The following is a 57,671-nucleotide window of genomic DNA, read 5'->3' as shown; positions in this document are numbered from 1 at the left end:
CGGCGCAGGCTCCGCCATCGGCGTAGATATTGACGAACAAGCCATCCGCGCCAGCAAAGACAATGCCGCGCAAAACAACGTTGACGCGCAGTTCTACCTGCCGGACGGCCTGCCGCAAGGCCAATTTGATGTCGTTGTCGCCAACATTCTGGCCAACCCGCTGCGTATGCTCGGCGAAATGCTTGCCGCGCGTACCAAACAAGGCGGCCGCATTGTCTTGTCCGGCCTTTTGGACGAACAAGTCGAAGAACTCAGCGGCATTTACAGCCAATGGTTTGACATTGAGCCTGCCGAAATCGAAGAAGGCTGGGCGCGATTGAGCGGCGTCAAACGCTAAACCTGTTTTCCGATACAAAGGCCGTCTGAAATTTAATCTTTCAGACGGCCTTTTTGTACTTAAAACGCTGAATATTCCAGCAAAATCAGGTATAATTGCCTATTATTTTGACCTTTCGGAACACATCTGCCGCGCCCGTTTGACATTTCATTGCGCGCACGGAAAAATTCCTTGAAATTCAGCAAGAAAAGACCATGACTGACCAAAAACACGAAGAATACGGCGCCGACAGCATACAAGTGCTGGAAGGCTTGGAAGCGGTACGCAAACGCCCCGGTATGTATATCGGCGACACGCAGGACGGCAGCGGCCTGCACCACATGGTGTTCGAGGTGCTCGACAACGCCATTGACGAAGCGCTCGCCGGACATTGCGACAAAATCACCGTAACCATCCATGCCGACAATTCCGTCAGCGTGGCCGACAACGGCCGCGGCATGCCGACCGGCATCCACCCGAAAGAAGGCCGCTCCGCCGCCGAAGTCATCATGACCGTCTTGCACGCAGGCGGCAAATTCGACAACAACAGCTACAAAATCTCCGGTGGCTTGCACGGCGTGGGCGTATCCGTCGTCAACGCGCTGTCCGACTGGGTAACGCTGACCATCTACCGCGACGGTAAAGAACACTTCGTCCGCTTCGTACGCGGCGAAACCGAAGAGCCGTTGAAGGTTGTCGGCGATTCCGACAAAAAAGGTACGACCGTGCGCTTCCTCGCCAGCGCGGAAACCTTCGGCAACGTCGAATACAGCTTCGACATCCTCGCCAAACGCATCCGCGAACTTTCCTTCCTGAACAACGGCGTAGACATTGAGCTGACCGACGAACGCGACGGCAAACACGAAAGCTTTGCCCTCTCCGGCGGCGTGGCCGGCTTCGTACAATACATGAACCGCAAAAAAACACCGTTGCACGAAAAAATCTTCTACGCGTTCGGCGAAAAAGACGGCATGAGCGTCGAATGCGCGATGCAATGGAATGACAGCTACCAAGAAAGCGTGCAATGTTTCACCAACAACATTCCGCAACGCGACGGCGGTACGCACTTGACCGCGCTGCGCCAAGTGATGACCCGCACCATCAACAACTATATCGAAGCCAACGAAGTAGCCAAAAAAGCCAAAGTGGAAACCGCCGGCGACGATATGCGTGAAGGTCTGACCTGCGTTTTGTCCGTCAAACTGCCCGACCCGAAATTCTCATCGCAAACCAAAGACAAACTGGTTTCCAGCGAAATCGGCCCCGTCGTCAACGAGGTCATCAACCAAGCCCTGACCGACTTCCTTGAAGAAAACCCGACCGAAGCCAAAATCATCACCAGCAAAATCGTCGATGCCGCGCGTGCGCGCGAAGCCGCCCGCAAAGCACGCGAAATTACCCGCCGCAAAGGCGTGATGGACGGCTTGGGCCTGCCGGGCAAACTGGCCGACTGCCAAGAAAAAGACCCTGCCCTGTCCGAACTCTACCTCGTCGAGGGCGACTCCGCAGGCGGTTCCGCCATGCAGGGCCGCGACCGTAAATTCCAAGCGATTTTGCCGCTCAAAGGTAAGATTTTGAACGTCGAAAAAGCACGTTTTGAAAAAATGCTGGCCAGCCAAGAAGTCGCCACGCTGATTACCGCTTTGGGCGCAGGCATCGGCAAAGAAGAATTCAATGCCGAAAAACTGCGCTACCACCGCATCATCATCATGACCGATGCCGACGTGGACGGCGCGCACATCCGCACCCTGCTCCTGACCTTCTTCTACCGCCAAATGCCCGAGCTGGTCGAACGCGGCTACATCTACATCGCCCAGCCGCCTTTGTACAAAGCCAAATACGGCAAACAAGAGCGCTATCTCAAAGACGAATTGGAAAAAGACCAATGGCTGCTCGGTTTGGCCTTGGAAAAAGCCAAAATCGTTTCAGACGGCCGCACCATCGAAGGCGAAGAGCTTGCCAATACTGCCAAACAATTCCTGTTGGCCAAAACCGTCATCGAGCAAGAAAGCCGCATCATTGACGAACTCGTCCTGCATGCCATGCTGCACGCTTCGCCGGTCGACCTCAGTACAGTAGAAAGCGCAGACCGCGCCGTTGCCGAATTGAGCGGTCTCTTGGACGAAAAAGAAGTCGCGCTCGAACGTATCGAAGGCCACGAAGGACACCAGTTCATCAAAATCACACGCAAACTGCACGGCAATGTGATGGTGAGCTACCTTGAGCCTAAGTTCCTCAACAGCAAAGCCTACCAAACCCTTACCCAAACCGCCGCCGCACTCAAAGGCATGGTCGGCAAAGGGGCGAAGCTCTACAAAGGCGACAACGAATACGACATCGACAGCTTTGAAGCCGCTTTGGACATCTTGATGAGCGTTGCCCAAAAAGGCATGTCCATCCAACGATACAAAGGCTTGGGCGAGATGAACCCGGAACAACTTTGGGAAACCACGATGGATCCTACCGTCCGCCGCCTCCTGAAAGTCCGCATCGAAGACGCCATCGCCGCCGACGAAGTGTTCGTTACCCTGATGGGCGACGAAGTCGAACCGCGCCGTGCCTTCATCGAAAACAACGCCCTGCTGGCGCAAAACATCGACGCCTAAGCATGGAAAGATAAAAGGCCGTCTGAAAAACTATTTTCAGACGGCCTTTTTTGTTTTTGTACTTTATTTCTTACAACTCAAATCCCAACAACTTTGCGTGTTTACTTCAATAATTTATTTTGATTCGCGTATTTTAGAGCATTCCAACTGATTCAGATTCGGGACAACCCAAATACCCCATTTGAAACGCTCCAATCCGCTTCAAATTTATTCCGCTTTCCCCAAAATCATCGCATCGCCATAGCTGAAAAAGCGGTATTCCTGTTCCACCGCATGGCGGTAAACGCTGCGGATATGCTCCATGCCCGAAAACGCGCTGACGAGCATCAGCAAGGTTGATTTGGGCAGGTGGAAGTTGGTAATCAATCGGTCGGCAACATTGAAGCGGTAGCCTGGCGTAATGAAAATATCGGTATCGCCGCGACCGGCTCTCAGACGGCCTGTTTCGCGTGCGGCGGATTCCAAGGCGCGCATGGAGGTTGTGCCCACCGCCCACACCTTATTGCCGCGCGCTTTGGCGGCTTCAACGGCGGCAACGGTCTCGGCCGGTACGTCAAACCACTCGCTGTGCATTTTGTGTTCTTCAATTTTATCGACGCGCACGGGTTGGAATGTGCCGGCACCGACGTGCAGGGTTACTTCTGCGGTTTCTACGCCTTTGGCTTTCAGACGGCCCAACAATTCATCGGTAAAGTGTAAACCTGCCGTCGGCGCGGCCACTGCGCCTTGATACTTGGCGTACACGGTCTGATAGCGGCTGTCGTCTTCATCATCGGCCGCGCGTTCGATATAAGGCGGCAAGGGCAGATGGCCGTTTTGCTCTAAAAGTTCGTAAACGGTTTGCTCGCCTTCAAATTTCAGGCAAAACAATTCTTCCGCACGCTCCATCATGACGGCACGGATATCGCCTTCAAAAATCAATTCCGTACCCGGTTTCGGCGATTTGGACGAGCGGATATGCGCCAATGCGGTATGCGCGTCCAATACCCGCTCAATCAGGGCTTCGATTTTGCCGCCGCTGGCTTTTTGGCCGAACAGGCGCGCCTTCATCACTTTGGTATTGTTAAACACCAGCACATCGCCCGGTGCGACATAATCGGGTAAATCACCGAAATATTGGTCTTCAATCGGCAATGTCGGCAAGGCAACCAGAAGCCTGCTGCTGCCGCGCACTTCCGGAGGATGCTGGGCAATCAGTTTTTCGGGCAATTCAAAATCAAAATCGGAAATATCCATTGTCGTGCATACTTTAAAAAAACAGGCGCCATTATACGCGCAAAGTTGGTTTTCAGACGGCATGTTTTGTCGAAAAACCAATAAATTAGAATAAACGCTCTTGAAAAAATCACCTTTTAATGAAAATCAGCGTTCCTTTCTTTTTTCGCCGAAAAACGCCTTTTTTCTATCTTTTACTGGACATTTACCGACAAGTTCGGGAAAATAACCGGATTCATTTCTCAGGCTCCGCCCTGTTCCGACATTATTTAAACGCCGGATGGCAAACCAGTCTTCCGACGTCTCAGGAAATCATCTAAAACCACAGCGGCGCATACCCAATATGTACTTTATGCCGCGCTAAAAAGGAAAAGCAATGGATTTGCGTAAATTGAAAAAACTGATTGATTTGGTCGAAGAATCAGGCATTGCAGAAATTGAAGTTACCGAAGGCGAAGAAAAAGTCCGCATTACGCGCACCACTGCCGCCGCAGCGCCTATTTATGCTGCTCCGGCACCTGCCGCAGCCGCTCCGGTTGCCGCCCCTGCCGCGGCTCCGGTCGCAGCCGCTCCAGCCGCCCCTGCCGCTCGCGATTTGTCCAACGCGCAAAAATCGCCTATGGTCGGTACGTTCTATCGCGCTCCCGGCCCGAACGCTGCAGCTTTCGTTGAAGTAGGTAAACAAGTAAAAGCCGGCGATACTTTGTGCATTATCGAAGCCATGAAGCTGATGAACGAAATCGAAGCCGAGAAATCCGGTGTCGTTAAAGAAATTCTGGTTGAAAACGGTACTCCGGTCGAATACGGCGAGCCGCTCTTCATCATTGAATAATCCGCTTTTTCAGACGGCCTTTATCTTCAAGGCCGTCTGAAATTCCTTTTTCTGTTCATTAAGGACAAACCATGCGTCTGATTTTGGCTATTTTCTTGCCTTGGTTGCAGTTTTTCACCATCGGCCGTCCGTTTGCAGGCATCATCTGTCTGATTCTGCAGTGTACGCTGGTTGGCTGGATACCGGCAGCCATGTGGTCGGTTTACGCTTTGAGCCAATACAAAACCGACCAGAAAATCCGCAACGCATTAGGCGGCCGCCAATAGGCCGTCTGAACCATCCGGAAAGATTATCATGCTGAAAAAAGTATTGATCGCCAACCGGGGCGAAATCGCCCTGCGCGTCCTGCGTGCCTGCCGTGAAATGGGCATCGCCACCGTCGCCGTCCATTCCGAAGCCGACAAAGACAGCCTGCACGTCAAACTCGCCGACGAATCCGTGTGCATCGGCCCTGCCGCATCTGCACAAAGCTACCTCAACATTCCCGCCCTCATTGCTGCTGCCGAAGTAACCGAAGCCGACGGCATCCACCCGGGCTACGGCTTCCTCGCCGAAAACGCCAACTTTGCCGAACAAGTCGAACAATCCGGCTTTGTCTTCATCGGCCCTAAAGCCGACACCATCCGTCTGATGGGCGACAAAGTATCCGCTAAACACGCCATGATCGAAGCCGGCGTGCCTTGCGTTCCCGGCTCTGAAGGCGCATTGCCGGACGACGGCGAAGAAATCCTCAAAATTGCCGATAAAGTCGGTTATCCCGTCATTATCAAAGCATCCGGCGGTGGCGGCGGTCGCGGTATGCGCGTCGTCGAGAAAAAAGAAGACCTCCTCCAGTCTGTCGAAATGACCAAAGCCGAAGCAGGCGCGGCATTCGGCAACCCGATGGTTTACATGGAACGCTATCTGCAACGTCCGCGCCACGTCGAAATCCAAGTGATTGCCGACGAACACGGCAACGCCATCTACCTCGCCGAGCGCGACTGCTCCATGCAGCGCCGCCACCAAAAAGTCATCGAAGAAGCACCGGCCCCGTTCATCACTGAAGAAGAACGCGCCAAAATTGGCAAAGCCTGTGCCGACGCTTGCAAACGCATCGGCTATCGTGGCGCAGGTACGTTTGAATTCCTGTACGAAGACGGCGAATTCTTCTTTATCGAGATGAACACACGCGTTCAGGTTGAGCATCCGGTTACCGAGCTCATCACCGGCGTGGACATCGTCCAAGAGCAATTACGCATCGCATCCGGCCTGCCTTTGCAATACAAACAGGAAGACATCCAAGTTGAAGGCCATGCGTTTGAGTGCCGTATCAACGCCGAAGACCCGTACAACTTCATTCCAAGCCCGGGCCTGATTGAAAGCTGCCACTTGCCCGGCGGCTTCGGCGTCCGTGTCGACAGCCACATCTACCAAGGCTACCGCATCCCTCCTTACTACGACAGCCTGATCGGCAAAATCTGTGTCGTCGGTAAAGACCGCGACCAAGCCATGGCAAAAATGCGCGTAGCCCTTGCCGAGCTGGCAATTACCGGCATCAAAACCAATACGCCGCTGCATCGCGACTTGTTCAGTGACCCAGGCTTCCAAAAAGGTGGCGTCAGCATCCACTACTTGGAACATTGGTTGGAAGAACGCAAAGCCAAACTGGATAAATAATCCTTTGTTTTGACTAAAAAAAAGGCCGTCTGAAACACAAAATAAAGTTTCAGACGGCCTTTTTTCACAATCAAATTATTTATTAAAACTAATGATATTTAATAATTGATTTATTATATCTATTCTAAATCGGTTTCATAGTTCCAATAGTCAAAACCTTTCTGTATAGTTCTTTTCATAGTTTAAATAAAAGGAAAAACAAATGTCGATACAAGGAATTTATGAATATCAAGAAACCAGCTACGAATATGCTTTTCGGCAAATCGTTTTATAAATCACTGACCATTTTGCAAAGGAAATCATCATGACCGTCTCTAAATGCCCTGTTACCCACCTGACCATGAACAACGGCGCGCCCGTTGCCGACAATCAAAACAGCCTGACTGCCGGTCCGCGCGGCCCTCTGCTGGCGCAGGATTTGTGGCTGAATGAAAAACTTGCCGACTTCGTGCGCGAAGTCATCCCCGAACGCCGTATGCACGCCAAAGGTTCAGGCGCGTTCGGTACGTTTACCGTAACACACGACATCACAAAATACACCCGCGCCAAAATCTTCAGCGAAGTCGGTAAGAAAACCGAGATGTTCGCCCGTTTCACCACCGTGGCAGGCGAGCGCGGCGCAGCAGATGCGGAACGCGACATCCGTGGCTTTGCATTGAAGTTCTATACCGAAGAAGGCAACTGGGACATGGTCGGCAACAACACGCCCGTGTTCTTCCTGCGCGACCCGCGTAAATTCCCCGACCTGAACAAAGCCGTCAAACGCGACCCGCGCACCAATATGCGTTCCGCCACAAACAACTGGGACTTCTGGACGCTGCTGCCCGAAGCCCTGCACCAAGTCACCATCGTCATGAGCGACCGCGGCATCCCCGCCAGCTACCGCCATATGCACGGCTTTGGTTCACATACTTACAGCTTCTGGAACGAAGCGGGCGAGCGTTTTTGGGTGAAATTCCATTTCCGCAGCCAGCAAGGGATTAAAAACCTGACCAACGAAGAAGCCGCAAAAATCATCGCCGACGACCGCGAAAGCCACCAGCGCGATCTGTACGAAGCCATCGATCGCGGCGAGTTTCCAAAATGGACGATGTACATCCAAGTCATGCCTGAAGCCGATGCGGAAAAAGTGCCTTATCATCCGTTTGACTTAACCAAAGTTTGGCCGAAAAAAGACTATCCGCTGATTGAAGTGGGCGAATTCGAGTTGAACCGCAATCCCGAAAACTTCTTCGCCGATGTGGAACAATCAGCTTTTGCACCAAGCAACCTTGTGCCCGGTATCGGCGCCAGCCCCGACAAAATGCTGCAAGCCCGTTTGTTCAATTACGCCGATGCGCAGCGCTACCGTTTGGGCGTGAACTTCCGCCAAATTCCCGTCAACCGCCCGCGTTGCCCCGTCCACAGCAACCAGCGCGACGGACAAGGCCGCGCCGACGGCAACTACGGCAGCCTGCCACACTACGAACCCAACAGCTTCGGCCAATGGCAGCAACAACCCGACTTCGCCGAACCGCCTTTGAAAATCAACGGCGACGCGGCGCACTGGGACTACCGCCAAGACGATGACGACTACTTCAGCCAACCGCGCGCCTTGTTCAAGCTGATGAACAATGAGCAACAACAAGCTTTGTTTAACAACACCGCCGCAGCCATGGGCGATGCACCAGACTTCATCAAATACCGCCACATCCGCAACTGCTACTATTGCGACCCGGCATACGGCGAAGGCGTAGCCAAAGCCCTTGGACTGACTGTCGAAGATGCCCAAGCTGCACGAGCTAACGACCCGGCTTTAGGTCAACCTGGTTTACTGTAAGGAGGCATTATGTGGATAGAAATTGAAGAAATCTTGTCTCAAGCTGTCCGATACAGCCGTTCGGGCAAAAAGTAACGGTTTAGATCATTAAGAAGGTCGTCTGAAACGCAAAATAAAGTTTCAGACGGCCTTTTTTTTGATGATGAAGTTTATTTGATTGCTTCTGATTCAATGGAACTGGCTGCCCTTTCTCTACAACTCCTCATGCACCCTCTCACGCTTCCCACTGGTAAATAAAAACCGCACGGCTGCTTGCCGTGCGGTTTTGCTTTTTGTCTGAAGGTTTCAGACGGCCTTACATCATGCCGCCCATACCACCCATGCCGCCCATATCAGGCATAGCAGGTTTTTCTTCAGGAATTTCAGCGATCATGCAGTCTGTGGTCAGCATCAAGCCGGCGATAGATGCGGCGTGTTGCAGCGCAGAACGGGTTACTTTGGCAGGGTCGAGTACGCCCATTTCAATCATGTCGCCGTATTCGCCGGAGCCTGCGTTGTAACCGTAGTTGCCTTTGCCTTCCAACACTTTGTTCACAACCACGCTAGGTTCGCCGCCTGCGTTGGCAACGATTTGGCGCAGCGGAGACTCAACGGCGCGCAAGACGATTTGTACGCCTGCGTCTTGGTCGGCATTGCCGGTGTGCAGGTTTTCCAAAGCAGCACGGGCGCGCAACAGGGCTACGCCGCCGCCTGCAACCACGCCTTCTTCAACGGCTGCGCGGGTAGCGTGCAGCGCGTCTTCCACGCGGTCTTTTTTCTCTTTCATTTCCACTTCGGTAGCGGCACCGACTTTGATGACTGCCACGCCACCGGCCAATTTGGCAACGCGCTCTTGCAGTTTTTCTTTGTCGTATTCGCTGGTTGCGGTTTCGATTTGTTGGCGGATTTCAGCAACACGCGCTTCGATTTGGGCTGCGTCGCCGAAGCCGTCGATGATGGTAGTGTTTTCTTTACCGATTTCGATGCGTTTGGCTTGACCCAAGTCGTCCAAAGTTGCTTTTTCCAAAGACAGGCCGACTTCTTCGGAAATCACCACGCCGCCGGTCAGGATGGCGATATCTTGCAACATGGCTTTGCGGCGGTCGCCGAAGCCAGGGGCTTTAACGGCAACGGTTTTCAGAATACCGCGGATGTTGTTCACCACCAAAGTTGCCAAGGCTTCGCCTTCTACGTCTTCAGCGATAATTAAGAGCGGACGGCTGGCTTTGGCCACTTGTTCCAAAACAGGCAACAAATCGCGAATGTTGCTGATTTTTTTGTCGAACAACAATACAAACGGATTGTCCAAAGCAGCGATTTGTTTTTCAGCGTCATTGATGAAGTAAGGAGACAGGTAGCCGCGGTCGAACTGCATACCTTCAACTACGTCCAGCTCGTTTTCCAAAGACTTGCCGTCTTCAACGGTAATCACACCTTCTTTGCCGACTTTTTCCATCGCTTCGGCGATAATCGCGCCGACTTGTTCGTCGGAGTTGGCGGAAATCGAGCCGACTTGGGCGATTTCTTTGGAAGTATCGCAAGGTTTAGCGATGTTTTTCAGCTCGTCAACCAAAGCGGCAACGGCTTTGTCGATGCCGCGTTTCAGGTCGGTCGGGTTCATGCCGGCGGTAACGTATTTCATGCCTTCGGCAACGATGGCTTGCGCCAGTACGGTGGCGGTAGTGGTACCGTCGCCCGCTACGTCGTTGGTTTTGGACGCGACTTCTTTCACCATTTGCGCGCCCATGTTTTCGAATTTGTCTTTCAATTCGATTTCTTTTGCAACAGACACACCGTCTTTAGTGATGTGCGGGCCGCCGAAAGCGCGGTCAAGTACCACGTTGCGGCCTTTAGGGCCCAAAGTTACGCGCACGGCGTTTGCCAATACGTTGACGCCGTTTACCATTTTTTGGCGAACTTCATTGCCGAATTGTACGTCTTTTGCTGCCATTTAAATTCTCCAAATCAATATTAAAAATCTGTTCGAGGCCGTCTGAAAACTTCATGTTTGATTCAGACGGCCTTTGGTTCTGAAACTTAATTCAACAATTATTCAACGATACCGAAGATGTCTTCTTCACGCATTACCAACAGCTCTTCGCCGTCGGCTTTTACGGTTTGGCCGCTGTATTTGCCGAAGATCACTTTGTCGCCGACTTTAACATCCAGCGGACGGCGCTCGCCGTCTTTACCGATTTTGCCCGCACCCACGGCGATTACTTCGCCCATGTCGGGTTTTTCAGCAGCCGCACCCGGCAAAACGATGCCGGAGGCGGTTTTTTCTTCAGCTTCTAAGCGTTTGACGACTACGCGGTCGTGTAAAGGGCGGATGGTCATGTCTTAATGCTCCGATAAATAAATAGATTGAAAACAATTGTCTGTCGGACATGACAGACACGGTTTGCTTGAAAATAGCGGCACACTTAGTAGAAAGCCTGCCGTAATGGCGGGTAGATTTGGGTTGTTTGCGACAAATTCAAGGGAAAAAGTAAAAAATTCTATGCAGTCTTTCCAAATATTTTCATACGCAAAAATGCCCGATCACTTATTTTTCAGACGGCCTGACATACAAACTGCAAAATTCGTTTAAAAACAACACAATTTCTTTACAAATGCAACACAACTCTTTACAACTATTTCTTTTTAATGCATTATTATAAATGATGATTATTCTTAATTGCATATTTTAAAGATAATTTCTCTTTATTTGCTTTTATTTTTTATTACTGTCATTTTATTAAGGACATTTCTCAATGAATACGCCCCTGTTCCGACTGAGCCTGCTGTCACTGACACTGGCAGCCGGTTTTGCCCATGCAGAAAATGAAGCCAAAGACAATGTTGTGCTTGATACCGTTACCGTCAAAGGTCAGGCCACAAGCGCCACACATCGCGTAACGACAAAACGTATGGAAGAAACGACTTCCACTGATTTAAAAGACGTATTGTTCAACGAACCCTCTATCAGTTTCGGCGGCGGCAACGGTCAGTCGCAGTGGGTAACCATCCGCGGTATGGGACAAGACCAAATAGACTATAAAGTTGACGATACTTACACCGACAGCCAGATTTTCCACCACAACGGCCGCTTTATGCTTGACCCCGCATTGGTAAAAGTCGTTGCCGTGCAAAAAGGTACGGGTTCGGCCTCCGCAGGTATCGGTGCAACCAGCGGCGCGATTGTTGCCGAAACGGTTGAAGCCAAAGATTTGCTGAGAGAGGGTCAAAACGTCGGTTTCAAAGTCAATGCCGGCATCAGCAGCAATAAAGGCTATTCACGCGGCGCAAGCGTTTATGGTCAGGCAGGCGGTTTTGACGCTTTGGTTTCAGGCAATTTCGTACGCGACAAAGAATACACGGCAGGCAAAGGCTACCGTAATCTGCTCGGAAGCGATAAGGTTTTAAACAGTGGATTGGGTTCACGCGGTTTGCTGGGCAAAATCGGCTATCGTTTCAACGAGGACAACCGTATTGAATTAAGCCACCGCCAAGAGAAGCAATATGGGGAACGCGCCCTGCGCGAAGAGTTCGATTTCTCGCAAGTATTCCAAACCGACCGCCGTACGGGTCAATACGTTTTGGATGCCAACGGCAACCGTATTCCGAATGTCGCCACCAACTCGCCGCGTTACCGCACACTGACCCAAGACACCACCAACTTGGAATTCAAAGGCGGAAACTTGGGCTTTATTGACAAAATCAAAGCCAATGTTTACCGTTTGAATACCAAACGTGATGAAGCCCCCAGTCCAGATTATGAATTGGACGGCGAAGTACGGACATACGGAGCCAACCTCAATCTCGACAGCCGTCTATTTGACCGCCATACCTTGAAATACGGAGTAAACTGGCGCACTCAAAAAAGCAGCTCAAAAGGAGAAAACAGCGAGAAGAAAAGCGATGCCGGCGTATATGTAGAAGGCATTTGGGATTTCTCACCGGTTACGCTGACCACAGGTTTGCGCTATGACCGCTGGAAAATGAAAACCAGCAGTAATACAGAAAATTCAGACGGCAACCTCAATCCAAGCATCGGGTTGGTTTATGACATTACCCCTGATTTTTCCATCAACACCAGCCTGAACTATGCAACCCGCAGCCCCCGCCTGTACGAAGCAGCTTTAGCAAACAACAGGCCGATTATTTCATCACCTGACTTGAAAGCAGAACGCTCGCGAAATGCAGAAATCGGCTTTAACTACCACTGGAATTCTGCCCTGACGCTCTCCGGCAGCTATTTCCATCAGCAAATCAAAGATGTACAGGCCATCCGTCAAGAAGGACGAAACAACGTCTGGTATAACGGCGGCAAGCTGAAAAACACAGGTTACGAACTGAACGCCGCCTACCGCTGGAAAGGTCTGACCGCACGTGCAGGCGTAGCCTACAGCAAACCGAAGCTGAACGGCGATACCGCCGACAAAGTAACGACCGCCATCCCGATGGGACGCACATGGACAACAGGTCTGTCGTACCAATTCGACAATCCGAATCTGGAAATCGGCTGGCGCGGACGTTATGTCCAAAATGCAGGCTATGCCCCAACCTCGCGCGGCTCTGATGTGGCTCTGAATGTCGTCCGCGCAGGCTACGGCGTCAACGATATATTCGCCAACTGGAAACCGACAGGCAAAGACGACTTGAACGTCAACTTCTCCGTCAACAATGTCTTTGATAAAAACTACAAGCCGCACAGCCAACGCGCAGGTGCCAATTCTCTGCCTGAACCAGGCCGCGATGTCCGCCTAAGCGTGAACTACCGCTTCTAAGCAATCAGCTTGAAAAAGCCGTCTGAAAACAAAAGTTTTCAGACGGCATCTAGCTTTATAGCCCGATACAAGTTATCATTTCGATTTACTTTATTTCCGACCACGGAGAAACCCTATGTTACGTTTGACCGCTTTAGCCGTATGCTGCACCCTCGCTTTGGGTGCGTGTTCACCGAAAGATTCTGCGTCCAACCAAGCCCAAACTGCTTCCGCTTCTGCCGCCCAAACCGAAGGTGCAAGCCTGACCGTTAAAACGGCTCGCGGCGATGCGAAAGTGCCGCAAAATCCAGAGCGTATCGCCGTTTACGATTTGGGCATGCTCGATACTTTAAACAAATTGGGCGTGAAAACCGGTTTGTCCATCGACAAAAACCGCCTGCCCTACTTGGCCGAATATTTCAAAACGACTAAACCTGCCGGCACGCTGTTTGAGCCTGACTACGAAGCCTTAAACGCTTACAAACCGCAGCTCATCATCATCGGCAGCCGTGCAACCAAAGCGTTTGACAAGTTGAACGAGATTGCACCGACCATCGAAATGACCGCCGAAACCGCCAATCTGAAAGAAAGTTCCAAAGAGCGCATCGACGCGCTGGCGCAAATCTTCGGCAAACAGGCCGAAGCGGACAAGCTGAAAGCGGAAATCGATGCTTCGTTTGAAGCGGCGAAAACTGCTGCGCAAGGCAAAGGCAAGGGTTTGGTGGTATTGGTCAACGGCGGTAAGATGTCGGCTTTCGGCCCTTCCTCACGTTTGGGCGGTTGGTTGCATAAAGACATCGGCGTTCCCGCTGTTGATGAATCGATTAAAGAAGGCAGCCACGGCCAGCCTATCAGCTTTGAATACCTGAAAGAGAAAAACCCTGATTGGCTGTTTGTTTTAGACCGCGGCGCGGCCATCGGCGAAGAAGGTCAGGCTGCGAAAGATGTGTTGAACAATCCACTGGTTGCCGAAACGACCGCCTGGAAAAAAGGACAGGTGGTTTACCTTGTTCCTGAAACTTATTTGGCGGCCGGCGGCGCGCAAGAATTGCTGAATGCTTCCAAACAGGTTGCCGACGCATTCAACGCGGCGAAATAATTGTTTCGGCGGGCGGCAATGTCCACCCTTCCGTTTTACGGCATCCAGACGGCCTTTGCCCAAGCTGTATTTTGGTCATCAGGTCGTCTGAAACGGGCATTCTTGCCCGTTTGCTTCGTTATATTTTAAAACGATACAACTATAAAATAATGCCTTTGTTTCTTTTACGACTTTATCGTTTATGTTTCACAAGCCCTTTTCTTTAAACCTTATCAACGGCATCGCGCTTTTGATATTGTTTGCCGTCAGCCTGTCGGTCGGCGTGGCCGAATTCAAATGGTCCGCCCTGTTTTCGCTATCCGACAGCCAGCAGGTCATGTTCATCAGCCGCCTGCCGCGCACGTTTGCGATTGTGCTGACGGGTGCGTCGATGGCGGTGGCCGGCATGATTATGCAGATTTTGATGCGCAACCGTTTTGTCGAACCGTCGATGGTGGGCGCAAGTCAAAGCGCGGCTTTGGGTTTGCTGCTGATGACCCTGCTGCTGCCGGCCGCGCCGCTGCTGGCAAAAATGTCGGTTGCCGCCGTTGCCGCGCTGATCGGGATGTTGGTCTTTATGCTGCTGATCCGCCGCCTGCCACCGACCGCGCAACTGATGGTGCCTTTGGTCGGGATTATTTTCGGCGGCGTGATTGAGGCGGTGGCTACCTTTATCGCGTATGAAAACGAAATGTTGCAAATGCTGGGCGTGTGGCAACAGGGCGATTTTTCCGGCGTGTTGCTCGGGCGGTATGAGCTGTTGTGGGCAACGGGAATTTTGGCTTTGTTTGCCTATTTGATTGCCGACCAGCTGACGATTTTGGGTTTGGGCGAAACAGTAAGCGTAAACTTGGGGCTGAACCGGACGGCGATTCTGTGGTCGGGGTTGATTATTGTGGCGCTGATTACGTCTTTGGTGGTCGTGACAGTCGGTAATATTCCGTTTATCGGCTTGGTCGTGCCGAACATCATCAGCCGCCTGATGGGCGACAAGCTGCGCCAAAGCCTGCCTGCAGTGGCCTTGCTGGGCGCGTCTTTGGTGTTGCTGTGCGATATTGTCGGACGCGTGATTGTGTTTCCGTTTGAAATTCCGGTCTCTACGGTTTTTGGCGTGATGGGGACGGTTTTGTTTTTGTGGCTTTTATTAAGGAAACCTGCTCATGCCGTCTGAAAAAAATATCGGTTTTATGGCAGGAAGCAGCCGTCCGTTGTGGGTCGCCTTTGCGCTGTTGCTGGTTTCCTGCGTCCTGTTTATGACGCTCAACGTCAAAGGCGATTGGGACTTTGTCTTGCACCTGCGCCTGACCAAGCTTGCCGCGCTGCTGATGGTTGCCTATGCAGTCGGCGTGTCCACTCAACTCTTCCAAACGCTGACCAACAATCCGATTCTGACCCCTTCGATTTTGGGTTTCGATTCGCTGTATGTGTTTTTGCAGACCTTGCTGGTGTTTACGCTCGGCGGCGTGGGCTATGCTTCCCTGCCGTTGACGGGCAAATTCGGCTTTGAACTGGTCGTCATGATGGGCGGCTCGCTGCTGCTGTTCTACACGCTCATCAAACAAGGCGGACGCGATTTGTCGCGCATGATTTTAATCGGCGTGATTTTCGGGATTTTGTTCCGCAGCCTGTCATCGCTGCTTTCGCGCATGATTGACCCCGAAGAATTTACCGCCGCACAGGCGAATATGTTTGCCACTTTCAATACCGTCCACTCGGAATTGTTGGGTATCGGCGCAGTCGTGTTGCTCATCAGCGCCGCCGTGATTTGGCGAGAACGCCACCGCCTCGATGTTTACCTGCTCGGCCGCAATCAAGCCATCAATTTGGGCATCAACTACACGCGCAATACCTTATGGCTGCTGTTGTGGATCGCTGCATTGGTTGCGACCGCGACCGCCGTTGTCGGCCCGGTAAGCTTTTTCGGCCTGCTGGTTGCCGCGCTGGCCAACCATTTTTCTCCGTCGGTCAAACATTCTGTCCGCCTGCCCATGACTTTTTGTGTCGGCGGCATCCTGCTGGTCGGCGGGCAAACCATCTTCGAGCACTTCCTCGGCATGCAGGCCGTATTGAGCGTGGTCGTCGAATTTGCAGGTGGATTGGTATTTTTATATTTGGTGTTGAAAAAGAAATAAATTAAACGTGCCCAAACGTTCGCAAAAATAAATTCAGGTCGTCTGAAATCCATGTTTAAAAAATATTTAATCCTTGAAATGAAACTAAATTTCTGACATGTACTCATAGTAAACATTACTGGATTTACTAGAATTACAAAAAATGAGCACGACATTAAAATACCGTCCCGACTTGGACGGCATCCGGGCGTTGGCAGTCTTGGCTGTCATTATTTTCCACATTGATGCCGCTTGGCTGCCCGGCGGCTTTCTCGGCGTGGATATGTTTTTCGTCCTGTCCGGCTACCTGATCACCACCATCATCAGCCGCGAAATGCAAAACGGCAGTTTTTCGTTTTTAGAGTTTTACAAACGCCGCGCGAAGCGCATTTTGCCTGTTTTTTCCTGCGTATTGCTGTGTACAAGCTTGGCCGCCGCAATCTTTTTCTTGTCGTTTGACCTGCGCCAATACGTCAAATCCGCAGTGTTTGCGTTGCTGTTTTCGGCTAACCTGTTTTTTGCACGGCGCGGCGGTTATTTTGATGCCGACGCGGCGGAAAAACCTTTGCAACACATTTGGTCTTTATCGCTGGAAGAGCAGTTTTACTTTGTTTTTCCAGTTTTGCTGACTGCTTTTTTCCGATTCAGCAAAGGGCGCAACATCCGCCAATTCATCCTTTTGCTGATTGTATTGAGCCTGTTGTCCGTCTTTTTGCCCACCTTCGGCATGGATCCTTATTTCCTGCCTTATGTGCGCGCATATGAGCTGCTGATCGGCGCACTTTTTGCCTTTATTCCGCCCTCCCAAACCAACGACCGTTTCAGCACGCCTCTGGTCGGCTGGGCGATGATGGCGGTTATTGCCGCCATGCTACTGCTTCCTTACGGCGTGTTGCCCGGCGAAGGCAATATCGAACGATTGCTGTGCTGTACGGCGGTTGGCGGCTTGATTTACTCAGGCAAAACCCTGCAAACGCAAAGTGGCTTCAATACCGCCAAACTGTTGAGCCTCAAGCCCGTTGTGTTTATCGGTTTGATTTCCTATTCACTGTATCTCTGGCATTGGGTGGTCTTGGCCGTCATGCGCTATGTTTACATGGACAACGCTTTGCCGATGTCCGCGATTGTATTGGCAGTGGTGCTGATGTCCGGCTTGTCTGTTTTGTCCTATTACTTCGTCGAAACACCGGCGCGACGGATAAAGAATTTCACCACCAAGAAATTCATCAGGGTCATCGCCGCCTATTTCGCCCTGCTGATTCCTGCCGCCGGCTACCTGCTGACTGCCAAACCGGCCGCATACGAGACAAACCTATATACGGTTGACGAAAGTAAAATCTGCGCGGATACCTTGACTAAAACCGACTGCGCGGTCGGCGCAGAAAACCAAAGCAGCAAAGTCCTGCTGATGGGCGACTCCCACGCCGCCCACCTGACGCCCTTTATCGATATGGTGGGTAAACAGGAAAGCTTTGCCGCCGACATTATCTCGTCCAACAGCTGCGGCGTTGCCTTCGGTTTTATGTTGCCGCAAAGCGACCGCCGTGCCAACCGTTGCAACCCTTACAACCGCTTTATTGCACAAAAGGTCGAAAACTATCCGGTGGTCTTTATCTCGCAACGTTGGTTCCTGCATACCGACAAGCCCGGTTTTACGGAGCATTTCGGCAAAATGCTCGATACCCTGATCCAACAGAGCAAGCAGGTTTACGTCTTTGCCGACACGCCGATGAACGCGCAACTGCCCCTGCGCCATTACTACCTGAAACAGCGTCTCGGCATCGATATGCAATACGTTTCCGAGCATAAAAAAGCGGAAATTGCCCGCTCCGCCGAAGCGGAAAAAACCATAGAAAACATAGTCAAACAGCGGCCTGCCGTGCATTGGGTCAACATCATGGAGCCTATTCCGGCAGACAAAACCATAGACGGCCTGCCGATATATTTCGACACCAACCACCTCAACACCCACGGCGCGACAAAACTGGCGGAAAAATTTATACAGGACAAAAAAATACTCCTAAAATAACACCGCAGTTTCAGTCCGAAACCTTTGCCGCAATACTGAATGCAAATGCCGCTCAAAGCGCAGCAAACAGTATGCCGCAAAGGTTTCAGGCCGTCTGAAACCTTCAGGCGGCCTAAGCAAACCCATAAAGGATAACCCTCATGACACAAGAACGCCTCCCTTCATTCTTCGATGACGCCCCGACCATTACCGTCCAAGACGCATTGGCCGACTTCCTCGGCGCGGCCGAAAACGGCATCCTCACTTACCGCTACGCCGATGCCGTGCGCCTGTGCGGCCACTCCTGCCCGACCGTCGCCGGTGCCTACCTGATGGTGGTCAAAGGCCTGAAAGCCCTTTACGGCGAAGAGCTGCCGCAACGCGGCGACATCGAAGCCTTTATGCAGGGCGAGCGTGACGAAGGCACGACCGGCGTAACCGCTTCCGTCGTCCAACTCCTTACCGGCGCGGCACCCGAAACCGGCTTTGGCGGCGTAGGCCCAGCCGGACGCTTTGCCCGCCGCCACCTCTTGTCCTTTGGTGCAGGCGAAATCAACGGCACACTCGCGCTCCGCCGCCGCGATACCGGCAAAACCGTTGCCGTCAGCCTCAACGCCGCGCTCCAACCCTTTGCGCCGCAAATGCGCGACATCATGCCCAAAGCCGTCAGCGGCAGCGCAAGTACCGACGAACTCAAACAATTCGGCGAGCTTTGGCAAGAACGCGTCCGCGCCTTCCTGATCGACCAAGCCGACAATCCCGAATTTGTCACCGTCAGCGAAATCTAAAACGTCATAATCAATAAGTTTCAGACGGCCTTAAAACTCAAGGCCATCTGAAACCCCAATTTCCCATTTTCGGACCCGCCTATGATTACCATCCGCAACGTCAGCCACACCATCGGCAGCAACCCCATCCTCAACGACGTCAGCCTCGACATCCCCGAAGGCGGCATTACCGCGCTGATCGGCCCGAACGGCGCAGGCAAGTCCACCCTCCTCTCTTTTATGGCGCGCCTGCAGCCCTTGGTACGCGGCGACATCAGCTACGCAGGCAAAGACATCAAAACCACCCCCACCGCCGAACTCGCCCGCACGCTTTCCATCCTCACCCAAGAAAACAGCATCATGAGCCGCATTACCGTGCGCGACCTGCTCATGTTCGGCCGCTATCCCTACCACCAAGGCAGGCCGTCTGAAACGGATAAAACCATCGTCGAAGAAGCGCTCACCGAGTTCCACCTGCAAGACTTTGCCGACCGCTACCTGACCGAGCTTTCCGGCGGCCAACGCCAACGCGCCATGATTGCCATGGTGTTCTGCCAGCGCACCGACTACGTTTTGCTGGACGAACCGCTGAACAACCTCGACATGTATCATGCCCGCTCCCTCATGCAAATCCTGCGCCGACTGACCGACGAACACAAACGCACCACCGTCGTCGTCCTACACGACATCAACCAGGCCGCCGCCTACGCCGATTACGTCGTCGCCATGAAAAACGGCCAAGTCGCCATGCAGGGCAAGCCCAACGATATTTTCACCGCCGAAAACATCAAAACCTTATTCGATATGGACGTCAACGTCCTCGATTACGAAGGCAAAAAACTGGTTATCCACCATATCTAAATCCGACAAAAAGGCCGTCTGAAACCTGATTACCCACGTTTCAGACGGCCTTTGCCTATTCAAAGCATTTATTTTTTATCATACAAACCGCGCACCACGCGACCGATCGCGGCAATGCCTTTTTCCAGCGTTTCCGCGTCCTGCGCAATGCTCATGCGGATGCACTCGCGGGCGTGCGGGTAATCCTGCGTGTCGATGCCGACGAAGAAATGCTCGCCCGGAATAATCAGCGTGCCTTCGGCTTTAAGCATTTCGTACAAGGTTTGCGACGAAACAGGCAGGTTTTCAAACCAAAGCCACAAGAAAATCGCACCTTCAGGCTTGTGGATTTTCAACGGATACGCGCCCAATTCGCGTTTGAGCAGGGAAACCGCCGTTTGCGCCTGCCGACGGTAAAACGGCTGAATCACTTGGTCGGCCAGCTGTTTCAGACGGCCGTCGTTTAACAGCGGAGCCGCAATCGCCGCGCCGAAACGCGTAGGCGACAGGTTCACAATCGCATTCAAACTGCTGACGGCTTTGACCACTTCCGGCGCAGCGACAATAATGCCGGTACGCACGCCGGGCAGGCCGATTTTAGAAAGGCTGAAGCAGAGGATGATGTTTTCGTGCCAGTTGAGCGTCACATCACTGTAAGTAATATTCGGGAACGGCATTCCGTAAGCGTTGTCGATAATCAGCGGAATCCCATGCTCCTGCGCCAAAGCGTCCAAACGCGCCATCTCTCCGTCGGTCAACACATTGCCGGTCGGGTTGGTCGGGCGCGAACAGCAAATCGCACCAATTTTGCCCTCTTTCAATTCAGGCAGGCTCTCCAGCGCGTCAAAGTCCACGCGGTATTTGAAAAAGCCTGCTTCGCCTTCGTGTTCGACATTTTCGATTTTCGGCTTCACCGAAATAAAATGCTGCCCTTCGACATGCACGTCGGCATAACCGATATATTCAGGCGCAAGCGGCAACAAAATGGCTTTCTCAGCCGTTTGGCCGTCTGAAAGATTGAATTTGCCGCCAAACAGGTTGAACAAATAGAAAAACGCGTTTTGCGAACCATTGGTCAGCGCGATATTGTCCGCCGTCAGGTTCCAGCCGTATTCGCGGTTGAGAAACTCAGTCAAAGCCGCAATCAGCGCCGCATCGCCCTGCGGATTGGAATAATTGCCGATATTCTCAACAGCGTGTTCCGCCGCCAGTTTAGAAAACACATCGGCGAACACCGCATTGACTTCAGCAATCTTCGCCGGATTGCCGCCGCCAAGCATGTTGACGGGCTTGTCACTTTTGAGCGCATCGCCCAAATCGTCCATCAACTGCAAAATACCGCTGTGTTGTGTGAATTTTTCACCGAATGCTGAAAACTGCATGGAAACTCCGTTGCTAGGTGTGTGTGGAAACAATAAACCGCTATTATAAGAACAAAGGCCGTCTGAAAACCAGTTATCCTGATTGTTCAGACGGCCTATTTGACGGAATGGTGGCTTGATACAACCTTATTGGTTTACAGGTATTATTTCTTCCTGCCAAAAATCAGTGATATCACCGACAAGATCAAGAAACCGGCAAATAAAATTTTGGCTATGCCTGCCGCACTACCTGCAATACCACCGAAACCTAATACAGCTGCAATAATAGCGATTATAAAGAAAACGATCGAATAATGAAGCATGATTTTTTCCTTTCGGTTTAATATAAAACGGTCGAGGGGGATACGACCGTTTATTATGAAATTCAACGGTCTTAGCTGTTCAACCAATCATCAATTTCTTTTTCAGCTTCATCTTTAGTGCGACCGTAACGCTCTTGGATTTTACCAGCCAACTGATCGCGCTTGCCTTCGATGATGTCCAAATCGTCGTTTGTCAGCTCGCCCCATTTTTCTTTGGCTTTACCTTTAAGTTGCTCCCATTTTCCTTTGATAATATCTTCATTCATAGTTATATAATCCTATCTTATTGATTAATATTTAATTCACTGATAAAACCGCTTGCATTTAACCTTACTTGATAATTTTTTAATTTGCAAGCAATGCCAATGCTGATTTTTTAATCAGCTACCCAATATTTTATTAATTTTATAAATAATCAATAAGTTATATAAAATTGTTAAATTTTGAAAATATTAAGATATTATTGATTACCGCCTTTTACGTGTATTCTTTAAATCAATCGACCTCACTATAAAAAACAGGCCGTCTGAAAATCTTTCAGACGGCCTTTACTATCCAATCTTTCCTTTAACGGCCAAAATTATCTCGGCGTTCGCGCCAGTCTTGGCGGATGGAGCCGCTTTTGCCGACCGGTGTGTCTTGTTCGACTTCCCAAATAAAATTCGTTCCGCCGCCAATCGGATGCGAGCCGCGTAAACCGATGTGGCTGCCTTGGTCGGCAACGGCAGTTCGGCTGTATGTTTGGCCGCCAAAACGGGTTTGCGAGGTTTCGATGCCGCTTTTGATGCTGCCGTAAAGCTGTACGTCGGCATGTGCGGCCAGTGCGGCGGTGGAAAGTGCGGCAGTGAGGAGAAGTTTCAAGTTCATGGTTTATCCTTTTTTGGAGAGGAATTGTGAGGCGATTGTATCGGCCTTGTGCGTAAACAAGTTACAATTCTTGCAAAATCTGACAGGAGTTTTGATGATGCACTCTTTACGCGCTGCCGCGGTGCAAATGGTGTCGTCCACCAACCCCGAAACCAATATTGCCACGATGAAACGCCTTGTCCGCGAGGCGGCCGAACAAGGGGCGGATTGGGTGTTGCTGCCCGAATATTGGCCGCTGATGGGCAAAAACGATACGGACAAGCTGGCATTTGCCGAGCCTTTGGACGATGGACGCGTCGGCGAAACCTGCGACACCCGTTTTCAGACGGCCTTAAGCGAAACGGCAAGGGAATGCGGCGTGGTGTTGTTTGGCGGTACGGTTCCGCTGCAAAGCCCAGACGCGGGCAAGGTGATGAACACGATGCTGGTGTATGACCGCGACGGCAACCGAGTCGGGCTTTACCACAAAATGCACCTTTTCGGCTTTTCCGGTTTGGGCGAACGCTACGCCGAAGCCGATACGATACTGGCAGGCAGCGATGTGCCGAAATTGAGCGTGGACGATGTTCCGCTGGCGGCCGGCGTCTGCTACGATTTGCGCTTTCCTGAGTTTTTCCGCGCCCAGCAGCCGTTTGATGTTTTGCTGTTGCCGGCCGCGTTTACCTACACGACCGGCAAGGCGCATTGGGAATTGCTGCTGCGCGCCCGCGCAGTGGAAAACCAATGCTACGTCATCGCGTCGGCACAAGGTGGACTGCATGAAAGCGGCCGCCGCACATTCGGCCACAGTATGATTATCGACCCTTGGGGCGATGTGTTGGCGACGTTGTCGGAAGGCGAAGGCGTAATTTGTGCCGATTTGGATACCGCGCGACTGCAAAGCGTGCGCACGCGCCTGCCTGCCCTGAAACACCGATTACTTTAAACACGCACTATGTCCCAGTTCCAACCTACACGCATTCTCGGCATCGACCCCGGCAGTCGCGTAACCGGCTTCGGCGTTATTGATGTCCACGGCCGCGAACATCATTATGTTGCTTCCGGCTGTATCAAAACGCCGACCGGCGCGTCGCTTTCCGAACGCATCGCCGTGATTGTCCGCCATATCGATGAAATCATCCGCCACTATCAGCCGCATCAGGCAGCCATCGAACAAGTGTTCGTCAACGTCAACCCAGCCGCGACGTTAATGCTCGGTCAGGCGCGCGGTGCCGCGATTGCCGCTTTGGTCATGCACGATTTGCCCGTGTTTGAATACACCGCGCTTCAGGTCAAGCAGGCGGTGGTTGGCAAGGGTAAGGCCGCCAAAGAGCAGGTGCAGCATATGGTGGTCCAAATGCTTGCACTTTCAGGTACACCGCAAGCCGATGCCGCCGACGGACTCGCCGTCGCCCTCACCCACGCCCTGCGCAATCACGGATTGGCTTCGCAACTCAACCCCGACGGCTTGCAGGTCAAGCGCGGCCGTTTTCAATGGTAGGCCGACATTCAGGCCGTCTGAAATATGTTCCAGCCCGTTTTCAGACGGCCTTTCGGTTATAATAGCCCTTTGCCCACATACAGCGAGCCTTCATGAAAGCCGCCTTCCTTTTTCTCTATCTCATCCGCCTGCTGCCTTTTTGCGTGTTGCACAAGATTGCCGACGCGATCGGTATTCTCGCCTATTACGCAGTCAAACCACGCCGCAAAGTCGGCGAGGTAAACCTCAAAAAATGCTTTCCCGAGCTAAACGACAGCCAGCGCACTGCCCTGCTCAAACGCCATTTCCAACACATGGCGAAGCTGATGCTCGAATACGGCCTCTACTGGTACGCGCCTGCGGATAAGCTGCGCTCGTTGGTACGCTATCAAGACAAACACCATCTTGACGAAGCCCTCGCCGCCGGCGAAAAAGTCATCATCCTCTATCCGCACTTTACCGCATTTGAAATGGCGGTTTACACGCTCAATCAGGATGTGCCGCTGACCAGCATGTATTCGCACCAAAAAAACAAAGCCCTGGACGAGCAGATCCTGAAAGGCCGCCACCGCTACAACAATGTTTTCCTGATCGGCCGCACAGAAGGCCTGCGCGCCATCATCAAACACCTGCGCAAAAGCGATGCGCCCTTTCTTTATCTGCCCGACCAAGACTTCGGCCGCAACGATTCCATTTTCGTCAATTTCTTCGGCATTCAGACGGCCACGATTACCGGCCTCAGCCGTATCGCCGGCATGACCAAAGCCAAAATCATTCCCGCCATTCCCACGCGCGAAGCCGACAATACCGTAACCCTGCGCTTCTATCCGGCTTGGGACAATTTCCCGACCGAAGATGTCGAAGCCGATACCCAGCGCATGAACGACTTCATCGAAGAGCGGGTACGCGAGCATCCCGAACAATATTTCTGGCTGCATAAACGCTTCAAAACCCGTCCCGAAGGCGAAAGCAGCTTTTATTGACTACATTGAATTACAATTTGAATATGCAAAAAGCGACGAAATCCTTCTTTCGCCGCTTTTTCATTTTAATTGAATCAAACCGAAACTCATGTTTGGTTTTAAACAATCAAATAATATTCTGCTTTAAATGCTTTAAAAACAACTTTTTTCATCGTGATTGAAACTTTCAAACAACCCTATATTTTTTCTCAAATGAAAAACATCAGGCCAATACACTTTTTTCATTTACATATTAAATTTAATTTCTTTTAAAAACAATATATTAAAAAACAGTCCATCTGAAAAAATACATTTTAATCATTCAAAATATGAAATAAAATTAAATTAAAATTTAAAAAAACAAAATAAATATCTAAATTTAAAACAATTATGAAATATAATTGCAAAAATATGACAATACCTGAAATTTATACCGAAACTAGCCTTCAGAAAAAAATACTTGGCAAACTGTAAAAATTCGCGTAAATTTCACTACATCAAATTACAAAACGTTCAGACGGCCTCGCTGGTTTTAGATACTTTTGTAAGCAATTTTCTGATATTGCAAGAAATTGCGGTATTTTAGAGGATTTCGGTGCAATGCCCGAAATGAAAGTTTACCGATGCAGAGTTGAGCTGCATCTGTAAAGCCGCAGGTGAAAGCCTGTATTGTTTGTGAAGCGTAAATCTCTGATTTGAGGTATTGGGGCAATCCTGTGGGGGATTGCCTCTTTTTTTATCTGCGCCGTCATGCCACAATGACATCATCCCTTATCCAACCCGATCACGCCATGACTCCGATACTTGCCTTCGACATCGAAACCATTCCCGACGTAAACGGCATCCGCCAGCTTTACGATTTGCCTGCCGATTTGCCCGACAACGAAGTCGTCCTGTTTGCCCAGCAGCAACGCCGCACCAAAACCGGCAGCGACTTTATGCAACACCATCTGCACCAAGTCGTCGCCATCTCCTGCTGTATGCGCTGGGGTCAGGACAAAATCCGCGTCAGTACCATCGGCGATCCCGAAGACAGCGAAGAAGTCATGATTGCCAAATTCTTCGAGGTCATCGAAAACTATACGCCGCAACTCGTCAGCTGGAACGGCGGCGGTTTCGACCTGCCCGTCCTCCACTACCGCGCCCTGATACACGGCATCAGCGCCGCCCGTTATTGGGACATGGGCGACGGCGACTTTGGCGACAGCCGCGACTTTAAGTGGAACAACTACATCAGCCGCTACCACTCCCGCCATTGCGACCTGATGGATTTGCTCGCCCTCTACCAACCGCGTGCCAGCGTGCCTTTGGACGATATGGCCAAACTCTGCGGCTTCCCCGGCAAACTGGGCATGGACGGTAGCAAGGTCTGGGACGCTTATCATGCAGGCCGTCTGAAAGACATCCGCGATTATTGTGAAACCGATGCCGCCAATACCTACCTGATGTATATGCGCTTTCGCATGATGAGCGGCGCGCTCGATGCCGACGAATACGAAGTCGAAATCAAACGCATCAAACATTATCTGGCCGCACAAGCCGAAGAAAAACAACACTGGGCGGAGTTCGTCGCTGCTTGGCGTTAAATCAGGCCGTCTGAACAGCTAAACCAAAAAACCAAAAGGGCGTGATCGACACGCCCTTTTTTATATTTCGACAAACCATGCCCATTAAGCAGGCAAACGCCCCAGCGTTACCCTATCCAATCCAGCCAAATCCTGTTCGGTTGCCACTTCTGCAAAACCGTTCTCCAGCATAATGTTCCGCACTGCTTTGCCTTGGTCATAGCCGTGTTCAAACAGCAGCCAGCCGTTGGCTTTCAGGTATTTAGGGGCTTCTTGGGTAATGTGGCGGATATGGCTGAGGCCATCTGAAAAGTCGGTCAGCGCATTTTGCGGTTCAAACCTCAAATCACCTTGCGATAAATGTTCATCGCCATCCTCGATATACGGCGGATTGGAAACAATCACATCGTATCGGCCTTCAGACGGCTTGTCGGTATCAAACCACGAACCCTGCGCAAACTCCACTTTTGCGCCCAATTCGGCCGCATTTTGACGGGCAGTATCCAAAGCACCGACGCTGATGTCGGATGCACGAACATCGGCATCACCGCGTTCAAGCGCGATGGTTACGGCAATGGCGCCGCTTCCCGTCCCCAAGTCCCACACACGGCCTTGCGACGGCAAGCGTTTGAGCACGGCTTCCACCAAATGCTCAGTTTCATGGCGTGGAATCAGCACATGGGGATTGACGGTAAAGCGTCGTCCGTAGAACTCGCGCTCGCCCAACAGATAGGCCATCGGCTCGCCTTTCAGACGGCGTTGCGCCAAAGCCTCCAAGATTTGCAGGTCAGATTCCGCCAAATCGTCCGTACCGCGTGTAACCAACTGCGCACGCGTGTAACCCAGCGCATATTGCAACAACATCCGCGCTTCATTTTTGGGCAGTGCCGATTGGCGCAACCATTCATCAAGCGTCATTTCTCGTCCCATCTGCCAGCGTTGTGGCTTTTCTTTCCTTAATCTTTCCGGCAAACGTGCCGATGGTGGCAACCGCAAATGCGGCATACCACAAATAAAATCCCGCGCCGTAGCGCACAATATCCGATGTATTCCCTGCTTCATCGACGTGTACGGCTTTCACACTGAAAGCCACCAGCGCCAAGCCCCAAAGTGCCGTATGGACAGGCACAACCTTCTTCCGCAACACCAGCAACACAATGGCCGCCAACCAAACATAATTCGCATAGGCCGCACAATATCTGATATCCAAAGAAGCAAATATCGACCCCAAAATCAAAACGGTCAAACCCTTCATGCTTTCATGATTGCCCAAATAAAATGCAACATTGGACAAAGATGCTATCCACAGTGCAACCGACACCAGCAACATCACTATGGGAAAACTTGATTTCCGATTCTGTTCCTGCATGGTTTTATCCTAATGCAAAAGGCCGTCTGAAAACCTTTCAGACGGCCTGCCGTTTAAATTTCGCTACCGCCGACGGTCAGTCCGGCATCAATCCTCAGTGTCGGTTGTCCGACGCCGACAGGAACGCTCTGCCCTTCTTTGCCGCAGACACCGATGCCGCTGTCGAGCGCAGTGTCGTTGCCTATCATGGAAACGTGTTTCAGCACTTCGGGACCGTTGCCGATGATGGTCGCGCCTTTGACAGGATATTGCAGTTTGCCGCCTTCCACCCACCACGCTTCGGATGCGCTGAACACGAACTTGCCGCTGGTAATGTCCACTTGTCCGCCGCCAAAGTTGACGGCGTAAATGCCCTTGTCGATGGACGCGATGATTTCTTCCGGCTCATAGCCGCCGTTTTCCATAAAGGTATTGGTCATGCGCGGCATAGGAGCGGAAGCGTAACTTTCGCGGCGGCCGTTGCCGGTCGATTGCATACCCATCAGGCGGGCGTTGGTTTCGTCCTGCATATAGCCGACCAAAATACCGTCTTCAATCAATACAGTACGGCGGGTTTCGTTGCCTTCGTCGTCGATATTGAGCGAGCCGCGTCTGTCGGCAATATCGCCTTGATCCACAACGGTAACGCCTTTGGCAGCCACGCGCTCGCCGATTCGGCCGGAGAAAACGCTGGTTTCTTTACGGTTGAAATCGCCTTCCAAACCATGTCCAACCGCTTCGTGCAACAACACGCCCGGCCAGCCGTTGCCCAAAACAACGGTCATCTCGCCGGCAGGCGCAGGACGGGATTCAAGATTGGTCAGGGCTTGTTTGACGGCGGAATCGACAAACCGATGCACCAAGTTTTCATCGAAATACGCCAAATCATAACGCCCGCCACCGCCTGCGCTGCCCTGCTCGCGACGCTCGCCCTGCTTGGCAATGACGGTTACGTTCATGCGCACCATCGGACGGATATCGGCAGCGTGTTTGCCGTCCAGACGGGCGATGTACACCATGTCGTATTCGCAGGTCAAACCGGCCATCACTTGCACGATACGCGGATCGGCGGCTTTGGCCAGCGTTTCAACTTTGTTCAACAGCGCGACTTTGGCAGCAGAATCAAGACTGGCAATAGGGTCAATCGCCATATGGACAGGCTTGCCGTAGGCAGGTGTCGGCACTTTGACGCTGGCTTCGCCGCCAGCCGCACCAATCACGCGCACGGCTTTGGCAGAGCGGTTGATCGAATCGATACACAGGCTGTCGGCGTAGGCAAAAGCAGTCTTATCGCCCGAAACGGCACGCACGCCCACACCCTGATCGATTTGGAAGCTGCCCGATTTGACGATGCCTTCTTCCAAATGCCAACTTTCATAGGCAGTACGCTGGCAATAGATGTCGGCATAATCGACATGGTTGGCGCCGATAATACTCAGGCTTTGGGCGAGCAAATCGGGGGAAAGGTGGTTGGCTTCGAGCAAATCTCGCTGTACCGCGGCGTAGGTTTGTTGCATAATTTTTCAGACGGCCCGACGAGCAGGCAAAGTTAATTTGGCCTTGATTATACGGTATTTTATATGGCTTTGGATATGTTGATTGCTTGGATTTATGAGTGATTGAAACAAATCAAAAGGCCGTCTGAAATATAGGGTTGAAATGTTTGCCTTACCCTATTTCAACCGGCCTGTTCGTTTGACGTTCAGACGGCCTTTTCAATCACGGCAAAGCCAATGCCACAATTTAATTTCCATACAAAACAAAGCATTACAACAAAAACCATTATTTTTTCAATTTTGCTATTGATAATAGTTATTATTAGCGTATAATCAAAACCACTCGGAAGACGTCCTAATCCGAGCCATTAAACGACAGATTTTATCCCCCTCTTTCCCATTATCTCTTGATACTCGGAGTGCGCATATACGAAACATACCTGTTCCCCTTTATATCAGATACTCAAAACCGAAAAACATGAAACCCACTGCCGATACAGTGGGTTTCGTGTTTTTTGGCGTTCGGTTTATCAGGCTTGGCCGGCTGCTTATCAGGCCGTCTGAAACCGAATAGGCCTGATTATCGGCAGGTTTTCATGTTCAACTTGCCATAACGGCCGACAATGTTTCTGATGTCTTGGGCATCGCGCTCGTCGACCGCCATAAAGACCACGGTCATGCGTGCTACGCTCAAACCGGTATCGGGTGCGCTTCTGTCTTCCTGTTCGACAATGCGCGCACCGCCAAAACCTGCGCTGGACAAGCGTGAAATCAAAACTTGGGCGGAAGAGCGGCTGCGTGTTACGTCAATGCTGATTTCGCCGTTGTGAATACTGCCGCTAAAGCCGCGGCTGCCCAAGGCATCAAGCTGGGCGGAAGTGTCGCCGTCGGCAGGCAAGACCACGCGGAAGGTTTTGGAAGAAGTTTCGCCACCGGATGCGCCGTTACGTTTTTCGATACTGCGGCTGGCCGCATGAGGCCATTTGCCCAACAAGCCTTTGATGCGGTGGTAATCGTCTTCATCCATCACTACGGTGGCGCTGCTGGTACACAAGCGTTCCACGCCGGCCGCGTCCATCTCTTCTTCGGCTGCGCGACGCTCTTGCGCTTCTTTCTCGCGGCGCATTTTTTCTTTTTTCTCTTTCAACTGCTGCGCTTCTTGCTTTTTACGCAAGGCTTCTGCTTCTTCGGATTCAGGTTCTGCCATAATCAGGCCGTCTGATTCATCCGCCACCCAATCGGGTTGCGATGCCTGCTGAGGCTCGGCTTTGGGCGCGTCCAAAGAAGACGGGCGCAATAATTCGTGCGTGCCGCCTTCCAAGGCAGATTCGGGTTTCGCGGTTTTATGTTGTGTCCGATAGGCAACCATGCTGCCAAAAACAATGATGTTGAGTGCGACCAAGACCGCAAACAGCCATTTCATGATGCGTTTTCCTTTTTATTGTCCGTTGCGATGGGCAATCCAATGCAAGAGCCCGTGAATCACGAGATTATCGACGATTTTCACTTGATTGTCATGAACGAATGACTCCGGCAGCGCCTGCACGACTCTGGCCGCGCCGCCGCCCGTGATAATAATATCGACCGGTTTGCCTTCGCCCGTTTTGTCTTTCAGACGGCCATGCATCATCATCAACGCGCCGCAAACGGCATCCATCATGCCGCTGGCAATGGCGTTCGGCGTTGTGGTTGGGAACGGATATACCTTGCCGATGGGGCGGTTGAGGTTGGCGGTCTTGAGCGCCATCGCCTCTTTCATCAAGTGGAAACCGGGCATGATGGTGCCGCCGAGATAATGATTGTCTTCCGTCAGCGCGTCGGTGGTTACGGCGGTGCCGCAGCTGACGACGACGCAGGCATTTTGCGTAAAGCGACGGCTGCCCAGCGCATTAAACCAACGGTCGGAGCCATGTTCTTCAGGACGGCGGTAATGGTTGCGGATACCCAAAGCCTGCGGCATGGAAGACAGCCATTCGACCGGACGGGTTAATTGTTCTTCCACCATCGCTTTTTTTACCGAACCGCACACGGCGCAACCGACAATCTTCACATCATCATCGGCAAATTGCAGCCATTCTTCGCCCAGCTGGGTCAAATCACGATACGGCGCGCGGCCGACTTCGGAAAATGTGCCGTTCTCTACCCACGCCCATTTCAACTGACTGTTGCCGCCGTCCAGCAGCAAAAAGCGTTCCGGCTTAGTCGCGGCAGGTTGCGCCGGACGATTATCCGGACGCAAGCTGATCTCGCCGCTGACAATGGTTTTCTCGCCATTGTCGGTCAACAAACGCAACGCGCCTTGCGCATCCACGCCTTTGACTACGCCTTCATGAACAATGCGCCCTTCTTGAAGCAGCAAGACCGGCCTGCCTGTGTCGCGGTTGGCGGCATCGTATTCGCCGACACATGACGCGAATCCGTTTTGCGCGTATTCGTTCAACAGCGCATCGAGTTGCGCCAATACCGCATTCAATAAGGTTTTGACGCTTACGCCCTGCTTAGAGGCCGTCTGAAACAATGCCTGTATGGAAGTGGCGTTTTCAACTTCTTTCGGCAATACAAAATTGATACCGATGCCGATGACGGCGACAGTCCTATTCTCTACCCGCGCCGTTTCAATCAAAATACCGGCCAATTTATCGTTGGCCACGACCAAATCGTTCGGCCACTTGATATTTACGTCCAAACCGATATCGGCAAGCGCGCGTCGGCAAGCCAATGCCGCCACCAACGCCAGCGAACCCAGCTCATACTGCGGCTTGTCAAACGCCCAGCCCAAGCTGAACATCAGACATTCACCCTGTCGGTTGACCCAGCTTCGCCCTTGCCGTCCGCGTCCTTTGGTTTGGAAATGCGCCACGCACAAGGCCTTATGCGCCAAATCTGCCGACTGGCGCGCCAATGCCATGATTTCATCATTGCTGGACGAACATTCGTGTTTCAACTGCGCACGAAAACCCTGTTTTCCGGCCATTTGTTGCAGAGATTCTTCGGCAAACACAGCCAAAGGGCGCACCAAACGCCATTGCCCGTCGTGCTGGCGCAGCAAACCGCGGATATGGCCCGGCATCTGCTGCCAGAATCCGTTTAATTGTTGCGGCTTCATACCGACCACGCGCGCCAACTGAGAAACGTGTTGCGGCAGGCCGTCTGAAAGTGCGGCGAGCAAGGCCCAATGGCGGCTGTTCAAATCCGTCATTCGCCTCCTCCGGCTTCGCGAATTTTCGCCAACGTTTTGGTGGTCGAAGTCTGGTGTAAAAACGGAATCGAAAATACTTTGCCGCCACGCGCAAACGTCTCAGCCGCACCGACAATCTTATCCACAGGCCAGTCGCCGCCTTTAATCAATACATCAGGTTTGACCATTTCAATCAACGCAGCCGGCGTATCGTCATCAAACCATGTGACCAAATCCACGCTCGCCAATGCCGCTGCCACTGCCGCGCGGTTTTCCAAAGGATTAATCGGACGATCGTCCCCTTTGCCCTGACGGCGCACCGAAGCATCGGTATTCAATGCCAACACCAAAGCCGCACCGGCCGATCGCGCCTGCGCCAGATACGTTACATGGCCCCTATGGAGAATATCGAAACAGCCGTTGGTAAACACCAGCGGACGGGGCAATGCCGCCAAACGCTCCGCCAGCTTTTCGGGCGGACAGATTTTGGATTCAAATTCTGGAGCTGGCCATTCGGACATGATGCGGTTCCTTTGGGAATGAAACAGAAAATAATCGGGGTATTATAAAGGATAACGGCGAAACGCCATAAAAAGATACCGAACGGTACAATATTCGGGCTTGACTGCGTATTCATTGATATTTGATAACACAGCAAATGCTATTTTTGCCGATGCCATGATGAAACGGTTTGATAAATACTTTTTTGAAACCCAATTAAATCTGAAGTAAAATTCGGGTATAAATGGAAAAAAGCCTGCATACAATATGCAGGCTTTCATCTGGGGTGGCTGATGGGGCTCGAACCCACGACAACTGGAATCACAATCCAGGGCTCTACCAACTGAGCTACAGCCACCGTAAAAATTGGCACGCCCGACAGGAATCGAACCTGTAACCCCCGACTTAGAAGGTCGGTGCTCTATCCGGTTGAGCTACGGGCGCTCATGCCGATTCGTGCTAAGAATTTTGTGGTCGGGGCGGTGGGATTCGAACTCACGACCCTCTGCTCCCAAAGCAGATGCGCTAACCGGGCTGCGCTACGCCCCGACTGAAGACCTGAACTATACAGACCCTTTTTAACCCGGTCAACATCTACTTTGCTTTATTTTTTCATTTTTTGATTATCTTATTATTTTTAATCGTTATTTATTTTTATGTTTCACAATCAGGGCTACTCTTTTGTGTCAGGCCGTCTGAAAAATGCGATAATTTAAACGCAATATTTATCCCTATTGAGGAGGAAAAATCATGGCTGCACAACTTATAGACGGAAAAAAAATCTCCCAGCAACGCATCGAGGCGGTCGCACAGGCGGTAAAAGCGCGTCAGGAAAAAGGTTTGCACACGCCTTGCTTGGCGGTGGTATTGGTTGGCGACGACCCTGCTAGCGCGGTTTATGTACGCAATAAAAAACTGGCCTGCCAAAAAAGCGGCATCGAATCGCGCTCTTATGAGCTGCCGTCTGAAACCACGCAAGACGATTTGCTGAAACTGGTGGACGAATTGAACGGCGACCCTGCCGTCGACGGTATTTTGGTGCAACTGCCGCTGCCGGCACACATCGACAGCCAAGCGGTTTTGGAGCGTATCGAGCCGCATAAAGATGTGGACGGCTTCCACCCTTACAACGTCGGCCGCCTGGTCGTCAAAATGCCGCTGATGCGCCCTTGCACACCCAAAGGTGTGATGACTTTGTTGGAAGCCTACGGCATCGACCCGAAAGGCAAAAAAGCGGTCGTCGTCGGCGCGTCCAATATTGTCGGCCGCCCACAGGCGTTGGAATTGCTGCTGTCCCGCGCGACGGTAACCATTTGCCACAGCGCCACGCAAAACCTTGCCGATGAAGTTGCCGCCGCAGATATTTTGGTGGTCGGCGTAGGCATTCCGAATTTCGTTAAAGGCGAATGGGTCAAACCCGGCGCAGTCGTTATCGATGTGGGCATCAACCGCTTGGACGACGGCAGCCTGTGCGGCGACGTGGAGTTTGATGTCGCTAAAGAACGCGCATCCATGATTACGCCTGTTCCCGGCGGCGTCGGCCCGATGACGATTGCCACTTTGTTGGAAAACACGGTACACGCGGCCTCATTACACGACTAATCACTGTCATTAAGTTAGGCCGTCTGAACATGATTTTTCAGACGGCCTGACCTGTTTTTTTGCTTTTTACCTTATTGGCTTCACATGTCCTTACTCTCTTCCCACGCCGACAACCCGACTTTCCGCAACGCTTCCTATATCCTGATGGGCTTGGCCTTGCTGATTGTCTTGCACTACCATTTTCTGCCGCTGCTGCTGTCGGTTATCCTGACCTATATCTTTATTACGCGCACCAACGGCGTCATCCTCAAACTCCGCCGCCGTGTTTTACCGCGCAACACGCGGCTGCATAAGTCGCTCAATGCGCACAATATCAACCTAATTTCCACCACGCTGACGCTGGCCATCGTATTCAGCATCATTGCGATGATGTCTTTGGGCATTTACCACCTGATACATGGCGGCCACGTCGGCTTTATGCTGGCCAAGCTGGCGGCGATTTTGGAAGACACCAAAAACAGCCAAGACCTGCCTGCTGCCATTCTCAATATGCTGCCCAACAATATGGCCGAAATCAAAGCCTCGGCAATCAAGCTGATTGAAGAATACCGCGCCGCGCTGACCCGTATCAGTAAAAACAGCATCACGTCCTTCGTGTACATCCTCATCGGCATCATCATCGGCGCCATGCTCAGTTTCCACCGCCTGGAAATGCGCAAAAACCGCCATAAAATGCCGCTGTTTAAAGCCGAATTGATGCGGCGCATCGTCAATTTTGAAACCAGCTTTGAGCGCGTGTTCCTCGCCCAAGTCAAAATCTCGCTGATCGACACCTTCCTGACCGGCCTGTACCTTTACTTGGTTTTGCCGCTGTTCGGCGTTGACCTGCCGTTTAAAATGACCGTCCTGATCATCGCCTTTATCGTCGGCCTGATTCCGGTGGCAGGCAACCTGATTTCCAACACCATCATTATTATTTTGAGCCTCGGCGCATCGCTTTACGTCGCACTCGCATCGCTGGTTTTCCTCGTTGTCATCCACAAGCTCGAATATTTCCTCAACGCCAAAATCATCGGCTCGGAAATCGAATCCAGCGCATGGGAATTGCTGGTGGCGATGGTCGTCTTTGAACGCATTTTCGGCATCGGCGGCATCATCGTCGCGCCGGTTTATTACGCGTATCTGAAAAACGAATTGAAACTGCGAAAATTGATTTAATCAGTTGCGTTTATACACATCAAAGGCCGTCTGAAAACGACAATCGGGTTTTCAGACGGCCTTTGCTTTACCTTTTCTTACACTTTACGGCATAATGGCAGCCACGCATTTCTAGAAGAAAGATAAACAATGTCAACCAAAACCCCATCCCTATTCGGCGGAGCGATGATTATCGCCGGTACGGTTATCGGCGCAGGCATGCTTGCCAACCCGACCGCCACCTCTGGCGTATGGTTTACCGGCTCGCTGGCCGTGTTGCTGTACACCTGGTTTTCCATGCTCTCCAGCGGCCTGATGATTTTGGAAGTCAACACCCATTATCCGCACGGCGCCAGCTTCGACACTATGGTTAAAGACCTGCTCGGCCCGGCTTGGAACGTCATCAACGGCGTTGCCGTCGCTTTCGTTTTATACCTGCTCACCTACGCCTACATCTTCGTCGGCGGCGACCTGACCGCCAAAGGCATCGGCAGCGCGGTAGGCGGCGAAATTTCGCTCACCATCGGCCAACTCGTCTTTTTCGGCATTCTCGCCTTTTGCGTTTGGGCATCCGCACGCTTGGTTGACCGCTTCACCAGCATCCTCATCGGCGGCATGGTATTGACCTTTATTTGGGCAACCGGCGGCCTGATTGCCGATGCCAAAATGCCTGTCCTGTTTGACACCCAAGCCCCTGCCGGCACCAGCTACTGGATTTATGTCGCTACCGCCCTGCCCGTTTGCCTTGCCTCATTCGGTTTCCACGGTAACGTCTCCAGCCTGCTCAAATACTTTAAAGGCGACGCGCCCAAAGTGGCCAAATCCCTATGGGTAGGAACGCTGATTGCGCTTGTGATTTACATCCTCTGGCAAATCGCCATCCAAGGCAACCTGCCGCGTAACGAGTTCGCACCGGTTATCGCCGCAGAAGGACAAGTTTCCGTCCTGATCGAAACGCTGTCCAAGTTCGCCCAAACCGGCAATATGGACAAAGTGTTGACCCTGTTCTCCTACATGGCGATCGCAACCTCCTTCCTCGGCGTAACGCTCGGCCTGTTCGACTACATTGCCGACATCTTCAAATGGAACGACAGCATCTCCGGCCGCACCAAAACCGCCGCACTGACCTTCCTGCCGCCTTTGATTTCCTGCCTGCTCTTCCCTACCGGCTTCGTTACCGCCATCGGCTACGTCGGCCTGGCCGCCACCATCTGGACCGGCATCATCCCCGCCATGCTGCTCTACCGCTCGCGCCATAAATTCGGTGCCGGCAAAAACTACAAAGTTTACGGCGGATTCTGGCTGATGGTTTGGGTCTTCCTCTTCGGCATCATCAACATTGCCGCCCAAATATTGAGCCAAATGGAGCTTGTTCCCGTATTTAAAGGTTAAATTCCCTTAAGGCCGTCTGAAACACCCTCTTTCAGACGGCCTAATTCATTATTTTCCGCTACAATATCCCCTTTCCCCCCAACGAACACCGTCCATGTACGACAATATCCGTTTCCATCTCGACGAAGACTATCCCGACCAGCTCCCGCCCGAAAACGCCGCCACCCACATCGGCATGTACTGGCAGTGGGCGGCGCAGGCAGGCCTCGTCAACCCCGTCTGGCAAACCGCCCCCGAAACCGCAGCCGACTTCGCCGCCATGACCTCGGGCAAAATCAGCGGACGGCACTTCCTGCTCAAACACATGGACGGCGCATTGACAGCGGACGACTTTACCGAACTCGGCCAACGGTTTACCGAGTTCTACTACACCGACGAAGAAGACGGCTACGGCGCATTTATGGAAGACTACGTCCTCGCCCTCGACACGCCCTCGCTCGGCGGCTTCTACCACGTCAAAAACACCCCGGAAACCTTCGCCAAACTGACACCCGTTTTTCAGACGGCCTTTGAAAAATGGAAAAGCAGTTTGAAAGCAGAAAAATAAGAGCCCAAACCATGAAACTCATCATCCTCGACCGCGACGGCGTCATCAACCAAGACCGCGACGATTTCGTCAAATCCGTTGACGAATGGATTCCCATCGAAGGCAGCATGGATGCCATCGCCTTCTTAACGCAGGCAGGCTACACCATCGCCGTGGCCACCAACCAATCCGGTATCGGCCGCAAATACTTTACCGTGCAAGACCTGACCGAAATGCACGCAAAAATGCACCGCCTTGCCGTTCAAGCAGGCGGCACCATCGACGGCATTTGGTTTTGCCCGCACACTGCCGCCGACAACTGCGAATGCCGCAAACCCAAGCCCGGCATGATTATCGACATCATCGAACGCTTCAAGGCCAATGCCGCCGAAACCTGGCTGGTCGGAGACAGCCTGCGCGACCTGCAAGCCATTGATGCCGCAGGCGGCAAATCCGCGCTCGTCCTGACCGGCAAAGGCAAAAAAACGCTGGCCAAACACGAGCAAGACCTGCCCGAACACACCCAAGTCTTCGACAACCTGCTGGCTTTTTCGCAATACATCATGCGTGAAAACACACAAATCGAAGAAGCCGCGCAAGCTATCCTATAAACGACAAGGCCGTCTGAAACCAGCCGACAACGGCGTTCAGACGGCCTTCAAACGACAGACTTTTCCCCGATATGCTGATTATCCGCAACCTGATTTACTGGTTCATCCTTTCCTCTAGCATTATTTTACTGTTCCCCTTTATGCTGCTTGCCCTGCCCTTCCAAGGCGGTGCACACAAAATGGCGCAAGTTTGGGTGCGCATCCTCAACTGGTCACTCAAGCACATCATCGGTTTGAACTACACCTTAAGCGGCGCGGAAAACATTCCCGACCACCCTGCCATTATTTGCGCCAAACACCAAAGCGGCTGGGAAACCCTCGCCCTGCAAGAGATTTTTCCGCCGCAAGTCTATGTTGCCAAACGCGAACTCTTCAAAATCCCTTTCTTCGGCTGGGGCTTGAAGCTGGTCAAAACCATCGGCATCGACCGCAGCAACAGCCGCGAAGCCAACAAACAACTCTTAGAACAAGGCCTTGCGCGTAAAAACGAAGGCTATTGGATTACCATTTTCCCCGAAGGCACACGCCTGCCGCCCGGCGAAAAAGGCCGCTATAAGCTCGGCGGCGCGCGCATGGCAAAAATGTTTGAGATGGACATCGTCCCCGTCGCGCTCAACAGCGGCGAGTTTTGGCCGCGCAATTCCTTCCTCAAATACCCCGGCACGGTCAGCGTCATCATCGGCAAACCCATTGCCCACAACAACGGCAATGAAGCCGAACTCATGGCTCAATGCGAGCAATGGATCGAAAGCCAACAGCCCCTGATTACCGGACAAGGCCCGTTCGCGCCCAAAACCAAATAAATCATTCCATCGGGTGGGCCGCTATACCCGCCCTTTCCATGCCGTCCAATATTTTTCTCAACATCATGCCCCACCTCCATACCCATACCCTTTCAGACGGCCTCACCATTCATATCCAGCTCAAACGCAGTGCCAAGAAAAACCTCATCTTGCGCCCCGTTTCCGCCGATACCGTCAGCATCAATATCCCTCCGTTTGTTACCCAGCACACCTTTACCCAATGGCTGAACGACAACGAAGCCCTCCTGCGCCGCACACTAAACAAAACACCGGCCCGACAAACACCCACCGACACGCTTCCCGAATGGATTTGGTATCAAGGCGTTCAGACGGCCTTGTCCGTCCACACGGCAAACCACATCCAAATCAGGCCGTCTGAAATCCTGTTACCCGAAAAAGAAACCGCCGCCCAACTCACCCATTTGCGCCGCTTCCTGCACGAGCGTGCGCGCGAGTATCTGCTGCCGCGCCTCGAAGGCCATATCCGAACCACCCGCCTAACCCCGAGTGCCATTTCCCTTTCCAACGCCAAAACCTTCTGGGGCGTTTGCCGCCACACTACCGGCATCCGCCTCAACTGGCGGCTTATCGGTGCGCCCGAATATGTCGCCGACTACGTCTGCCTGCACGAACTCGCCCACCTGCGCCATCCCGACCACAGCCCTGCATTTTGGGCACTGACCCACTCGCTCACACCACATGTCGACCAAGCCAAACAATGGCTGAAGGCGCACGGCGGCGAATTATTCCACCTCGGCTAAGTCTTTCCAGCAGCATTTTTCTGCAAGCAAACACCAGCCCAAAGCAAAGAATCAACGTCCTCCAAACAAATCATGTAGCCGCGCGTAAAATCAGGTTTATCCGCTTGCCGCCCCCTCAGGCATGCCGATAAGATGATGTCGTTCTCAAAACCCTTTTCAGAAAGGAAAACCGATGACCAAAGCAAAATCGTTACTGGCCACCGGCATTTTGGCTCTTTTCTCCGCCACGGCATTCGCCTCCCCGCTGCCTTCCGAAATTTACCGTCCGGATGGCGCGCACACCATCAAAGCCGATCATCAAGGCAATGGCGAATTTGAATACGAAGCCGAACTTTCCGGCCAACGTAATTCCATTCCTTCCTTGGCCAAAAAAGTGATCGCCCACGCGCGCAGCAAAGGTTTCCATGTGGTTGAGTCTGAAATCAAACACGACGATGCCGATCTGAAATTCAAACGCGGCAAACAAGAGCTGGACGTTTCCATCGAAGACAAAGGCCAAGGCCGTATCGAATACAAAGCCGATTTAGACTTGGACAAAAACTAAATCCGACTCGCAAACAAAGGCCGTCTGAAATCCCATCGGGTTTCAGACGGCCTTTTGTCGTCTTTATCGGATAAAATGGCAATCGGTTTGCAAAATTTCCGACTCAAAACACTGTACAATCTGCCCACTTATACCGATAACATTCCAAACATTGCCATGAAAAAACGTCTGCTCCTCCTCACCATCCTTCCCCTTTCCCTTCACGCCGCCGATGTACCACCTGATGTGAAACCCGAGCTTCAAGTCAACACAGCCGAACCCCAGCAACCCGAAGCGCACGACATCCCTGCCGAGCAGACAAACAGGCCGTCTGAAAAAATCATCAACGTCGATGCCGACATCCTGCTTGCCAACACCGAATTGCTGGCACGCGCCATGTATTCCGCCGTCGTCGCCCACAACATCCCCGGCATCAAAGCCATTTTGCCCATTTACGAACAATGGCCCGAACACGACCGCGCCATGGCGCGCTATACCAAAGGTTTGCTTGCCCAATCCGAAGGGCGCGCCGCCGAAGCTGTCGGCCATTACCGCCGCTTTATCGCCGAGCAGCCCGACGCCTCCGCCGTCCGCTGGCAGCTTGCAACCGCCTTGTTTGAAGACAAACAAAACGAAGCCGCAGCCGATCAGTTCGACAAACTGCAAACCGAATCCCTCCCACCCGCCTTGCAAGAACGCCTCGAAACCTACCGCAAAGCCCTGCGCGAACGCGACTCATGGCAATTCAACGCCGGCTTGAACATCACACGCGAACAAAACATCAACCAAGCTCCCGGCCAACGCCGTCTGGGCAATTACCTGAGCGACGAACAATGCCGCGCCGTGCGCCTTGTCTATCCCGACGACGACTGCTTCCGTGGTTGGACATTCCCCGAACCCATCGATGCCACCGCCGTCCACTACCAAATCGGTGCAGAAAAAAAATGGTCGTTGCCACGCGGCTTCTATGCCACGGCAGGCGCAGACCATTACGGCAAAATCTATCCCAAACACACCAACTACAACGACCTCACCACACGCTTCTCGGCAGGCATCGGCTATGCTGACCAACGCAGCGATATCGGCATTACCCCGTTCCACGAACGCCGCTTCTACGGCAACGACCCCTACACCTACACCAACGGCGCACGCCTCCACTACAACCATTGGTGGCAACCCAAGCTGCAAACCCTCAGCGCATTTGAAGCAGGCCGTCTGAAAAACAGCCGCCGCGAACATTCCGACGATACCAGCCAACTGCTCAGCAATTCCATCGTCTACTACCGCAACGCGCGCCAATACTGGGTAGCCGGTATCGACCTCTACCGTGAACGCAACCGCGACGACAAAAGCGACAGCTTCAACCGCTACGCCCTGCGCACCACATGGGGACAAGAATGGCTCAAAGGCCTCTCCACCGTCCTACGCCTCAGCGCCGCCCAACGCCGTTACCAAGCCCCCGCCTTCTTCAGCAACGAACAAAACCGCCGCGACAAAGAAGCCTCCGCCTCCCTGAGCGTATGGCACCGCGCCCTCCATTTCAAAGGCATCACCCCGCACCTGACCATTGCCCACAACAAAACATGGAGCAACGACAAGTTCTACGAATACGGCAAAACCAAAATGTTTGTCGAATTGAGCAAAACGTTCTGACAAGTAGAATCAATCTGTAGATAAAGCAAAAATGCCTGTCCTGCATATTGATTTACAAGACAGATTCAACTTTTACAGATACCGGATAAATAGATTTTTTAAGGCATAATGTCTTATTAAATTCATATTTATCAAATAGATGAAGTTTAAGCCCATATTACTTTACGACGTAACGTACAACACTACATAACGCTACAAAGAAATCAGGCCGTCTGAAACCCGACTTGGCGTTTCAGACGGCCTGAGTATTCGTTATCATATCCGCTTACCTCTTCAGAAAGTATGATGATGAACGCCCTAAACAAAACCCTCTTATCCGTTTCTGTCGCGCTGGGATTGAGCGCCTGCGCTTCCGTCAAAACCGCAGACACCTACGACCTAGACTTCTCCAAACAAAAATACACCGAACAAAGCATCGAAGTGAACGGTCAAGCCATCAAATTCCGCGCTTACGAAGGCGTGGTTTACGTCCGCAATCCTGTCGATACCCGTTACGAAATCATCAATATTTATGTACCCGAAGCCTATTACAACGGCGGCGAGATAGACGGTTTCAATGCCGAAACCGCACCGATTTTCCTGCCCAACCAAATCGGCGGATATATGCCTGCCGAACCGGGCAAACCCGCTTTAGAAGGCAAACGCGGCGAGCCTGAAGACGGCCAAAAATCGCCTAACGCCGCCCTGGTTGCCCTCTCCAAAGGCTACGTCGTCGCATCTCCTGGCGCACGCGGCCGGACAGAACCCACCGGCAAAGCACCTGCCGCCATCGTTGATTTGAAAGCCGCCGTCCGCTATCTGAAAGCCAACGACAAAGTTATGCCCGGCGATGCCGAAAAAATCATTTCCAACGGCACAAGCGCAGGCGGCGCGATGTCCGCCCTCTTAGGCGCAACAGCCGACCAAAAAGATTACGAAAACCACCTCAAAGCCTTAGGCGCGGCAGACGGCAGCGACAAAGTTTTCGCCGTATCCGCCTACTGCCCGATTACCGATTTAGACCATGCCGACATGGCTTACGAATGGCAGTTCAACGGTATCAACGACTACAAAAAAATGAACATTTCCATGCTCGACTACCGCGTCAAACGCGAGCTGGTCGCAGGCACACTGACCGATGACGAGAAAAAACTGTCCGACCTCCTCAAACCCCTATACCCTGCATACCTCAACAGCCTGAACCTGAAATCCCCCGAAGGCAAACCCCTGACGTTGGATGCCCAAGGCAACGGCAGCTTTAAAAACCATATTGCCGGTTTAATTGCCAAATCCGCACAAGCCCAGCTTGATGCAGGCAAAAACCTGAGCGACCGCACTTGGCTGACCGTCCGCAAAGGCAAAATCGTCTCCGTCGATTTCGATGCCTACGCCAAAGCCGCCGGCCGCCAAAAAACACCGCCGGCCTTTGACGGCGTAGATTTAAGCACAGGCGAAAACCAACTCTTCGGCACCAATACCGTCGACAAACGCCACTTCACCGCGTTCTCCATGCAACACAACACCGCCTCCAACGCCGAAATCGCGGACGAAGAAACCATCAAAATCATGAACCCGCTCAACTACATCGGCAAACCGGGCGCGAACCTGCCACAAAACTGGCGCATCCGCGTCGGCACCAACGACCGCGATACCTCGTTGGCAGTCTCCGCCATATTAGCCGCCAAGCTGCAAAACAACGGCTACACCGTCGATTACGCCCTGCCTTGGGATGTCGGACACGGCGGCGATTATGACTTGGACGAACTGTTTGCCTGGATGAAACAGGTCAGCAGCTCTACAAAATAATCAATCGTTTACAACATAGATTGAGATGAGATTTAGTATCCCGTTTTAATAAAAGAAAGGCTGTCTGGATATTTCAGACGGCCTTTCTTTTATTTAAATTAAACAACCATTTTTATCATTAATCGCAAGATACCATCTATTCATTTCTAATGAAAAAAATACAAATTTAATGGAAAATACACACCTTCAAACTTAATCGCCTTAAAAAAACGAATGCGTTCCTTCCTTCACATCCTCAAGAAAATCGGCAAAATAGCGCTGATCATCCCTATTTTTGCCCTATTGTATTTTTTGTCTGCTTGGATGATGGCTTCATTGTCGCGTAATGAAGAGCAGCCCAAAGGGGAAATTACTTTATTTTTAGTCAGTAACGGCGTGCATACTGATGTAGTCATGCCGCTGAAGAATGATATTTTTGATTGGTCGAATGTCGTCAATCCAAAAGACACGCTTTCTACTAATCCTCAAATAACGCATATAGGTTTAGGCTGGGGGGAGCGCAATTTTTATTTATACACACATGAGTGGAAAGATTTGACGTTCTCCAATGCTTTAGGTGCATTAAGCGGGCTGAACCGTACGCTGATTCATGTTACTTATTATCCTTTTGAACCACGAGAAAATAGCCACGTCGTCAAATTTTTGGTCACGCCTGAGCAATACAGGGATTTAACAAAATCGCTCTTGGCCGGTTTTCAACAAAAAAATGGGCAACCCATCTTGCTAAAAGGAATTCATCATCAGTCTAACGATGCTTTTTACGAAGCCAAAGGGCGCTATCATTTATTCAATACTTGTAACACTTGGTTGAATGACAAATTGGTGGAAAGCGGCCTGAAAGGCGTTTATTGGACTCCTTTTTCTTCGCCCTTGCTGGAACAATACCGATAGCCTTCACGCTTCTCAATTTTTTGGTCTATGTAAAACTTCAGGCCGTCTGAACATTTTCAGACGGCCTGTATTTTGATAAAAGCTCAAAGCCCTTTATTATATAAAATTTTTAATAGCATTAAATATTAATTTAAACAAATAAACTGCTTTTAAATTCTATAAAATAATTAAAATAAAGAAATTTTAGAATAAAATTGCTAAAACAAAAAACTAAGCCTTGTTTAATTCTGCTAAAACCTGTAACCTGTATCAAAAATAAACAAGAGAGTTCATCATGTCCCAGCACCACCCTACCGACGATATTAAGATCAAAGAAGTCAAAGAGTTACTTCCTCCAATTGCACATTTATATGAGCTGCCTGTTACGCCTCAGGTTGCCAATTTGGTTTATAAAACACGTCATGAGATTTCGGATTTGGTTCACGGCCGCGACAACCGTTTGCTGGTCATCATCGGCCCATGTTCGATTCACGATACTAAGGCGGCGGTTGAATATGCGCAAAAATTGCTGACCTTGCGCAAAAAATATGAGAAAGAGCTGCTGATTGTGATGCGCGTGTATTTTGAAAAACCGCGTACAACCGTTGGCTGGAAAGGCTTGATTAACGATCCGCACTTGGACGGTACGTTTGACATCAACTACGGCCTGCGCCAAGCGCGTCAGTTGTTGCTGACTTTGAACGAAATGGGCATGCCTGCTTCGACTGAATTCTTGGACATGATTACGCCGCAATACTACGCCGACCTGATTTCTTGGGGCGCGATTGGTGCGCGTACGACTGAAAGCCAGGTACACCGCGAATTGGCCAGCGGCCTCTCCTGCCCTGTCGGTTTTAAAAACGGCACGGACGGCAATCTGAAAATCGCTATCGACGCCATCGGCGCCGCCAATCATCCGCACCACTTCCTGTCTGTAACCAAAGCCGGTCATTCCGCGATTGTCCACACCAGCGGCAACCCTGACTGCCATGCGATTTTGCGTGGCGGCAAAGAGCCTAATTACAGCACGGAACACGTTAAAGACGCGGTGGCGCAGCTTCAAAAAGCCGGCGTGAGCAGCAAACTGATGGTGGACTGCAGCCATGCCAACAGCCGTAAAGACTTCCGCAAACAAATGGACGTGGCGTGCGATGTTGCGGCGCAGCTGAAAGCCGGTGAAGAAAACATTATGGGCGTGATGGTGGAAAGCCACTTGGTTGAAGGCCGCCAAGATAAGCCAGAAGTTTACGGTCAAAGTATTACGGATGCCTGCATCGGTTGGGATACGACTGAAGAATTGCTGGCCCTGCTTGCCGAAGCGAAAGGTTACCAAGCGTAAGTGCGAAACCATTTAAAAGACCGGATATATTCCGGTCTTTTTTGCGTCTGTCATTTTGATTTCTTTGCTCAAGATCCCGAGCAATTTTTAGTCAGGTTCAACATAAAAACAGTATGTTAGAGAATATTCAGGCCGTCTGAAAAACCCGATCACTCAGGTTTTCAGACGGCCTACTCTACTTTTCTTTTCAATTAAAACGTATGTTTAACCGTTGCAGTCACACTACGCGGCGTGCCGTAAACGTGAATATCCGGCATGGTGCGATAGCGTTTGTTAAAGACGTTTTCAAAGTCCAAACTGATGCGGGTGGATTTGCCGATTTTGTAATGACCGGTCAAATCCAGCGTTGCATACGGACGTTGGGTCAACGCGGCGGCGGCAGCCGGATTGATGTCTGCAGGGTATTCATCCAGCGTGTGGCTGCGGCTTTGCCAGTTGACATTGGCACCCAGGTTCAAACGGTCTGTCACGTCATACGCGGTAAAGAGTTTGAACAAATGAACCGGATAAGACGGATGCAGTTGAACCCCTTCGCTGTCTTTGATTTTAGAACGTGCATAAGACGCATTCAGCAGCCATTTATCACTCAGGCGGCCGCCGACAGAGAGTTCCACGCCTTTTGTTGTGGTGTTGTCGGCTGCGCGGTAGTATTCCTCGCCATTCGCGAATTTGCCTGCGACAACGCCCAAATGGTCGCGTTTGTTCATAAAAACGGAAGCGGAAGCATTCAGACGGCCTTCAAACCATGACGCTTTCAAACCGGTCTCGTAGGTTTTGCCGCGCTGCGGTTTGAGCGCCGCGCCGTCTTTGGTCAGGTAACGTACTTGCGGACGGAAAATGGTGGTGTAAGATGCATAGGCGGTCAGATTGTCGCCGATGTCGTAGGTTACGCCCAAATAAGGAATGAAAACATTTTGTTTGTGGCTGCTGTGTGCGAATTTGTTACGGCTGGTGCTGTAACGGTAACGCCAATCCACAAAACGGCTGCCGCCGATAAAGGCGAGTTTGTCGGTCAGTTTGAAACGGGTCGAGCCGTAAACCGACAGGTTTTTCATGCGTGAAAAACCATCGCGCAGATACGGCATATCGGGTTTGGCGATATTGCCGTTAAAGAGGCGCAAATCAGGAATCGTCGATTCGCCTTCTTCATAGAAAGACAGGTTTTCTTTGTTGTCCTGATAGCTGATGCCCGCATTGAACTCATGCGAACGGCCCAACGCTGGATAATTACCGTCCAAGGTCAATGAAAAATTCTGGTCGCGGTATTTGCTGCGGTCGCGGTCTGAAGTGAAAAGTGCAGAGTAATCGGAATTGATTTCAAATGTACCGGCAATGCCTGAAACGATGTCGTTTTTACCCGAAACATGGCTGTAATCGCCTGTCAGTTTCCAGCCGTTGTCAAACTCATGGCTGAGGGAAGTGAACACTTCGGCACTGGTGTCTTTGCCGTATGCCCAGCGTGCGGACGAATTGCTACGCGGCGAAGACTCAAACGGTATGAATCCAGTACGGCGCGAACCTGCTGCGGTCAGATAGCTGAAACGCGAGCTACCGGTATTGCGGAAACGGTGTATTTCCGTACCGAGGCGCCATTGGGTTTGCGGCGTGATATCGTAAGACAAAGTGCCGTAGAAAGTGTGATTGTGGCGCGAAGTGTTCGGCAGGTAATCGCCGCCATGGTCGCTGACCAAAATAGCGCGGCCGCGCAAGGTATTGTCTGCATTCAAAGGCTGATTGGCATCAAGGACGAAGCGGTAGTGGTTCCACGAACCGACACCGGCTTCTACGCTGACGGCAGGTTTGGCAGTCGGTTTTTTGCGTTCCAACGCAACCGTACCGCCCGGCTCGCCCATACCACCGTTGGACAAACCGCTTGCGCCGCGCACGACGACGACTTGTTCGTACAACGTGCTGTCCAGATTGTTGGTGCCGCGGCGGATGGCTTTACCGTCGTAAAGGAATTTGGGCGCGCCGTCCACGGAAATGCTGTCAATCGCCTGACTGCGCGAAATAAACTGGCTGTGGCCGGATACGTTGTTGCCCATTTTGCTGTGGAACACGCCCGGCGTTTGTTTCAACACGTCCTGTAAGGTATCCAAACCTTGGTCGTCCATTTGTTTTTCGGTAACGACAGACAAGGACTGCGGCGTTTCGCGCTGGGTCAGGCGGATGCCTGTTGCGGCAGAGGAAGCAGGAATAGTGTAGTTGGAAGTAGTCTGTTTTCCGACACCTTGGACGGTAACTGTCGGTAAATCGACACGTTCTTGCGGCTGGGTATTTTCTACTTCGGTTGCGAAAGAATACGCCGAACACAGCGCCAGACTGACGGCAAAGCTTAATTTGCCATAGGGAAATACAGGTAGTGACATAGCCTCTCCAATTAGCTTATCTTTACAATTTGGTCGCAGATTCTATCAAAAAGATGTAGTCCGATGAAACTATGTTCTAATCACTATTTTCTAAGTAGTTTGTTTCATTAAAAATATTTCTTTAAGACTAATCATAATTAACTAGAAAGGCCGTCTGAAAACCCGCATCATCAGGTTTTCAGACGGCCTTAATCTTTTTATTACAAGGTAATCAGTCTGCCAATTTTCGTGCCAATTCTGCCAAACGTTTACCTTGTGCAAAGGCAATATCGTTTTCTTCGGCAGTCAATGCCGGCTTGCTGTCGTGGCCGGAAACATGGCTTGCGCCGTAAGGTGTGCCGCCGCTTTGGGTATTGCTGAGCGCGGACTCGGTATATGGGATGCCGCTGATGACCATGCCGTGGTGCAACAGGGGCAGCATCATGGTTAGCAAGGTGCTTTCTTGGCCGCCGTGCAGCGAAGATGTGCTGGTGAATACGGTGGCAGGCTTGCCGACGAGTTCTGCGCCGAGCCAAAGGGGAATGGTGCCGTCGATAAAGTATTTCATCGCGGCAGCCATATTGCCGAAACGTGTCGGGCTGCCGAGCGCGAGGCCGGCGCAATTTTTGAGGTCGTCGGCAGTCGCGTAGGGCGCGCCTTCGTCGGGAATGTCTTTTTCAACGGCTTCGCAAACGGTGGAAACTTTGGGAACGGTACGCAATACGGCTTCGCAACCGTCCACGCTTTCGATACCGCGTGCGATTTGGCGGGCAAGGTTGCGTGTGCTGCCATTTTGGGAATAAAAGAGAACGAGAATTTTCAGAGGATTTGGGTTCATTTGGGGTTTCCGTTACAATGCTGTCAGGTTTCAGACGGCCTTTTGAATACTCGGGCCGTCTGAAAAGAAAAATTTCTATTCAAAAGTGGGAAAAGGTTATGCCGTTTTCGCAATGGTGGCAAGGTTTTTTAAAGAGTAAAGGCATGGCGTTCGCTTGGTTTGTCGTGCGCCGTTTTGATGAGGAGCGTGTGCCGCAGGTTGCGGCAAGCATGACGTTTACGACGCTTTTGGCTTTGGTGCCCGTGTTGACGGTGATGGTCGTCATCGCTTCGGCCTTCCCTGTTTTTGACCAATGGTCGGGGGAATTTGTCTCTTTCATCAATCGTACCATTGTGCCGCAGGGCGCGGATATGGTGTTTGACTACATCAATGCGTTCCGCGATAAGGCCACCAAGCTGACGGCCATCGGCAGTGTGATGTTGGTCGTAACCTCGCTGATGCTGATTCGGACGATAGACAATGCGTTCAACCGGATTTGGCGCGTCAATTCGCAACGGCCTTGGATGATGCAGTTTTTGGTGTATTGGGCGTTGCTGACGTTTGGGCCTTTGTCTTTGGGCGTGGGCTTGTCGGTCGTAATCGGTCAGGTGCAAGTAGTGGGCGGCTCGGAATGGCTGAGGGTTATCACTACGGTTTCATTTATTACGGTGCTGCTGTGGGGTTTATACCGCTTTGTGCCCAACCGTTTCGTACCGGCAAGCCATGCTTTGGTCGGCGCGGCCGTAACGGCGTTTTGCTTGGAAACGGCACGCTTTTTATTCGCTTGGTACATGGGCAACTTTGACGGCTACAAATCAATTTACGGCGCGTTTGCCGCGGTACCGTTTTTCCTGTTGTGGCTCAACCTATTATGGACGCTGGTATTGGGCGGCGCGGTTTTGACCTCGTCCCTGTCCTACTGGCGCGGCGAAGCGTTCCGCCGCAGTCTAGATGCGCGCGGCCGCTTTGACGATGTATTGAAAATCCTGCTGCTGCTCGACTCTGCCCAACAAAGCGGCAAGGCATTGCCGGTGCAGGAGTTCAGACGGCATATCAATATGGGCTTTGACGAATTGGGCGAGCTTTTAGAAAAACTGGCGCGACACGGTTATGTCTATTCCGGCCGTCAGGGCTGGGTCTTGAAAATGGGGGCGGAGTCCATCGACTTGTCGGAGCTGTTCAAACTCTTTGTCTACCGTCCGCAAACGCTTAATAAAGACAAGGTCAATCAAACGGTTGACCACATCATGCAGCCCTGCTTGGAAACCTTGAACATGACGCTTGCCGAGTTCGGTGCCCATACAAAAAAACAATCCTCTTAAACCTGATGCCGTCTGAAAGCAAAAATATCAAGTTTCAGACGGCCTTTGCTATAATCGGCACACTACTGAATACAATATTCAACCTACAAGGAAAAATAGATGAAAACACCAGCCCTACTCTCTCTGCTCGGTTTGATTCCATCTGCCGCCTTTGCCGCCCACGGCGTAGGCCTTGGCCAACCACCCAAATATCCGGCCAACTTCACCTCTTTCGAATACGTCAACCCCAACGCCCCCAAAGGCGGCACATTTACCACGCCTTTCCTCGGTGCTTTTGACACGCTCAACCCCTTTACCCTCAAAGGCAACCACGAATACGGCATCAGTATGCTGACGCTCGACACCCTGACCGAGCAAAGCATGGACGAACCTTATGCCGTTTACGGCCTGATTGCCGAAGACATCGCCCTGGCGCCGGACGGTCTTTCCGTTACCTTCAAAATCAACCCCAAAGCCAAATTCCACAACGGCGACCCCGTTTTGGCCAAAGACGTTGCCGCTTCATTTAACATCCTGACCAAAGACAAAGCCGCCGCCCCCATGTACCACTTCTACTGGAGCGACGTGGCCAAAGTAGAAACGCCCAACGACCGCACCGTCGTGTTCCGCTTCAAGCAGCGCAACTCAGAATTGCACATGATTCTCGGCAGCCTGCCCGTCTTCTCGCATAAAAGCTATCCCAAAGGCCTGGCCGCCGCGCCCAACAGCCTGCCCATCGGCTCCGGCCCCTACCGTTTTGCCAAAGCTGAAAACGGCCGCATCAGCGAGTTTGTCCGCGACAAAAACTACTGGGCGCAAAACCTGCCCGTACGCAAAGGCCGCTACAACTACGACCACATCCGCATCAAATACGTCAAAGACGAAGTTGTCCGCATCGAAGGGTTAAAAGGCGGCCAATATGACTTCGTACAAGAAAACGTCGCCCGCAACTGGGCGCGCGCCTACTCAGACGAAGTCCTCAAAAAACGCAACCTGTCCAAACACGAATGGCTGCAAAACAGCACCGCCGGTATGCAAGGCTTCGTCATCAATATGCGCCACAAGCCCTTGGACAATATTTACGTCCGCCGCGCCTTGATTGAAAGCTTCGACTACGAAAGCGTCAACAGCCGCATCTTCTACGGCGCATACCGCCGCACCGACAGCTTCTTCACCAACAGCACCATGGCCGCAACCGGCAAGCCTGACAGCGCGGAAACCGCATTGCTCAAATCATTGGGCACCAAGCTGCCCGACGGCGTATTGGATCAAGACGTCCCTATGCCGCCGGTTACCGACCCTAAGCTGGGCGTGCGCCCGAACCTGCTCAAAGCACGCGCCCTGCTTGAAAAAGGCGGCTATCAATACAAAAACGGCAAAGCAGTCGACAAACAAGGCAAACCGCTGACCTTTGAATTCCTCGCACCAAGCAAAAACTACGAGCGCATTACCGCCAAATGGCAGCGCGACCTCGCCAAAATCGGCATTACCATGAACGTGCGCACCGCCGATTCCGCTGTGTACCAAAAACGCATGAACGACTTCGATTTTGACGTGACCACCGGCTACTACGGCAACAGTGAAAGCCCCGGCAACGAGCAATACGACTACTTCAGCTGCGCCGCCGCCAAAACCGAAGGCAGCCGCAACCTGTCCGGCGTCTGTCATCCTGCGGTCGAAAAACTGCTGACCCATTTCAACAGCTTTACCAACCGCCAAGAGCTGCAAACCACCTCGCGCGCGCTCGACCGACTGATCCGCCACCAATACACCATCGTTCCAAACTGGTTCGCCGACCGCTACCGCGTCGTGTACCGTAACGATGTAGGCATTCCGTCCAAGCTGCCGAAATACTACGATCCCATCACCTTCGCCATGACCGCAGGCTGGAAGAAAAAGTAGTCGCATTTCGACAACACGCCAAGCGTCTGACAAGCCCCCGACGCGTAGCCTTTGGCATAGAAACCCATTATTCGTTTAAAACCAATTAATCCACCCAAACAAAATAAACGCAAAAGAAAAAACAACTTAAAGCCAAATCAAAGGCCGTCTGAAAAATCCGTCAGCAAAATCATCTGCAACGGAACATTTTAGACGGCCTTTTCGTCTTTTTTCAATCCAGTTTCGCAACCGAAACGAAATATCAAAAATTAACAAAAAAATTGCAACACAATACCCTCAAAATTTACAAAACCGTGTACACTTCCAACTTAAGATTTTGAATTATAAGAATAATCGTAATAAGAACTACAATCATCCCAATTTAACCAACATCAAGCGTTCATATAATAAAAGGAACAAAAACATGGAAATCAAACGTCTGTCTACCATTCTCAAACTGATTGCCAACCCCGAACGCATGGCCATCCTTTTCCTGCTGCTCGACGGCGACCGCAGCATTACCGAACTGGCACAAGCACTCGGCTCCTCCCCGACCGGCATCGCCAACCACCTCGCACGCCTGCGCACCGAAGGCATCATCGATTTCACGCGCTACCACCGCATCATCGAATACCGCCTCATCTCCGAAGAAGCCGCCACCATCCTCAATACCCTGCGCACGCTCAAAGACCAAGCCGAATAAACAAATTATTCCACATCACAACAACAAGGCCGTCTGAAACATCAGCTTTCAGACGGCCTGCCCCTTTCAGCCCATATCGAAAAATAAACCAATCCGCTATACAATACCGCCCATGCCCACAGGCGCAATCCGCCGCCTTCCCACCCAATAGCACACACGGAAACATCATGAAAATCGCCACTTGGAACGTCAACTCCCTCAACGTCCGCCTGCCCCAAGTACAAAACTGGCTGGCCGACCACCAAGCCGACATCCTCGCCTTACAAGAACTCAAACTCGACCAAGACAAATTCCCGGCCGCCGCCCTGCAAATGATGGGCTGGCACTGCGTCTGGAGCGGCCAAAAAACCTACAACGGCGTCGCCATCATCAGCCGCTACGAGCCGCAAGACGTACATTGCGGCCTTCCCGCCCTTCCCGACGACCCGCAACGCCGCGTCATCGCCGCCACCATCAACGGCGTGCGCGTCATCAACGTCTATTGCGTCAACGGCGAAGCCCTGGACAGCCCAAAATTCCAATACAAAGAACAATGGTTTGCCGCACTGACCGAGTTCGTCCGCACTGAAATGGCCGCCCACCCCAAACTCGTCCTGCTCGGCGACTTCAACATCGCCCCGGCAGATGCCGACTGCTACGACCCCGAAAAATGGCACGAAAAAATCCATTGCTCCTCCATCGAAAGACAATGGTTTAAAAACCTGCTCGACCTCGGCCTAACCGACAGCCTGCGCAAAATCCACCCCGAAGACGCGTTCTACACCTGGTTCGACTACCGCGGCGGCATGTTCCAACGCAAACTCGGCCTGCGCATCGACCACATCCTCACCAGCCCCGAACTCGCCGCCACCCTTACCGACGTTACCGTCGACCTAGAAACCCGCGCCCAAGAACGCCCCAGCGACCATGCACCGGTAATCGCCGAGTTTGACTGTTAGATTTTGAGTGAATAAACAATAAGGCCGCCTGAAAACTGGATTTCAGACGGCCTTATTGCAAAAGGTTTTCAGATGATGTTTGAGGTCTTCTGAAAGTTTGAAATAATGGTGTGAACAGCAAAGAACGCGTGCGTGCGTACCGCACACACCCTACACGTCGGTTTTAAAGTTTGTGCCGCTCACAGGTAGTGTGTGTGGCATGGCCACGCACGCGGTAGGTGGAGATGCAGGCTACGGCTTACTTATTACGCCGGCTTATTACAGGCTTGTAAATAATTACTCATCACAGAAGATTCAGGATAAGCCAAACTAAATATTGTTTCAGTATGCTTATCTTTAAATTCGGGAATCAAGTAACTTGGAACCATATCCATTTGATGCATAAAATCAATGATTGCATACCGTGCCATAACAAAATTATTCATAATATTCCCATTATTATCTTTAAGATTAGAATTTGAAATTTGATTACCCTCTATACCCCATAGAGCTAAGTATCTTAATATCCATGTTGATAATTTTATGAATAAATTGCCTTCAAATATTTCAGTCAGTGTATTTTTCTGCTTATCAAAATGTGCTTCTTTCATTGGGATTATTGAATCAATCACTGCAGAATAACATACATCTATTTTTGTATATTTTTCGTCATCTTTACTAACCTCAATATCTAATACAATTCCATATTTTCCATGTACAGGTGCTTGTATATCATTATTATTTTTATTAGAAAATTTTGTTCTTCTATAAAATTTTTGATTGCAAAAAAAAGTATAATCACTAATTATATGAGAAATATCATTTTTTAAAGCATACTCAAAACTCATTTTGTTTTTCTTTTTTCCTCCTAATGCTGTCAACACTGTATGAGTCCAGTACGCATATTTTTCCCAATATATTGCTAAAAGAATTACTTTATTATTGTCTCTGGCATAATTCAATAAAGCATGTTTCTGTTTTGGCATTATTTCAAAATTCTCTTTGTCTTTTTTTACCGATTTTACCTCTACAAGAATAGGAAAATTTTCTTTTTCATTATTCTCTATCAGTAATGAAAAGTCGGGAACTTGATAATCTTTTTTATGTATTTGATTCTGCTTTTGATCTAATCCATGAAGATTCTTTATCCACGGAAATGTTTCAAATAAATTTTGGTATTCTACTTCAAAATTTAATCCTCTCTTAATTCTTGGAAAGTTCTTTTTTATTTGATCATCTCCTATTTGACTCAAAAGAACACTTAACATGCTATCATCTACATCAAATGTTTTAACCAGTTTTGCTAAAGTTACTGCTTTTTCAAAATCGCTCATAATTATTTCTCTAATTTAAATTAATAAATAATATTGCTTTTACTCCACCCCAAAAAGCAAATTCTCTTTAATCCCCCGAATCTTATCCCGCAACACAGCCGCCTCTTCAAACTGCAAATCCCTGGCCGCCTGCTGCATGGCTTTTTCCAGTTTGGCGATTTCTTTGATCGCGTCTTCTTCATTGTGGATTTCGCCGACTTTAACTTTGTTTTTGCCTTTCAGACGGCCTTTGCCGCCGTCTTCTTCGTGGTACACGCCGTCGATGATGTCTTTGACCTGTTTTTTAATCTGCTGCGGCACGATGCCGTGTTCTTCGTTGAATTTAATCTGTTTTTCGCGGCGGCGTTCGGTTTCGTCGATGGCGGCTTTCATGGAGTCGGTGATTTTGTCGGCGTACAGGATGGCGACGCCGTTCACGTTGCGCGCGGCTCGGCCTATGGTTTGAATCAGACTGCGGTGCGAGCGCAGGAATCCTTCTTTGTCGGCGTCGAGGATGGCGACGAGGGAGACTTCGGGGATGTCGAGGCCTTCGCGCAAGAGGTTGATGCCGACGAGTACGTCAAACAGCCCGAGCCGTAAATCTCTAATGATTTCAACGCGCTCGACTGTGTCGATGTCGCTGTGCAGGTAGCGCACTTTGATGCCGAGTTCGCTGTAATAGTCGGTGAGTTGCTCCGCCATGCGTTTGGTGAGGGTGGTAACGAGTACGCGTTCGCCTTTTTGGATGCGGTCGTTGATTTCGCTCATTAAATCATCGACTTGGGTGGCAACGGGGCGGATGATGATTTGTGGATCGACCAGCCCTGTGGGGCGGACGACTTGTTCGACCACTTGCCCGGCGTGTTCTTCTTCGTATTTGGCGGGGGTGGCGGAAACGAAAATGGTTTGCGGCATGACTTTTTCAAATTCGTGGAATTTGAGCGGGCGGTTGTCGCGGGCGGAAGGCAGACGGAAGCCGTAGTCCACGAGGTTTTGCTTGCGCGATGCGTCGCCTTTGTACATACCGCCAATTTGAGTAACGGTAACGTGGCTTTCATCGATGAACATGATGGCGTTGTCGGGCAGATAGTCCATCAGTGTGGGCGGCGGTTCGCCTTCTTTTTTGCCGGAGAAGTGGCGGGAGTAGTTTTCGATGCCTTTACAGAAGCCCATTTCGTAGAGCATTTCGAGATCGAAGCGGGTGCGCTGTTCGATGCGTTGTTGTTCGACGGGGCGTTGTTCGCGGGCGAAAAATTCGATGCGTTCGCGCAGTTCTTCTTTGATGGACTCGCAGGCACGCAATACAGTGTCGCGCGGGGTAACGTAGTGGCTGGACGGGAAGACGGTGTAACGGCCGACGCGTTGGATAAGGCTACCTGAAAGCGGGTCGAACATATCGAGGCGGTCGATTTCGTCGTCGAACAGGCTGATGCGCAAGGCGTTTTCGGAGCTTTCGGCGGGGTACACGTCGATCACGTCGCCGCGCACACGAAAGCTGCCGCGTTTAAAATCCAAATCGCCGCGTTCGTACTGCATGGAAACAAGCGTGGCGATGATGTCGCGCTGCTCGATGGTGTCGCCTTCTTTGACGGACAACACCATTTGTTGGTATTCGGTCGGGTCGCCGATACCGTAAATGGCGGACACGGTGGCGACGATAATCACGTCGTCGCGCGTCATCAGGTTTTTGGTGGCAGAAAGGCGCATCTGCTCGATGTGCTCGTTGATCGCGCTGTCTTTTTCTATGAACAAATCGCGGCTGGGCACATAGGCTTCGGGTTGGTAATAGTCGTAGTAGGAGACGAAATATTCCACCGCGTTTTCGGGGAAAAACTCGCGCATTTCGGCGTAGAGCTGGGCGGCAAGGGTTTTGTTGTGCGCCATGATGATGGCGGGGCGGCCGCTTTGCGCGATGACGTTCGCCATGGTATAGGTTTTGCCCGAACCGGTTACGCCGAGCAGGGTTTGGTAGGCCAGGCCGTCTGAAAGCCCTTCGAGCAGGTCGGCAATGGCAGTAGGCTGGTCGCCGGCGGGGGGAAAGGGTTGGTGGAGTTTAAACGGAGAATTGGGGTATTGGATGACTTCCATAAGACAGCCTGTTTTATATTCAGGTAAAGAGAAGATTATAACAAAGGGCCGTCTGAAAATTGATAGTGTGCCAATCTGATAAGACTAAATATTTCTTCTCCTTCCTTAGCTAACTGAGGTTGGTTGTGTTAGCTGGACAATTAAACTACCCTCTCCCAGGACGTGTACCCCACGTCCTTTTTCTTTATTCGCTTCCTCCCTTTAGATCAGGTTTCTACCCCGTAAAAGGCCGACACTCCGCATCATTGCCCCTAAATATCTCCTCA

Annotated in this window: 51 protein-coding genes and 3 tRNA genes (1 of these 54 running past the window's edge); 34 read left to right on the top strand and 20 right to left on the bottom strand. The window is 51.5% G+C overall.

Annotation, left to right across the window (positions count from 1 at the left end):
- On the top strand, nucleotides 1-337 hold the end of the coding sequence (gene prmA, locus ACTHTG_RS10530; protein ID WP_440360679.1) for a 50S ribosomal protein L11 methyltransferase. It extends 551 nt beyond the left edge of the window; only the last 337 of its 888 coding nucleotides appear in the window; its start codon lies beyond the left edge, outside the window; it ends in the stop codon at nucleotides 335-337.
- Between the two features lie 194 nt (nucleotides 338-531).
- Nucleotides 532-2,922 (top strand): DNA topoisomerase (ATP-hydrolyzing) subunit B, encoded by a 2,391-nt coding sequence (gene gyrB / locus ACTHTG_RS10525; RefSeq protein ID WP_440360678.1) that lies wholly within the window; start codon nucleotides 532-534, stop codon nucleotides 2,920-2,922.
- A gap of 207 nt (nucleotides 2,923-3,129) precedes the next feature.
- Here gyrB and queA read toward each other — a convergent pair whose 3' ends face one another.
- Nucleotides 3,130-4,158, bottom strand: a complete 1,029-nt coding sequence (gene queA / locus ACTHTG_RS10520; RefSeq protein WP_440360677.1) for a tRNA preQ1(34) S-adenosylmethionine ribosyltransferase-isomerase QueA — start codon at nucleotides 4,156-4,158, stop codon at nucleotides 3,130-3,132.
- A gap of 355 nt (nucleotides 4,159-4,513) precedes the next feature.
- Between queA and accB the strand changes: the two genes are divergently transcribed.
- From accB to ACTHTG_RS10495, 5 genes are all read left to right on the top strand, one after another.
- Nucleotides 4,514-4,969: an acetyl-CoA carboxylase biotin carboxyl carrier protein gene (gene accB / locus ACTHTG_RS10515; protein WP_440360676.1), complete on the top strand. Its 456-nt coding sequence runs from the start codon at nucleotides 4,514-4,516 to the stop codon at nucleotides 4,967-4,969.
- Nucleotides 4,970-5,040: 71 nt separating this feature from the next.
- Nucleotides 5,041-5,235 carry a YqaE/Pmp3 family membrane protein gene (locus ACTHTG_RS10510; RefSeq protein ID WP_039862547.1) on the top strand — a complete coding sequence of 65 codons (195 nt, stop codon included), beginning with the start codon at nucleotides 5,041-5,043 and terminating at the stop codon, nucleotides 5,233-5,235.
- Nucleotides 5,236-5,263: 28 nt separating this feature from the next.
- A complete protein-coding gene (gene accC / locus ACTHTG_RS10505) occupies nucleotides 5,264-6,625 on the top strand; it encodes an acetyl-CoA carboxylase biotin carboxylase subunit (protein WP_440360675.1) in 1,362 nt (453 codons plus the stop codon).
- A gap of 304 nt (nucleotides 6,626-6,929) precedes the next feature.
- Nucleotides 6,930-8,444: a catalase KatA gene (gene katA, locus ACTHTG_RS10500; protein WP_107867865.1), complete on the top strand. Its 1,515-nt coding sequence runs from the start codon at nucleotides 6,930-6,932 to the stop codon at nucleotides 8,442-8,444.
- Nucleotides 8,445-8,601: 157 nt separating this feature from the next.
- On the top strand, nucleotides 8,602-8,724 hold the full coding sequence (locus ACTHTG_RS10495; protein WP_440362646.1) for a hypothetical protein: 123 nt from the start codon (nucleotides 8,602-8,604) through the stop codon (nucleotides 8,722-8,724).
- 15 nt (nucleotides 8,725-8,739) lie between these two features.
- Here the strand turns inward: ACTHTG_RS10495 and groL are convergent, their stop codons facing one another.
- Together groL and groES are read right to left on the bottom strand one after the other, a co-directional pair.
- The gene (gene groL, locus ACTHTG_RS10490; RefSeq protein WP_254321119.1) at nucleotides 8,740-10,374 is read right to left on the bottom strand and encodes a chaperonin GroEL; all 1,635 of its coding nucleotides are present in this window, start codon (nucleotides 10,372-10,374) and stop codon (nucleotides 8,740-8,742) included.
- Between the two features lie 98 nt (nucleotides 10,375-10,472).
- Complete coding sequence (groES, locus tag ACTHTG_RS10485; protein ID WP_003684150.1) at nucleotides 10,473-10,760, bottom strand: co-chaperone GroES; 288 nt, start codon at nucleotides 10,758-10,760, stop codon at nucleotides 10,473-10,475.
- Between the two features lie 416 nt (nucleotides 10,761-11,176).
- On the opposite strand from groES, the gene ACTHTG_RS10480 reads away from it, so the two are divergent.
- The 7 genes from ACTHTG_RS10480 (at nucleotide 11,177) to ACTHTG_RS10450 (ending at nucleotide 19,996) form a co-directional block, all read left to right on the top strand.
- Nucleotides 11,177-13,192, top strand: coding sequence for a TonB-dependent receptor domain-containing protein (locus ACTHTG_RS10480; RefSeq protein ID WP_049336909.1), 2,016 nt, complete (start codon nucleotides 11,177-11,179; stop codon nucleotides 13,190-13,192).
- 115 nt (nucleotides 13,193-13,307) lie between these two features.
- Entirely contained in the window at nucleotides 13,308-14,270 is a 963-nt protein-coding gene (locus ACTHTG_RS10475; protein ID WP_440360674.1) for a siderophore ABC transporter substrate-binding protein, read from the top strand.
- Between the two features lie 181 nt (nucleotides 14,271-14,451).
- Complete coding sequence (locus ACTHTG_RS10470; protein ID WP_107848867.1) at nucleotides 14,452-15,420, top strand: ABC transporter permease; 969 nt, start codon at nucleotides 14,452-14,454, stop codon at nucleotides 15,418-15,420.
- Nucleotides 15,410-16,381 carry an iron chelate uptake ABC transporter family permease subunit gene (locus ACTHTG_RS10465; protein ID WP_004520978.1) on the top strand — a complete coding sequence of 324 codons (972 nt, stop codon included), beginning with the start codon at nucleotides 15,410-15,412 and terminating at the stop codon, nucleotides 16,379-16,381. The genes ACTHTG_RS10470 and ACTHTG_RS10465 overlap by 11 nt, the downstream gene beginning before the upstream one ends.
- 142 nt (nucleotides 16,382-16,523) lie before the next feature.
- Nucleotides 16,524-18,389 (top strand): acyltransferase family protein, encoded by a 1,866-nt coding sequence (locus tag ACTHTG_RS10460; protein ID WP_049336907.1) that lies wholly within the window; start codon nucleotides 16,524-16,526, stop codon nucleotides 18,387-18,389.
- A 140-nt stretch (nucleotides 18,390-18,529) separates the two neighbouring features.
- Complete coding sequence (locus ACTHTG_RS10455) at nucleotides 18,530-19,156, top strand: FmdE family protein (protein WP_004520976.1); 627 nt, start codon at nucleotides 18,530-18,532, stop codon at nucleotides 19,154-19,156.
- Between the two features lie 81 nt (nucleotides 19,157-19,237).
- Nucleotides 19,238-19,996, top strand: coding sequence for an iron ABC transporter ATP-binding protein (locus tag ACTHTG_RS10450; RefSeq protein WP_039862545.1), 759 nt, complete (start codon nucleotides 19,238-19,240; stop codon nucleotides 19,994-19,996).
- Nucleotides 19,997-20,064: 68 nt separating this feature from the next.
- Here the strand turns inward: ACTHTG_RS10450 and ACTHTG_RS10445 are convergent, their stop codons facing one another.
- The 4 genes from ACTHTG_RS10445 to ACTHTG_RS10430 form a co-directional block, all read right to left on the bottom strand.
- Complete coding sequence (locus ACTHTG_RS10445) at nucleotides 20,065-21,357, bottom strand: valine--pyruvate transaminase (RefSeq protein WP_004520973.1); 1,293 nt, start codon at nucleotides 21,355-21,357, stop codon at nucleotides 20,065-20,067.
- Nucleotides 21,358-21,500: 143 nt separating this feature from the next.
- The gene (locus ACTHTG_RS10440) at nucleotides 21,501-21,659 is read right to left on the bottom strand and encodes a DUF1328 domain-containing protein (RefSeq protein ID WP_039862543.1); all 159 of its coding nucleotides are present in this window, start codon (nucleotides 21,657-21,659) and stop codon (nucleotides 21,501-21,503) included.
- Nucleotides 21,660-21,730: 71 nt separating this feature from the next.
- The gene (locus tag ACTHTG_RS10435) at nucleotides 21,731-21,925 is read right to left on the bottom strand and encodes a CsbD family protein (RefSeq protein ID WP_004520971.1); all 195 of its coding nucleotides are present in this window, start codon (nucleotides 21,923-21,925) and stop codon (nucleotides 21,731-21,733) included.
- 301 nt (nucleotides 21,926-22,226) lie between these two features.
- A complete protein-coding gene (locus ACTHTG_RS10430) occupies nucleotides 22,227-22,526 on the bottom strand; it encodes a porin (protein ID WP_004520970.1) in 300 nt (99 codons plus the stop codon).
- A gap of 94 nt (nucleotides 22,527-22,620) precedes the next feature.
- Here ACTHTG_RS10430 and ACTHTG_RS10425 point away from each other — a divergent pair, with 94 nt between their 5' ends.
- The 4 genes from ACTHTG_RS10425 to ACTHTG_RS10410 all read left to right on the top strand — a co-directional run bounded on the left by ACTHTG_RS10425 (nucleotide 22,621) and on the right by ACTHTG_RS10410 (nucleotide 26,533).
- Entirely contained in the window at nucleotides 22,621-23,451 is an 831-nt protein-coding gene (locus ACTHTG_RS10425) for a carbon-nitrogen hydrolase family protein (protein ID WP_004520969.1), read from the top strand.
- Nucleotides 23,452-23,460: 9 nt separating this feature from the next.
- Entirely contained in the window at nucleotides 23,461-24,006 is a 546-nt protein-coding gene (gene ruvC / locus ACTHTG_RS10420; RefSeq protein WP_003684216.1) for a crossover junction endodeoxyribonuclease RuvC, read from the top strand.
- A 77-nt stretch (nucleotides 24,007-24,083) separates the two neighbouring features.
- Entirely contained in the window at nucleotides 24,084-24,968 is an 885-nt protein-coding gene (locus tag ACTHTG_RS10415; protein ID WP_224783391.1) for a lipid A biosynthesis lauroyl acyltransferase, read from the top strand.
- A 770-nt stretch (nucleotides 24,969-25,738) separates the two neighbouring features.
- Nucleotides 25,739-26,533: a 3'-5' exonuclease gene (locus ACTHTG_RS10410; protein ID WP_039862538.1), complete on the top strand. Its 795-nt coding sequence runs from the start codon at nucleotides 25,739-25,741 to the stop codon at nucleotides 26,531-26,533.
- Nucleotides 26,534-26,617: 84 nt separating this feature from the next.
- On the opposite strand, the gene prmC is transcribed toward ACTHTG_RS10410, so the two are convergent.
- The 9 genes from prmC to ACTHTG_RS10365 all read right to left on the bottom strand — a co-directional run bounded on the left by prmC (nucleotide 26,618) and on the right by ACTHTG_RS10365 (nucleotide 33,584).
- The gene (gene prmC, locus ACTHTG_RS10405; RefSeq protein WP_004520961.1) at nucleotides 26,618-27,430 is read right to left on the bottom strand and encodes a peptide chain release factor N(5)-glutamine methyltransferase; all 813 of its coding nucleotides are present in this window, start codon (nucleotides 27,428-27,430) and stop codon (nucleotides 26,618-26,620) included.
- Entirely contained in the window at nucleotides 27,420-27,881 is a 462-nt protein-coding gene (locus tag ACTHTG_RS10400; RefSeq protein WP_004520960.1) for a hypothetical protein, read from the bottom strand. Before ACTHTG_RS10400 ends, prmC begins: the two co-directional genes overlap by 11 nt.
- A 53-nt stretch (nucleotides 27,882-27,934) precedes the next feature.
- On the bottom strand, nucleotides 27,935-29,377 hold the full coding sequence (tldD, locus tag ACTHTG_RS10395) for a metalloprotease TldD (RefSeq protein ID WP_004520959.1): 1,443 nt from the start codon (nucleotides 29,375-29,377) through the stop codon (nucleotides 27,935-27,937).
- A 559-nt stretch (nucleotides 29,378-29,936) separates the two neighbouring features.
- Complete coding sequence (locus tag ACTHTG_RS10390; protein ID WP_004520957.1) at nucleotides 29,937-30,779, bottom strand: hypothetical protein; 843 nt, start codon at nucleotides 30,777-30,779, stop codon at nucleotides 29,937-29,939.
- A 15-nt stretch (nucleotides 30,780-30,794) separates the two neighbouring features.
- A complete protein-coding gene (locus ACTHTG_RS10385) occupies nucleotides 30,795-32,555 on the bottom strand; it encodes a bifunctional biotin--[acetyl-CoA-carboxylase] ligase/type III pantothenate kinase (protein ID WP_004520956.1) in 1,761 nt (586 codons plus the stop codon).
- On the bottom strand, nucleotides 32,552-33,055 hold the full coding sequence (locus ACTHTG_RS10380; RefSeq protein WP_004520955.1) for an adenylyltransferase/cytidyltransferase family protein: 504 nt from the start codon (nucleotides 33,053-33,055) through the stop codon (nucleotides 32,552-32,554). The genes ACTHTG_RS10385 and ACTHTG_RS10380 overlap by 4 nt, the downstream gene beginning before the upstream one ends.
- 262 nt (nucleotides 33,056-33,317) lie before the next feature.
- Nucleotides 33,318-33,393, bottom strand: a tRNA-His gene (locus tag ACTHTG_RS10375).
- Between the two features lie 9 nt (nucleotides 33,394-33,402).
- Nucleotides 33,403-33,479: transfer RNA gene (locus ACTHTG_RS10370), tRNA-Arg, on the bottom strand.
- Nucleotides 33,480-33,506: 27 nt separating this feature from the next.
- A tRNA-Pro gene (locus tag ACTHTG_RS10365) sits at nucleotides 33,507-33,584 on the bottom strand.
- Between the two features lie 201 nt (nucleotides 33,585-33,785).
- Between ACTHTG_RS10365 and folD the strand changes: the two genes are divergently transcribed.
- The 12 genes from folD to aroG all read left to right on the top strand — a co-directional run bounded on the left by folD (nucleotide 33,786) and on the right by aroG (nucleotide 46,037).
- Nucleotides 33,786-34,637: a bifunctional methylenetetrahydrofolate dehydrogenase/methenyltetrahydrofolate cyclohydrolase FolD gene (folD, locus tag ACTHTG_RS10360; protein ID WP_049336906.1), complete on the top strand. Its 852-nt coding sequence runs from the start codon at nucleotides 33,786-33,788 to the stop codon at nucleotides 34,635-34,637.
- An 84-nt stretch (nucleotides 34,638-34,721) separates the two neighbouring features.
- Nucleotides 34,722-35,795, top strand: coding sequence for an AI-2E family transporter (locus tag ACTHTG_RS10355; RefSeq protein WP_039862536.1), 1,074 nt, complete (start codon nucleotides 34,722-34,724; stop codon nucleotides 35,793-35,795).
- Between the two features lie 129 nt (nucleotides 35,796-35,924).
- Entirely contained in the window at nucleotides 35,925-37,166 is a 1,242-nt protein-coding gene (locus ACTHTG_RS10350; protein WP_004520950.1) for an aromatic amino acid transporter, read from the top strand.
- A gap of 94 nt (nucleotides 37,167-37,260) precedes the next feature.
- Nucleotides 37,261-37,713, top strand: coding sequence for a DUF7832 domain-containing protein (locus ACTHTG_RS10345; protein ID WP_049336905.1), 453 nt, complete (start codon nucleotides 37,261-37,263; stop codon nucleotides 37,711-37,713).
- An 11-nt stretch (nucleotides 37,714-37,724) separates the two neighbouring features.
- On the top strand, nucleotides 37,725-38,303 hold the full coding sequence (gmhB, locus tag ACTHTG_RS10340) for a D-glycero-beta-D-manno-heptose 1,7-bisphosphate 7-phosphatase (protein ID WP_039862535.1): 579 nt from the start codon (nucleotides 37,725-37,727) through the stop codon (nucleotides 38,301-38,303).
- 71 nt (nucleotides 38,304-38,374) lie between these two features.
- Nucleotides 38,375-39,106, top strand: a complete 732-nt coding sequence (locus tag ACTHTG_RS10335; RefSeq protein WP_004520947.1) for a lysophospholipid acyltransferase family protein — start codon at nucleotides 38,375-38,377, stop codon at nucleotides 39,104-39,106.
- A 38-nt stretch (nucleotides 39,107-39,144) separates the two neighbouring features.
- Nucleotides 39,145-39,867 (top strand): M48 family metallopeptidase, encoded by a 723-nt coding sequence (locus ACTHTG_RS10330; protein WP_440360673.1) that lies wholly within the window; start codon nucleotides 39,145-39,147, stop codon nucleotides 39,865-39,867.
- 172 nt (nucleotides 39,868-40,039) lie between these two features.
- Complete coding sequence (locus ACTHTG_RS10325; RefSeq protein WP_049329501.1) at nucleotides 40,040-40,411, top strand: hypothetical protein; 372 nt, start codon at nucleotides 40,040-40,042, stop codon at nucleotides 40,409-40,411.
- A 156-nt stretch (nucleotides 40,412-40,567) separates the two neighbouring features.
- Nucleotides 40,568-42,043: a surface lipoprotein assembly modifier gene (locus ACTHTG_RS10320; RefSeq protein WP_440360688.1), complete on the top strand. Its 1,476-nt coding sequence runs from the start codon at nucleotides 40,568-40,570 to the stop codon at nucleotides 42,041-42,043.
- 288 nt (nucleotides 42,044-42,331) lie between these two features.
- On the top strand, nucleotides 42,332-43,828 hold the full coding sequence (locus ACTHTG_RS10315; RefSeq protein ID WP_440360687.1) for a subtype B tannase: 1,497 nt from the start codon (nucleotides 42,332-42,334) through the stop codon (nucleotides 43,826-43,828).
- A 213-nt stretch (nucleotides 43,829-44,041) separates the two neighbouring features.
- Nucleotides 44,042-44,719, top strand: coding sequence for a TIGR02117 family protein (locus tag ACTHTG_RS10310; protein WP_440360672.1), 678 nt, complete (start codon nucleotides 44,042-44,044; stop codon nucleotides 44,717-44,719).
- Between the two features lie 274 nt (nucleotides 44,720-44,993).
- Nucleotides 44,994-46,037: a 3-deoxy-7-phosphoheptulonate synthase AroG gene (gene aroG / locus ACTHTG_RS10305; protein ID WP_440360671.1), complete on the top strand. Its 1,044-nt coding sequence runs from the start codon at nucleotides 44,994-44,996 to the stop codon at nucleotides 46,035-46,037.
- Between the two features lie 191 nt (nucleotides 46,038-46,228).
- Here the strand turns inward: aroG and ACTHTG_RS10300 are convergent, their stop codons facing one another.
- On the bottom strand, nucleotides 46,229-48,406 hold the full coding sequence (locus ACTHTG_RS10300; RefSeq protein ID WP_440360670.1) for a TonB-dependent siderophore receptor: 2,178 nt from the start codon (nucleotides 48,404-48,406) through the stop codon (nucleotides 46,229-46,231).
- 211 nt (nucleotides 48,407-48,617) lie between these two features.
- On the bottom strand, nucleotides 48,618-49,223 hold the full coding sequence (gene wrbA / locus ACTHTG_RS10295) for an NAD(P)H:quinone oxidoreductase (protein WP_101756382.1): 606 nt from the start codon (nucleotides 49,221-49,223) through the stop codon (nucleotides 48,618-48,620).
- A gap of 98 nt (nucleotides 49,224-49,321) precedes the next feature.
- Between wrbA and ACTHTG_RS10290 the strand changes: the two genes are divergently transcribed.
- The 4 genes from ACTHTG_RS10290 to xth all read left to right on the top strand — a co-directional run bounded on the left by ACTHTG_RS10290 (nucleotide 49,322) and on the right by xth (nucleotide 54,025).
- The gene (locus ACTHTG_RS10290; RefSeq protein WP_440360669.1) at nucleotides 49,322-50,524 is read left to right on the top strand and encodes a YihY family inner membrane protein; all 1,203 of its coding nucleotides are present in this window, start codon (nucleotides 49,322-49,324) and stop codon (nucleotides 50,522-50,524) included.
- Nucleotides 50,525-50,623: 99 nt separating this feature from the next.
- A complete protein-coding gene (locus ACTHTG_RS10285) occupies nucleotides 50,624-52,405 on the top strand; it encodes an extracellular solute-binding protein (protein WP_440360668.1) in 1,782 nt (593 codons plus the stop codon).
- Between the two features lie 403 nt (nucleotides 52,406-52,808).
- Complete coding sequence (locus ACTHTG_RS10280) at nucleotides 52,809-53,087, top strand: ArsR/SmtB family transcription factor (RefSeq protein WP_004520933.1); 279 nt, start codon at nucleotides 52,809-52,811, stop codon at nucleotides 53,085-53,087.
- 167 nt (nucleotides 53,088-53,254) lie between these two features.
- Nucleotides 53,255-54,025 carry an exodeoxyribonuclease III gene (gene xth, locus ACTHTG_RS10275; protein WP_004520932.1) on the top strand — a complete coding sequence of 257 codons (771 nt, stop codon included), beginning with the start codon at nucleotides 53,255-53,257 and terminating at the stop codon, nucleotides 54,023-54,025.
- A gap of 245 nt (nucleotides 54,026-54,270) precedes the next feature.
- On the opposite strand, the gene ACTHTG_RS10270 is transcribed toward xth, so the two are convergent.
- Nucleotides 54,271-55,338, bottom strand: a complete 1,068-nt coding sequence (locus ACTHTG_RS10270) for a hypothetical protein (protein ID WP_070587603.1) — start codon at nucleotides 55,336-55,338, stop codon at nucleotides 54,271-54,273.
- 39 nt (nucleotides 55,339-55,377) lie between these two features.
- Nucleotides 55,378-57,405 carry an excinuclease ABC subunit UvrB gene (uvrB, locus tag ACTHTG_RS10265; protein ID WP_004520928.1) on the bottom strand — a complete coding sequence of 676 codons (2,028 nt, stop codon included), beginning with the start codon at nucleotides 57,403-57,405 and terminating at the stop codon, nucleotides 55,378-55,380.
- Nucleotides 57,406-57,671 lie beyond the last annotated feature (266 nt).

The sequence above is a fragment of the Neisseria sp. P0017.S009 genome, from assembly GCF_051957375.1.
Lineage (GTDB): Bacteria > Pseudomonadota > Gammaproteobacteria > Burkholderiales > Neisseriaceae > Neisseria > Neisseria perflava.
This window is presented reverse-complemented; position numbering and strand designations above follow the sequence as displayed.

What these genes read in the sequence shown, in the direction of transcription:
- ACTHTG_RS10290 (WP_440360669.1), top strand. Translation starts at nt 49,322, where the DNA reads ATGCCGTTTTCGCAATGGTGGCAAGGTTTTTTAAAGAGTAAAGGCATG.
- ACTHTG_RS10440 (WP_039862543.1), bottom strand. Translation starts at nt 21,659, where the DNA reads ATGCTTCATTATTCGATCGTTTTCTTTATAATCGCTATTATTGCAGCT.
- ACTHTG_RS10455 (WP_004520976.1), top strand. Translation starts at nt 18,530, where the DNA reads ATGACACAAGAACGCCTCCCTTCATTCTTCGATGACGCCCCGACCATT.
- gmhB (WP_039862535.1), top strand. Translation starts at nt 37,725, where the DNA reads ATGAAACTCATCATCCTCGACCGCGACGGCGTCATCAACCAAGACCGC.
- uvrB (WP_004520928.1), bottom strand. Translation starts at nt 57,405, where the DNA reads ATGGAAGTCATCCAATACCCCAATTCTCCGTTTAAACTCCACCAACCC.
- ACTHTG_RS10300 (WP_440360670.1), bottom strand. Translation starts at nt 48,406, where the DNA reads ATGTCACTACCTGTATTTCCCTATGGCAAATTAAGCTTTGCCGTCAGT.
- ACTHTG_RS10270 (WP_070587603.1), bottom strand. Translation starts at nt 55,338, where the DNA reads ATGAGCGATTTTGAAAAAGCAGTAACTTTAGCAAAACTGGTTAAAACA.
- ACTHTG_RS10435 (WP_004520971.1), bottom strand. Translation starts at nt 21,925, where the DNA reads ATGAATGAAGATATTATCAAAGGAAAATGGGAGCAACTTAAAGGTAAA.
- ACTHTG_RS10345 (WP_049336905.1), top strand. Translation starts at nt 37,261, where the DNA reads ATGTACGACAATATCCGTTTCCATCTCGACGAAGACTATCCCGACCAG.
- xth (WP_004520932.1), top strand. Translation starts at nt 53,255, where the DNA reads ATGAAAATCGCCACTTGGAACGTCAACTCCCTCAACGTCCGCCTGCCC.
- groL (WP_254321119.1), bottom strand. Translation starts at nt 10,374, where the DNA reads ATGGCAGCAAAAGACGTACAATTCGGCAATGAAGTTCGCCAAAAAATG.
- ACTHTG_RS10355 (WP_039862536.1), top strand. Translation starts at nt 34,722, where the DNA reads ATGTCCTTACTCTCTTCCCACGCCGACAACCCGACTTTCCGCAACGCT.
- ACTHTG_RS10380 (WP_004520955.1), bottom strand. Translation starts at nt 33,055, where the DNA reads ATGTCCGAATGGCCAGCTCCAGAATTTGAATCCAAAATCTGTCCGCCC.
- ACTHTG_RS10390 (WP_004520957.1), bottom strand. Translation starts at nt 30,779, where the DNA reads ATGAAATGGCTGTTTGCGGTCTTGGTCGCACTCAACATCATTGTTTTT.
- ACTHTG_RS10400 (WP_004520960.1), bottom strand. Translation starts at nt 27,881, where the DNA reads ATGCAGGAACAGAATCGGAAATCAAGTTTTCCCATAGTGATGTTGCTG.
- aroG (WP_440360671.1), top strand. Translation starts at nt 44,994, where the DNA reads ATGTCCCAGCACCACCCTACCGACGATATTAAGATCAAAGAAGTCAAA.
- wrbA (WP_101756382.1), bottom strand. Translation starts at nt 49,223, where the DNA reads ATGAACCCAAATCCTCTGAAAATTCTCGTTCTCTTTTATTCCCAAAAT.
- ACTHTG_RS10280 (WP_004520933.1), top strand. Translation starts at nt 52,809, where the DNA reads ATGGAAATCAAACGTCTGTCTACCATTCTCAAACTGATTGCCAACCCC.
- ACTHTG_RS10450 (WP_039862545.1), top strand. Translation starts at nt 19,238, where the DNA reads ATGATTACCATCCGCAACGTCAGCCACACCATCGGCAGCAACCCCATC.
- ACTHTG_RS10470 (WP_107848867.1), top strand. Translation starts at nt 14,452, where the DNA reads ATGTTTCACAAGCCCTTTTCTTTAAACCTTATCAACGGCATCGCGCTT.
- ACTHTG_RS10460 (WP_049336907.1), top strand. Translation starts at nt 16,524, where the DNA reads ATGAGCACGACATTAAAATACCGTCCCGACTTGGACGGCATCCGGGCG.
- ACTHTG_RS10320 (WP_440360688.1), top strand. Translation starts at nt 40,568, where the DNA reads ATGAAAAAACGTCTGCTCCTCCTCACCATCCTTCCCCTTTCCCTTCAC.
- ACTHTG_RS10310 (WP_440360672.1), top strand. Translation starts at nt 44,042, where the DNA reads ATGCGTTCCTTCCTTCACATCCTCAAGAAAATCGGCAAAATAGCGCTG.
- ACTHTG_RS10445 (WP_004520973.1), bottom strand. Translation starts at nt 21,357, where the DNA reads ATGCAGTTTTCAGCATTCGGTGAAAAATTCACACAACACAGCGGTATT.
- ACTHTG_RS10510 (WP_039862547.1), top strand. Translation starts at nt 5,041, where the DNA reads ATGCGTCTGATTTTGGCTATTTTCTTGCCTTGGTTGCAGTTTTTCACC.
- ACTHTG_RS10350 (WP_004520950.1), top strand. Translation starts at nt 35,925, where the DNA reads ATGTCAACCAAAACCCCATCCCTATTCGGCGGAGCGATGATTATCGCC.
- tldD (WP_004520959.1), bottom strand. Translation starts at nt 29,377, where the DNA reads ATGCAACAAACCTACGCCGCGGTACAGCGAGATTTGCTCGAAGCCAAC.
- accB (WP_440360676.1), top strand. Translation starts at nt 4,514, where the DNA reads ATGGATTTGCGTAAATTGAAAAAACTGATTGATTTGGTCGAAGAATCA.
- ACTHTG_RS10325 (WP_049329501.1), top strand. Translation starts at nt 40,040, where the DNA reads ATGACCAAAGCAAAATCGTTACTGGCCACCGGCATTTTGGCTCTTTTC.
- ACTHTG_RS10285 (WP_440360668.1), top strand. Translation starts at nt 50,624, where the DNA reads ATGAAAACACCAGCCCTACTCTCTCTGCTCGGTTTGATTCCATCTGCC.
- gyrB (WP_440360678.1), top strand. Translation starts at nt 532, where the DNA reads ATGACTGACCAAAAACACGAAGAATACGGCGCCGACAGCATACAAGTG.
- ACTHTG_RS10480 (WP_049336909.1), top strand. Translation starts at nt 11,177, where the DNA reads ATGAATACGCCCCTGTTCCGACTGAGCCTGCTGTCACTGACACTGGCA.
- prmC (WP_004520961.1), bottom strand. Translation starts at nt 27,430, where the DNA reads ATGACGCTTGATGAATGGTTGCGCCAATCGGCACTGCCCAAAAATGAA.
- ACTHTG_RS10430 (WP_004520970.1), bottom strand. Translation starts at nt 22,526, where the DNA reads ATGAACTTGAAACTTCTCCTCACTGCCGCACTTTCCACCGCCGCACTG.
- ACTHTG_RS10410 (WP_039862538.1), top strand. Translation starts at nt 25,739, where the DNA reads ATGACTCCGATACTTGCCTTCGACATCGAAACCATTCCCGACGTAAAC.
- ACTHTG_RS10330 (WP_440360673.1), top strand. Translation starts at nt 39,145, where the DNA reads ATGCCGTCCAATATTTTTCTCAACATCATGCCCCACCTCCATACCCAT.
- groES (WP_003684150.1), bottom strand. Translation starts at nt 10,760, where the DNA reads ATGACCATCCGCCCTTTACACGACCGCGTAGTCGTCAAACGCTTAGAA.
- folD (WP_049336906.1), top strand. Translation starts at nt 33,786, where the DNA reads ATGGCTGCACAACTTATAGACGGAAAAAAAATCTCCCAGCAACGCATC.
- ACTHTG_RS10465 (WP_004520978.1), top strand. Translation starts at nt 15,410, where the DNA reads ATGCCGTCTGAAAAAAATATCGGTTTTATGGCAGGAAGCAGCCGTCCG.
- katA (WP_107867865.1), top strand. Translation starts at nt 6,930, where the DNA reads ATGACCGTCTCTAAATGCCCTGTTACCCACCTGACCATGAACAACGGC.
- ACTHTG_RS10385 (WP_004520956.1), bottom strand. Translation starts at nt 32,555, where the DNA reads ATGACGGATTTGAACAGCCGCCATTGGGCCTTGCTCGCCGCACTTTCA.
- ACTHTG_RS10315 (WP_440360687.1), top strand. Translation starts at nt 42,332, where the DNA reads ATGAACGCCCTAAACAAAACCCTCTTATCCGTTTCTGTCGCGCTGGGA.
- ruvC (WP_003684216.1), top strand. Translation starts at nt 23,461, where the DNA reads ATGTCCCAGTTCCAACCTACACGCATTCTCGGCATCGACCCCGGCAGT.
- accC (WP_440360675.1), top strand. Translation starts at nt 5,264, where the DNA reads ATGCTGAAAAAAGTATTGATCGCCAACCGGGGCGAAATCGCCCTGCGC.
- ACTHTG_RS10425 (WP_004520969.1), top strand. Translation starts at nt 22,621, where the DNA reads ATGATGCACTCTTTACGCGCTGCCGCGGTGCAAATGGTGTCGTCCACC.
- ACTHTG_RS10335 (WP_004520947.1), top strand. Translation starts at nt 38,375, where the DNA reads ATGCTGATTATCCGCAACCTGATTTACTGGTTCATCCTTTCCTCTAGC.
- queA (WP_440360677.1), bottom strand. Translation starts at nt 4,158, where the DNA reads ATGGATATTTCCGATTTTGATTTTGAATTGCCCGAAAAACTGATTGCC.
- ACTHTG_RS10475 (WP_440360674.1), top strand. Translation starts at nt 13,308, where the DNA reads ATGTTACGTTTGACCGCTTTAGCCGTATGCTGCACCCTCGCTTTGGGT.